We start from the raw sequence: 57,671 nt of genomic DNA, 5'->3' as shown, positions 1-57,671 counted from the left end.
AGCTTGTCGGCGAAGTGCCCGACAAAAATGCCGCCAAACAGCACCCCGCCTATCCCAAACCCGACGCCACGGATTTTGATATTCCCTATCCACAGGCCAACAACAGCGACCAGGGCCAACACGCTTACGGTTAACGCGATATCACTCATGATCCACTTCCTGTGCATAACCTTAGTTATGCTAAGGATTCTCTCAGAGCCGGATGCGATTGTATGGGCGATGGCGCACAAAAAAGCCCTGCCGGGGCAGGGCTTTATCTTTTCACCCTCTCCCTGTAGGAGAGGGCCGGGGTGATGGCATCAGCCCGCACGCTATTAGCTATTCAACGCAGGCCGCTCGCTAATGGCGATACGCTGCGGCGCGATGGCTTCCGGCACGTTGCGTATCAGGTCGATATGCAGCAGACCGTTGGTAAACGTTGCGCCGGACACTTCCATATGGTCTGCCAGGGTAAAGCTCAGGCTAAACGGCTGATTAACCAGCCCCTGATGCAGCCATTTGGTCTCGGTCTCTTGTTTTTCCGGCGTACCTTTCACGGTCAGGCGAGTGCCTTCAAGCTGGATGTCCAGATCGTCCTGGCGGAAACCGGCAAGCGCAAGGGTGATGCGATAGTGGTTATCGTCGCTTTTTTCGATGTTGTACGGCGGAAACGTCTGTTGCTCGGTGGTGCTTTGCAGGGCGTTAGCCAGTTTGTCAAAACCAATCCACTGACGCAGCAGAGGGGATAAATCATAGTTACGCATACTAAATCTCCTTCTGAGAAGCGAGTTCGGCACAGTCTAATTTTGTGCGCAGTTGTTCCTGCAAATCCTGATGGATTCGCATATGCTCCCGTTACGGCAAGCAAGTCTGGGTGGGCCGCTTACGCGACCCGCGTAATTAGTTAATTTCGATACGACGCGGTTTTTTCTCTTCCGGAATCACACGTTCCAGTTCGATAAACAGCAGGCCGTTAACCAGGTTCGCGCCTTTAACATGAATGTTCTCGGCTAACTGGAACTTGCGTTCAAAGTTGCGCTCGGCGATGCCCTGATAAAGATAGGTACGTTCTTTCTGCTCGGCCGTATGGGAACCTTTAACCACCAGCAGGTTGTCCTGCGCGGTGATCTCCAGTTCGTTTTCTGCAAAACCGGCGACGGCAATAGCGATGCGGTAGTGGTTTTCGTCAACCAGCTCAACATTGTATGGAGGGTAGCCGTTGCTCTGGCTTTGGTTATTTTCTAAATGGTTAAACAGGCGGTCAAAACCAATTGCAGAACGGTATAGCGGAGAAAGATCGAAGTTACGCATAAATAAAACTCCTGAAATCAGCGAGAAATTGTAGCCTTCCACCATGGACAGGCCTTTGCGCCCCCGAACACCCATCAGGCGAGTTCGTTATCGGGCCACATTCTTAAAATGGGTCTGCAATCGGGCTTTTCAAGAACGACAGCTGCACTTTTTTTTGCACTTTCCTGCATCTCGCTTAGACTGGGACAACAGCACAAAGGGTTAAATTGCGATGGCTGCCACAGTGCGGGGTTATCGGGCTATCCATTTTGGATAAGGCTCGCTATAACCCTGAGTTGCAGGTCTATGCAGTGCCATTAACGATGACTGAGTGATGATGAAAAATGTTCTGATAAAGCTGACGACGTTCAGCGGGGTAGTTTTACTTTGCGGGTGTTCGAGCGTGATGTCTCACACCGGCGGTAAAGAAGGAACATATCCGGGGACGCGCGCCAGCGCGGCGATGCTCTCCGATGACGATACAAACTGGGGCACCAAATCCCTGGTTATCCTGGATATGCCGTTTACGGCCGTGGCGGATACGCTTCTGCTGCCGTGGGATATGTTTCGTAAGGACAACTCCGTACGCTCGCGGGTAGAGAAAAGCGAGCAGGAAAATCTGGCAACAAACGCCGTCATTCCGCCCGCTGACATGCCTCCACGCTAGTACTGCGCGGTTTCCGTTACCCAAAGCTGACGGAAACCGGCTGTCTCCTCCATCCACGCAATAACGCGCCCGTCCGGGGAAAACACGACCGCATCAGCAGACGGTGGGTTGCCATGATCGGACGTCAAAAACGTCACATCTCCGGTCCGTGCGTCGCAGCAGGCGATCCGATTTTCGAGCACAAACCCCAGACTGCCGCCCGCAGGATGCCAGTTAAATGCTGACTGAATATCGCTCCCGGTACGCGTCAACTGGCGCGGCTCGCCGCCCGCAGGAGAGATCAGCCACAGCTGCACAATGCCGTTATCATCCCGCATCAGAAACGCAATCTGCGTCCCCTGCGGGTTGCTGCGAACCCAGTGACGCGGCACGTTCACCAGGCCCGGGTACGCCCTCTGATGCGTAAAGGTCAAACGACGCTGGTTCACACCCGCAGGCGGCGCTGGCAGGGTCTCCGTCGTGCCCTGTAGCGGCGCATCGCCCGCACGCTTCCAGCCCTGCTCGTCTTTCGGCAGGTCGACGATAAACAGTTCGGGGACTTTTTCGCCCTGCGCAGAGAGGGTATCGCCGATAAACGCCAGTCTGCCGTTGCCCACCCAACCCTCTTCGTAAGCGCGGTTGATTTCATCGCTGCCCGGCCGTGGGTTAGGCGTCGTGCGGCTAACCAGCACGCTCCAGAAGGTTCCCGAATATTCACGGGGATGGTTCCCCTGCGGGTTCACCGGGCCATAAGGCGCAGCCACGCCGACGTTGCGTAAATCGAGTTTAGGATCGCGCTCGTGCAGGACATGGTCGTTATAGGTAAAGCTGACGAGCTGCCCGTTCGGGCTGAAGACATGGACGTGGCTACCCCCGCGCAGCGCGCCTGCGGTGTAAGGCGCGGTGATATCCATCGCGTCCAGGTTGCTCACCTGACCGTTTTGCGCAATCACTCCCTGGCGATGATGAAAATCGTAGCGCCAGTCGGCATCCGGGTTTTTCGGGCCGTGGATAAAGACATATTTATCTTCTGCAGGATGAACGGTCACCACGCCGACATGCGCGCCGTCAGTGGCGCGATATACCACCTCTACCTCACCCGTCGCGACATTGACCCGCTCGATGGTTTCACCGGTGAACGACGCACCGGACGGGCGCACGTCGTAGACCAGCCACTGGCTGTCCGGCGTCCAGGTATTGATGTTGGTCAGCTGGTGGTTGCGGGAAGCGAAGGTGATTTGTTTCATGAGGATACCCTGATGCGCAGTTATCGCATCAGGGTATCGCAAGCGGGTTTTTAGTTCAGCACAAACTTCTCGATGGCATAAGCCACGCCGTCTTCGAGGTTGGATTTGGTCACGAAGTTAGCCACTTCTTTAACCGATGGGATCGCGTTATCCATCGCCACGCCCATACCGGCGAATTCAATCATCGCGATGTCATTTTCCTGGTCGCCCAGCGCCATGATCTCGTCCTGTTTAATGCCCAGCGCATCGGCCAGTGATTTGACACCGGTGCCTTTATTGACGCGTTTATCGAGGATTTCGAGGAAGTACGGTGCACTTTTCAGCACGGTGTACTTCTCTTTTACCTCCGCCGGAATGCGCGCAATCGCTTTATCCAGGATCTCCGGCTCGTCGATCATCATCACTTTCAGGAACTGCGTCGCCGGGTCCATTTTCTCCGCTTCACAGAACACCAGCGGAATGGTCGCAACGTAGGATTCATGTACCGTGTAGTAGCTGATATCGCGGTTGGCGGTATAGAGCGTATTGCGATCGAGCGCGTGGAAGTGGGAACCCACTTCACGGGACAGTTTTTCCAGGAACAGATAGTCATCGTAGCTCAGCGCGGTTTGCGCAACCGTACTGCCATCTGCAGCTTTTTGCACCAGCGCGCCGTTATAGGTGATGCAGTAGTCGCCCGGCTGATTCATGTGCAGCTCTTTCAGGTAGCTGTGTACGCCCGCATACGGACGCCCCGTGGTCAGGACCACATTCACGCCCTTAGCGCGCGCCGCGGCGATCGCGTTTTTAACGGCTGGAGAGATGGTGTGGTCTGGCAGCAGCAGCGTGCCGTCCATGTCGATTGCAATGAGTTTGATAGCCATGAGTTCCCCGGAATAAATGAGTGCTGCCTCATGCTAACGCGATTAAGCACACAAAAATAGAGCTATATTGCGCAACAGGAATGCCCCTTTTACGCTTATTCCGGGGAACGAAGGCTTACTCGCGGGTGAGCATAATTTTACCGAACGCGCCGCGATCCAGATGTTCAAACGCCTGTTCAAGCTCGTTAAAACGGTAGCGATGCTCAATCACCGGCTTCAGCCCCGTGACGTCAACAGCGCGGACAAAATCTTCCAGCGCCCGGCGATGCCCCACGCCAATCCCCTGAATGACGGGGGATTTCAGCAGCAGTTCGCCAGCAGAGAGGGTAATCTCCGTCCCGGCGAGCACGCCAATGACGGAGATACGTCCGTGAACGGCAACGGCGCGCAGGGAATGCTTCAGATTCTCTCCACCGACGGTTTCAATAATATGGTCGATACCGCGATCCTGCGTGAGCGCCAGCGTATTTTCAGCCCAGTCGCCTTTCAGCCGGTTGATGCCGTGGCTGGCCCCCAGCGTTTTGGCCAGCGCCAGTTTCTCATCGCTCCCCGAGGTGACAAACACCTCCGCGCCGTGCGCTTTTGCAATCTGAAGGGCGAATATCGCCACGCCGCCCGTGCCCTGCACCAGCACCGATTGCCCGGCGCGGAGCTGGCCGCGCTCCACCAGCGCAAACCAGGCGGTAAGCCCTGCGCAAGGTAAGGTGCTGGCCTCGGCGTCATCCAGGGTCTCCGGAGAGGCCACCAGCGCGTCTTCCTTCACAATCACATACTCGGACAGCATGCCCTGGAAGTATCCGCCGGACGTTTTATAGGGCAGATTGCGCGCGTCCGCCTGCGGCTTACCGTCGATCCACTCCGGGAAGAAGGTTGAGATGACGCGCGCGCCGGGCTGGAAGCGCGTAACGCCTTCACCAATGCTGTCCACCACGCCCGCCATGTCAGACGCCGGGGTAAACGGGAAGGAAAGCGGGATCGGCATTGTGCCTTCAACAACCATTTTATCGCGATAGTTAAGCGCAACGGCATTCACCCTTACGCGCACTTCACCCGGGCCAGGCTGTGGAACGGGCGCCTGAGTCAGCTGGAGGTTCTCGCGCCCGAGGGCATCCATGGACCAGCGTTGCATTGTCTCTGTCATTTTATTTCTCCTGCCATCAGATGAGCTTTAGTCCTGACAGTCTACCGTTGACTAATGGTCGCCAGTGGCGATAAGTTTTCTCTTTATTGACGCCAGAATAGATACAATCCATGACCGATACGCTGAAGGATATTCCTGTTTTCGTGGCCGCCGTTGAGGCGGGAAGTTTCGCGCAGGCCGCGATTCGCCTGCATTTGTCACGTTCGGCGGTCGGAAAAAGCATCGCTCGCCTCGAACAGCGGCTGGGGGTACGTCTTTTTCAGCGCACCACCCGCAGCCAGAGTCTGACCGATAACGGCGCCCTTTTTTATGAACGCTGTCTGCGCGCGCTGGAGGAGATTCGGGGTGCGGAATCGCTGCTTGAAACGGGGAAACAGCAGGTCAGCGGCCGCCTGCGCGTTTCCATGCCGGTGCTGTTTGGTCGCCAGTGCGTCGCCCCCTTGCTGATAGCGCTGGCGCAGGAACACCCCGGGCTTGAACTGGAAATGTCATTCAGCGACCGCGTGGTGGATCTGGTTGAGGAGGGGTTTGATATGGCGGTGCGTAACGGCACGCTTCAGGACAGCAGCGTGCTGGTCGCCAGAAAGCTGGGAGAACACCGCATGGTGCTGTGCGCCGCGCCGGAGTATCTGCTGAAGAAAGGCCAGCCACAAAGCGTTAATGATTTATCCCAGCATACGGCCATCAACTATTTGAGCGCAGGCAGAGTGTTGTCCTGGCAGCTGATGGATAACGAAGGAATGTCGCACACCTTTACACCCCGATCGTCGCTCAATATGGATGATTTGCAGGCGATCTGCGACGCCGCGCTGGCCGGACACGGCATTGCATGGCTGCCCTGCTGGATGGTCGTCAAAGATATTCACCAGGGTAAACTCGTCCCGCTCCTGAAGCAGGCACCGGATGTGCATTTCAACGTTCATGCGGTGTGGCAGCAGACGCCGCATCTGCCGCTGAGGGTAAGAATAGCGATAGATACGCTGGCGAGCCGTTTACCGGCAGCGATGTCACTGGACCTTCCAGCGCCCATAAAAAAGCCGCGCTAAAAGCGCGGCCAGTTATCGTGCGGTATAACGACGATTAAATATCGATATTTGCCGCTTTCAGGGCGTTCTCTTCGATGAAGGCACGACGTGGTTCAACCGCATCGCCCATCAGGGTCGTGAACAGCTGGTCCGCGGCAATCGCGTCCTTAACGGTCACGCGCAGCATGCGGCGGCTTTCCGGATCCATGGTGGTTTCCCACAGCTGGTCCGGGTTCATTTCGCCCAGACCTTTATAGCGCTGGATCGCAAGACCACGACGAGACTCTTTCACCAGCCAGTCCAGCGCCTGCTCGAAGCTGGCTACCGGCTGACGACGTTCGCCACGCTCGATGAACGCATCGTCTTCGATCAGGCCGCGCAGCGTCTCGCCGAGCGTGCAGATACGACGGTATTCCGGACCGGTCACAAACTCGTGCTCCAGCGGATAGTCGGTGTCAACGCCGTGGGTACGCACGCGAATAATAGGCTCGAACTGCTTATCGGCGTTCTGCTGGATATCGCATTTCCACATGCTGCCGTGCTGCTCTTTTTCGTTCAGATCGGTCACCAGGGCATTCACCCAGCGGGTCACGGTCTGCTCGTCGCTCAGATCGGCTTCGGTCAGGGTCGGCTGATAAACCAGCTCCTTCAGCAGCGTTTTCGGATAGCGGCGTTCCATACGCGTAATCATTTTCTGCGTGGCGTTGAACTCGGACACCAGACGCTCCAGCGGCTCGCCGGCCAGTGCAGGGGCGTGCGAGTTCGCGTGCAGGGTCGCGCCATCAAGGGCGATCGCGATTTGGTACTGATCCATCGCTTCGTCGTCTTTAATGTACTGTTCCTGCTTGCCTTTCTTCACCTTGTACAGCGGCGGCTGTGCAATATAGACGTGACCACGCTCAACGATTTCAGGCATCTGACGATAGAAGAAGGTCAACAGCAGCGTACGAATGTGCGAGCCGTCGACGTCCGCATCGGTCATGATGATGATGCTGTGATAGCGCAGTTTGTCCGGGTTGTACTCATCACGGCCGATGCCGCAGCCCAGCGCGGTGATGAGCGTCGCCACTTCCTGAGAAGAGAGCATCTTGTCGAAACGGGCTTTCTCAACGTTGAGGATTTTACCCTTCAGCGGCAGGATAGCCTGGTTCTTACGGTTACGGCCCTGCTTCGCAGAACCGCCCGCGGAGTCCCCTTCCACGAGGTACAGTTCGGACAGCGCCGGGTCACGTTCCTGGCAGTCAGCCAGTTTGCCCGGCAGGCCTGCTAAGTCCAGCGCGCCTTTACGACGGGTCATTTCACGGGCCTTACGCGCCGCTTCACGGGCACGCGCCGCATCGATAATTTTGCCCACCACGATTTTCGCGTCGGACGGGTTTTCCAGCAGGTATTCGCTCAGCAGTTCGTTCATCTGCTGTTCAACCGCCGATTTCACCTCGGAAGAGACCAGCTTGTCTTTGGTCTGGGAGGAGAACTTCGGATCCGGCACCTTCACGGAGACAACGGCAATCAGGCCTTCACGGGCGTCATCACCGGTGGCGCTGACTTTCGCTTTCTTGCTGTAGCCTTCTTTGTCCATGTAGGCGTTCAGGGTACGGGTCATCGCCGCACGGAAGCCTGCAAGGTGCGTACCGCCGTCACGCTGTGGAATGTTGTTGGTGAAGCAGTAGATGTTTTCCTGGAAACCGTCGTTCCACTGCAGCGCCACTTCCACGCCGATACCGTCTTTTTCGGTGGAGAAATAGAAGATATTCGGGTGAATTGGCGTTTTGTTCTTGTTCAGATACTCAACGAACGCCTTGATACCGCCTTCGTAGTGGAAGTGGTCTTCTTTGCCGTCACGCTTGTCGCGCAGGCGAATAGAGACGCCGGAGTTCAGGAACGACAGTTCACGCAGGCGTTTCGCCAGGATGTCGTACTCGAATTCGGTGACGTTGGTGAAGGTTTCATGGCTCGGCCAGAAACGCACCATGGTACCGGTTTTGTCGGTATCGCCGGTAACGGCCAGCGGTGCCTGCGGCACGCCGTGCGTATAGAGCTGACGGTGAATTTTGCCTTCTCGCTGGATAACCAGCTCCAGCTTCTGCGACAGGGCGTTAACCACGGAGACGCCTACGCCGTGCAGGCCGCCGGAAACTTTATAGGAGTTATCGTCAAACTTACCGCCTGCGTGCAGCACGGTCATGATCACTTCCGCGGCAGAGACGCCCTCTTCCGGGTGAATACCGGTTGGGATGCCACGACCATCATCGGTGACGGAGACGGAGTTGTCCGCATGGATGGTGACCACGATGTCTTTACAGTGACCCGCGAGCGCTTCGTCGATAGCGTTATCTACCACCTCGAATACCATGTGGTGCAGACCGGTGCCGTCATCCGTGTCGCCGATATACATACCCGGGCGCTTACGCACCGCATCCAGCCCTTTCAGGACTTTGATACTGGAGGAGTCATAAGAATTCGACATCAACGTTTCTCGCTCATTTCAACTTGGGTTAATCCGTTATTTTACCCTTTTCCACGGTAAACATCTTCGAATTTTCGTCCGACATGTCTATAACGTGTTCAGCGCTAATGGCGCTGACGAAAACCTGCGACTGCGTGGCTTTTAAGCGGCTGGCAAGCAGCCCGCGCCGCGCGTCGTCAAGTTCCGAGGCAAAATCATCTATCAGGTACAGGCAGCGTCTTCCGCTCTCGCGGGTGAGAAACTCCCCCTGTGCCAGGCGCAGCGCGCACATCAGGAGCTTGAGCTGCCCGCGCGACAGCGTGTCTTCCACCGGTGCACCGTCGGCACGAATGCGGAAATCCGCCTTGTGCGGGCCGTGCGCGGTGTAGGTCAACATGCGGTCGCGCTCGAAGCTTCTCTCTAACACCTCGGCATAATCCGTCTCTTTCTCCCAGCCGCGCTGGAAAGAGAAGGTGAGAGAGAACTCGGGTAAAAACTGTTTGCAGGTGTCGGCCATGTCTTCGGCGATACCTGCGCTGTATTCGGCACGCCAGTTGCTGATTTGTTCCGCGAGAGGGATTAACTCCATGTCCCACGGACGCAGCTGGGCGTAACGGGTAACCTGGCGCAGGGCAGCGTTACGCTGCTTGAGCAGACGCTTCAGGTTGCTCCAGGCGTTAAAGAAACCGGCTTCGTTGTGAAAGCATCCCCAGTCGAGGAATGCTCTTCTGTATTTGGGGCCGCCGTTGAGTAAAGTAAACCCCTCCGGCGTAATCAGCTGCATTGGCATCAGCAGCGCCAGCTCCGCCACTTTATGGCCGTCGGTGCCGTCGATGCGCACCTTGCTGTCGCCCTGCTTGTCTTTGGTCAGGCCGATCGCGGTTTCCCGCTCCGCCCCCTGCAAACGCCCGTGCAGAACAAAGGATTCCTGCTCGTGGCGAATGACGCGACCAATCTGCAAACTGCGAAACGCCCGACCGTGGCCGAGCGTATAGATGGCCTCAAGCACGCTGGTTTTGCCGCTGCCGTTTGCGCCAACCAGGAAGTTAAAGCCAGGGGATAAAGCGAGATCCGCGCTTTCGATATTGCGAAAGTCGCGGATCAACAGACGGGTGAGCGACATTACAGTCTCATTGGCATGACAACATAAGCAGCCGACTGTGATGCGGCATCTTCAATCTGTACGCTTGAAACGGAGTCGGTCAGCAGAATGCGCACGTTTTCGCATTTCAGCGCATTCAGCACATCCAGCACATAGCTGACGTTAAAGCCGATTTCCATCTCGGTTCCGGCGTAGGTGACGTCCAGAATCTCTTCTGCCTCTTCCTGCTCCGGGTTGTTAGCGGTGATTTTGATCTGGTTTTCACTCACGTACAGGCGCACGCCGCGGAATTTCTCGTTGGAGAGAATGGCCGCACGGGCAAAGGCCTGCTTGAGGCTATCGCAGCCCGCTTCCAGCGTTTTGTCCGGATTCTTCGGCAATACGCGGCGATAATCCGGGAAACGACCGTCAACCAGCTTAGACGTGAAGACAAAATCGCCCACGTGTGCGCGGATGTTGTTGCTGCCGATCTGCACGCGCAGCGGCGTGTCGCCGCCGTCGAGCATACGCATCAGCTCAATCACCCCTTTACGCGGCACGATCACCGAATGGTTTGGCAGCGCGTCGCCAATCGGCATAGAACAGACCGCCAGACGGTGGCCGTCGGTGGCTACGGTACGCAGCTCTTCACCTTCGGTTTCGAACAGCATGCCGTTTAAGTAGTAACGGACGTCCTGATGCGCCATGGAGAACTGCGTGGCTTCAATCAGACGCTTCATCGTCGCCTGCGGCAGGGTGAATTCAACTTCGCTCTGCCAGTCGTCCAGGTTCGGGAAGTCCGCAGCAGGCAGCGTGGAGAGCGAGAAACGGCTGCGGCCAGAGCGCACCAGCATACGGTCGCCTTCCAGCTGCACGGCGATTTCAGCGCCTTCCGGCAGCCCGCGGCAGATATCAAAGAATTTACGTGCCGGAACCGTGGTCGCGCCCGCGTCGTGCGGCTGCGTCAGCGTAACGCGCGCGATCATTTCCATTTCCAGATCTGTACCGGTCAGCGACAGCGTACCGTCCGCGACCTGAAGCAGCAGGTTTCCGAGAATAGGCAGCGTTGGGCGGCCACCTAATGGGCCACTCACCTGTTGCAGCGGTTTTAATAAATGTTCACGTTCAACGGTAAATTTCATAGCGTCACGATGATAATGTTCTGATTAAATTGGAAAAATCTTCTTTTATGTCGTGGCTTTCTTCGCGTAACTGCTCAATCTTGCGACAAGCGTGCAGCACGGTCGTATGGTCACGGCCACCAAACGCATCCCCGATTTCCGGCAGACTGTGGTTGGTTAACTCCTTTGCCAGCGCCATCGCCATCTGACGCGGACGCGCCACCGAGCGGGAACGACGTTTAGACAGTAAATCTGCCACTTTGATCTTGTAGTACTCAGCCACCGTCTTTTGAATATTGTCGATAGTGACCAGTTTTTCCTGTAATGCCAGCAAATCGCGCAGCGCTTCACGCACAAAATCGATGGTGATCGCACGACCGGTAAAGTTGGCATTGGCGATAACGCGGTTCAGCGCCCCTTCCAGCTCACGCACGTTGGAGCGCAGACGCTTGGCAATGAAGAACGCCACTTCGCCCGGCAGGCGAATGTCGTTTTCATCGGCTTTCTTCATCAGGATCGCGACGCGGGTTTCCAGCTCCGGTGGCTCGATCGCCACGGTCAGGCCCCAGCCGAAGCGGGATTTCAGACGATCTTCAACGCCGTTGATCTCTTTTGGATAACGATCCGAGGTCAAAATGATCTGCTGATTGCCTTCCAGCAGGGCATTGAAGGTGTGGAAAAACTCTTCCTGCGATCGTTCTTTATTCGCAAAGAACTGGATGTCATCGATGAGCAGCGCGTCAACGGAACGATAGTAGCGTTTAAACTCTTCGATCGCATTGTTTTGCAGGGCTTTTACCATGTCCTGAACGAAGCGCTCGGAGTGCATATACACCACTTTGGCATTGGGCTTGCGCGCCATAATGCCGTTACCCACTGCATGCAGCAGGTGCGTTTTACCCAGACCCGTGCCGCCGTAAAGGAACAGCGGGTTGTAGGCCCCACCGGGATTATCAGCAACCTGACGAGCCGCCGCGCGCGCCAGCTGGTTCGACTTACCTTCAACGAAGTTATCGAACGTGTGTTTCACGTTAACGTTAGAGCGGTAGGTTGGCTCAGCCGGTGCGGGGACATTATCCCAGCCCTGACGAGCGGGTGCGACGCGAGGGGCCGGAGCAGGCGCGGCCTGAGCGGGCGCTGCTACGTTCACGGTTTCACGGACGGTTTGGGTGACCGGCTTTGTGCCCACTTCAAAGCGCAGCTGCGGAGCATCTGACCCGCAGAAATCGTTCAGCAGTCCATTGATGTTATTAAGGTACTTATCCCTTACCCAATCGAGCACAAAACGGTTTGGCGCATACAAAGCCAGCGTGTTATCGCTCAGTTCCGCCTGCAACGGGCGGATCCACATACTGAATTCTGTGGCTGGTAACTCATCCTGCAATCGGGCAAGACACTGCTGCCAAAGCGAAAGTGACACGGCGGACTCCACTCGAACAATAAAAGAAAACTATTGAATATTCATGATTGTTGGCGCACATCGACATGACCCAATGAGGGTGATGTGCGAACCGCTATCTGCGGTTATACCCGGCCAGGATCGCTGGATCCCGATCGGGACCGCGGATCATAGCCTAAACTGAGCCAGAGATCTTCTGTTTCTCACAGTTTCTTCCCGATTTATCCACAGGAAGATCCGGAACCGGATAAGTGTAAACGATCCTGGCGCCAGTGCCCCACGATTTAGTCCGCATATTGGAAAAATTAATGAGCACAGACAATTTATTGCTGAAATGATCTAACGAAGATCCGGGACGATCCTTGCGCTTTGTTGGCGAGGCCGTATAATCCTCGACCCGGCGCGTGATGCTCATCTTCCTGCGTCGTCCGTTGCTCATTTTCCACGCGAAAACGTGCGGAAATACGCGGGAAATAAGGAAAGAGAATTGACTCCGGAGTGTACAATTATTACAATCCGGCCTCTTTAATCACCCACGCTGAGGCGTTAGTCGTTCGAAACTCGTTCGGGTATACGCAAAAGTCAGTGAATTTATTCAAGTTTAGGTAGAAATCGCCATGAAACGCACTTTTCAACCGTCTGTACTGAAGCGCAACCGTTCTCACGGCTTCCGTGCTCGTATGGCTACTAAAAATGGTCGTCAGGTTCTGGCACGTCGTCGTGCTAAAGGCCGCGCTCGTCTGACCGTTTCCAAGTAATAAAGCTAACCCCTGAGTGGTTAAGCTAGCATTTCCCAGGGAGTTACGTTTGTTAACTCCCGCTCATTTCACTTTCGTCTTCCAGCAGCCACTACGGGCTGGCACGCCGCAAATCACCATCCTCGGCCGCCAAAATTCGCTGGGGCATCCCCGCATCGGTCTCACAGTCGCCAAGAAAAATGTTAAGCGTGCGCATGAACGCAATCGGATTAAACGTCTGACGCGTGAAAGCTTCCGTTTACGTCAGCACGAACTGCCTTCAATGGATTTCGTGGTGGTGGCGAAGAAAGGGGTTGCCGACCTCGATAACCGTGCTCTCTCGGAAGCGTTGGAAAAATTATGGCGCCGCCACTGTCGCCTGGCTCACGGGTCCTGATAGCCCTCATTCGGGTCTATCAACGCCTGATTAGTCCGCTACTCGGGCCGCACTGCCGTTTCACACCAACATGCTCAAGCTACGGAATTGAGGCATTGCGCAGGTTTGGAGTGATAAAAGGCAGTTGGTTGACGGTGAAACGCGTATTAAAATGCCACCCTTTACACCCCGGTGGAGACGACCCCGTCCCCCCAGGACCCTTTGATACCAGAGAACACTAACGATGGATTCGCAACGCAATCTTCTTATCATCGCTTTGTTGTTCGTGTCTTTCATGATCTGGCAGGCATGGGAGCAGGATAAAAATCCTCAACCCCAGCAGCAGACCACGCAGACTACGACCACCGCAGCGGGTAGCGCCGCCGACCAGGGCGTACCGGCCAGTGGCCAGGGGAAACAGATTACGGTTAAGACCGATGTGCTTGAGCTGACAATCAACACCCGTGGTGGTGATGTTGAGCAGGCGCTGCTGTTGACCTACCCGAAAGAGCTGAAGTCTAACGAACCGTTCCAGTTACTGGAAACCACGCCTGAGTTTATCTACCAGGCGCAGAGCGGCCTGACCGGTCGTGATGGCCCGGATAACCCGGCTAACGGTGCGCGTCCACTGTATAACGTCGAGAGCGACACCTTTGTACTGGCTGATGGTCAGAACGAACTCGCGATCCCGATGACGTACACCGACGCCGCAGGCAACACCTTCACTAAAACCTTCACCCTGAAACGCGGTGAATATGCGGTGAACGTGGGCTACAGCGTACAGAACGCCAGTGCGAAACCACTGGAACTGTCGACCTTTGGCCAGCTGAAGCAGTCCATCAATCTGCCGTCTCACCGTGACACCGGAAGCAGCAACTTTGCGCTGCATACCTTCCGTGGCGCGGCGTACTCCACGCCAGACGCTAAGTATGAGAAATACAAATTCGACACCATTGCCGATAACGAAAACCTGAACGTCAGCGCTAAAGGCGGTTGGGTGGCAATGCTGCAGCAGTATTTCGCTACTGCGTGGGTGCCAAATAACGACGGTACCAACAACTTCTATACCGCGAATCTGGGTAACGGTCTTGCAGCCATCGGCTACAAATCCCAGCCGGTTCTGGTTCAGCCGGGTCAAACCGGTAAGATGGCAAGCACCCTGTGGGTCGGCCCGGAAATTCAGGACAAAATGGCCGCTGTTGCGCCGCACCTGGATCTGACCGTCGATTACGGCTGGTTGTGGTTCATCTCTCAGCCGCTGTTTAAGCTGCTGAAGTTCATCCACAGCTTCCTGGGTAACTGGGGCTTCTCCATCATCGTTATTACCTTCATCGTTCGTGGCATCATGTACCCGCTGACTAAAGCGCAGTACACCTCCATGGCGAAGATGCGTATGCTGCAGCCGAAAATTGCGGCGATGCGTGAGCGTCTGGGCGATGACAAACAGCGTCAGAGCCAGGAAATGATGGCCCTGTATAAAGCAGAGAAAGTAAACCCACTGGGTGGTTGCTTCCCGCTGCTGATTCAGATGCCAATCTTCCTTGCGCTGTACTACATGCTGATGGGTTCCGTTGAGCTGCGCCACGCGCCGTTCGCACTGTGGATCCATGACCTGTCCGCACAGGACCCGTACTACATCCTGCCGATCCTGATGGGCGTGACGATGTTCTTCATCCAGAAGATGTCGCCGACCACCGTGACCGACCCGATGCAGCAGAAGATCATGACCTTTATGCCGGTCATCTTCACCGTGTTCTTCCTGTGGTTCCCGTCAGGTCTGGTGCTGTACTATATCGTCAGCAACCTGGTGACCATCATCCAGCAGCAGCTGATTTACCGTGGTCTGGAAAAACGTGGCCTGCATAGCCGCGAAAAGAAAAAGTCCTGATTCGGTAAGTTAACGCTAAAATAAGGGCGGTCGATTGACCGCCTTTTTTATTTGTATTGAACGAGACCAACCATGAGCCATAACGACACTATCGTCGCCCAGGCAACCCCACCGGGACGCGGTGGTGTAGGCATTCTGCGTATCTCCGGCCTGAAGGCGCGCGAGGTGGCCGAAGCGGTGCTGGGTAAACTGCCAAAGCCGCGCTACGCTGATTACCTGCCGTTTAAAGATACCGACGGCACGCCGCTGGACCAGGGCATTGCGCTGTGGTTCCCCGGCCCGAACTCTTTCACCGGCGAAGACGTGCTGGAGCTGCAGGGCCACGGCGGCCCGGTTATCCTCGACCTGCTGTTAAAACGTATCCTGACCCTGCCTGGCCTGCGCATTGCGAAGCCGGGCGAGTTCTCCGAGCGTGCCTTCCTCAACGACAAGCTCGACCTGGCGCAGGCAGAAGCGATTGCAGACCTGATCGACGCCAGTTCTGAACAGGCGGCCCGCTCCGCTCTGAACTCGCTGCAGGGGGCATTCTCCGCCCGCGTAAATCACCTTGTGGAAGCACTTACTCACCTGCGGATCTACGTGGAAGCGGCTATCGACTTCCCGGATGAGGAGATCGACTTCCTCTCTGACGGCAAAATCGAAGCGCAGCTCAACCAGGTAATGAACGATCTCGACGCCGTGCGCGCCGAAGCGCGCCAGGGCAGCCTGCTGCGGGAAGGGATGAAGGTGGTGATTGCCGGACGTCCTAACGCCGGGAAATCGAGCCTGCTGAACGCCCTGGCGGGCCGTGAAGCGGCAATCGTCACCGATATTGCCGGCACCACCCGCGACGTGCTCCGCGAGCACATCCACATCGACGGCATGCCGCTGCACATCATTGATACCGCCGGCCTGCGCGATGCCAGCGATGAAGTGGAACGCATCGGTATCGAACGCGCCTGGCAGGAGATCGAGCAGGCTGACCGCGTGCTGTTTATGGTGGACGGCACCACGACCGACGCCGTTGACCCGGCGGACATCTGGCCAGACTTTATCGCCCGTCTGCCGGCGAAACTGCCCATCACCGTGGTGCGTAACAAAGCGGACGTCACCGGCGAAACGCTGGGAATCAGCGATGTGAATGGTCACTCACTGATTCGCCTGTCGGCGCGTACCGGTGAAGGCGTTGACGACCTGCGTAACCATCTCAAGCAGAGCATGGGCTTTGATACCAGCATGGAAGGCGGCTTCCTCGCGCGTCGTCGTCACCTGCAGGCGCTGGAAGAGGCGGCGAACCACCTTGTTCAGGGTAAAGCGCAGCTGATCGGCGCATGGGCGGGCGAACTGCTGGCGGAAGAGCTGCGCCTGGCGCAGCAGAATCTGAGCGAAATCACCGGGGAGTTTACGTCGGACGATCTGCTGGGACGGATCTTCTCAAGCTTCTGTATTGGTAAGTAATTCCCGCTAATCCATGGTGATTTCCTCCCGGGAAATCACCATTGTCCAAATGGCAACTCGCCTAATCCCTTTTCACCCCCTATCCTGCATGCCTGCATCTATGGGGGGGTTATGGCGCGTTTTCTGTTTTGTAGTTTCGCTTTAGTTCTGCTTTATCCGTCCGGCATTGATATGTATCTGGTGGGATTGCCGCACATCGCCCGCGATCTGGGCGCCAGCGAAGCGCAGCTGCACATCGCGTTTTCGGCCTATCTTGCGGGGATGGCGTCGTCGATGGTCTTTGCCGGGAAGATCGCGGATAAGGCAGGCCGTCAGCCCGTCGCGATAACCGGCGCCATCATTTTTGCCCTGGCCTCTCTTCTCTGCTCACAGGCGCAAAACAGCACCTTGTTCCTGGCCGGACGGTTTATTCAGGGCATTGGAGCCGGTGGCTGTTACGTCGTCGCGTTTGCCATTTTGCGAGACACCCTAAGCGCCCAGCGTCGCGCTAAGGTGCTGTCGATGCTGAACGGCATTACCTGCATCATCCCGGTGCTGGCCCCGGTCGTGGGATATCTGATCATGCTGAAATTCCCGTGGCAGAGCCTGTTCTGGACCATGGCGGCGATGGGCGCGCTGGTGTTTGTCCTGTCCATCGCCGTGCTGAAAGAGACCCACCCGGGCTCGCAGAATACCAGTCATACCGCAGCCATTCACCCAGCCGAGAAGCTGCTTAACCGCTTTTTTCTCAGTCGTCTGGCCGTGACCACGTTAAGCGTGGCGGTGATCCTGACCTATGTAAACGTTTCCCCGGTTTTACTGATGGAAACCATGGGCTTCGATCGGGGTGAGTATTCAACGGTGATGGCATTAACCGCCATGGTCAGTATGGCAGTGTCGTTTTCTACCCCGTTTGCGCTAAATGTTTTCAGCCAGCGCACGTTGATGCTGACCTCACAGGTTTTATTCCTCACGGCTGGCGCGATCCTGGCAACCACCAGCTCGCATGCGGTGATGCTGGCCGGCATTACCCTCATTTGCGCCGGGTTCTCGGTTGGCTTTGGCGTGGCGATGAGTCAGGCGCTTGGTCCCTTCTCGCTGCGGGCAGGCGTGGCAAGCTCTGTGCTGGGGATTGCGCAGGTCTGCGGCTCGTCGCTGTGGATTTGGCTGGCGGCGGTCATCGGGCTTAACGCGCTGAATATGCTGATCGGGGTTCTGATTGGCTGTAGCATACTGTGCATCACCTTACTTATGGTCATCCAGCCCGCGGCGCATTATGAAGAAGCCCATCAGCAGTCTCGATCTTAACCTGTTGCTGTGCCTGCAGCTTTTGCTGCAGGAGCGCAGCGTCACCAAAGCGGCGAAACGGATGAACGTGACGCCGTCTGCGGTGAGTAAATCGCTGGCCAAGCTGCGTGACTGGTTTGACGACCCGCTGTTTGTCAAAACGCCGTTGGGGCTGCTGCCGACCCCGCTGACGGTAAGCCTGGAGCAGGATCTGGCTGACTGGATGCAAATCGGCAACCAGATCCTCGATAAATTCCACCATGATTCCCCGGGCGGGCTAACGTTCGTGCTGGCCGCCGAAACGCCGTTGATGCTGATCCGCTTTAACGCCCTGCTGGAGCAGGTGAACCAGCGCTATCCGCAGGCTACGGTGAAGATGCGTCACTGGGATTACGACTCGCTGGACGCCATTACGCGTGGAGAGGTGGATCTGGGATTCACCGGACGCGAAACGCACCCGCGCTCGCGTGAATTGCTGAAGCTAATGCCGTGGTTCATCGACTATGAGATCCTGTTCAGCGACCGTCCGTGCGTGTATCTGCGTGAGGATCACCCCGCGCTACAGGACGAATGGAACCTAGAGACCTTCCTGCGCTACCCGCACATCAGCATCTTCTGGGAACGCAGCGACACCTGGGCACTGGACGAAGTGCTAAAGGAGATGGGGCGAGAGAGAAATATTGCCATGTGCGTGCCGGGCTTTGAGCAGTCGATGTTTATGGCGGCGCAGCCCGGCCATAACTATATCGCCACGGCTCCGCACTACTGCCATCACTACAATCAACTCCACCAGCGGAAGCTGATCGCGCTGCCCATTCCCATTGACGAAGCACAGGCTGAAAAGCTTACCGTTCCCTTCACGCTGATCTGGCATAAACGAAACAGCCATAATCCGAAAATCCTCTGGCTGCGGGAAACCATCAAGGCGCTGTACGGTGCCAGCGATCCAATTTTTGCCTAAGAAAATGTAAAGTTCGGTCCTGAGGCTTCTCTTACTCCCATTTACTGATTAAAACAGGAGTCAAGTTAAGCGATAATCATGTAACCGTTTAACCGATTACGACCATTATCAAGGAGCGAAAAATGGCTACGCACTTTGCAAGAGGAATACTTACGGAAGGACGTCTCGTATCGGCAAGAATTTCTTCAGCCTGTCACAATGAAGCACTCACTCTCCCGGAACACCGCAGAACGCGGTTTTTAGCTTCCCGGGCGCTTCTCGCAGAACTGCTGTTTATGCTGTACGGCACCAGCGAGCTGCCGGACATCATTACCCAACCCGAAGGTCGCCCGGTCTTTGCCGACCCGGATCTCCCTCGTTTTTCGATTGCCTACGCGGGCAATATCATTGGCGTCGCGCTGACCACCGAAGGGGATTGTGGGCTGGATATGGAACTTCAGCGCGCGACGCGCAGCTTCCATGGCGGTAATGCGCATGAAGACTATCCGCTCTCGAGCAATGAGAAGCTGTGGGTACGCAACCAGAACGATCCTGTAGAAGCCCGAGCCCAGCTCATTACCCTGCGCCAGAGCATTCGCAAGCTCTGTGGATGCGCCTCAGACGACGCCAGCCTGCTGCAGCTGCTGCCAGGCTCCGGACGTCTGCGTGCCGCCCAGGCCACGCTGGTAGAGGCGCTCAGTGACGCAGAGGATGTGCTCATTTGGTCCATTGCGGTTACCCCCGCCATCGAACGCATGAAAATCTGGGAATTTGACAGCCAACAGGGATGGCGTAGCCTTCCTGATGTGCCCGAGCGTGCCAACGAGCCCGCCGCACGCCTGATGCGTTTAACCAGTTTACCGGCAGAAAAAGCATTCACCCTTAGCTGATCCAATCAGGGTCATCATGATGAAACAGGAGTAATCATGTCTGATACGTTGAAAGTAGTTACGTTACTGGGAAGCCTGCGCAAAGGTTCATTTAACGGGATGGTTGCCCGCACGCTGCCACAGCTGGCACCGGCAGGAATGGAAATTAGCGCCCTGCCGTCTATTGGCGATATTCCGCTGTATGACGCTGACGTACAGCAGGAAGAGGGTTTTCCGCAGAGCGTTGAGGCGCTGGCAGAGCAGATCCGCCAGGCCGACGGCGTGGTCATCGTCACGCCGGAGTACAACTATTCGGTTCCGGGTGGCCTGAAGAATGCCATCGACTGGCTGTCCCGCTTACCTGAGCAGCCGCTGGCAGGCAAGCCGGTGCTGATCCAGACCAGCTCAATGGGCGCCATTGGCGGCGCGCGCTGCCAGTATCATCTGCGCCAGATCCTGGTGTTCCTGGATGCGATGGTCATGAACAAGCCGGAGTTTATGGGTGGTGTGATTCAGAACAAGGTCGACCCGCAAACGGGTGAAGTGGTGGATCAGAGCACGCGCGATCATCTGTCTGGCCAGCTGACGGCGTTTGGGGATTATATTAAGCGGGTGAAGGCTTAAGCTTATTGCAGCCTGATGCCCTCACCCTGGCCCTCTCCCAAGGGGAGAGGGAACAAACATTAAAGCCCTTTTCGAAGAAAAGGGCTTGCTGTTTATTTGGCGTCAATAAACACAATCTTCAGCACAAACAGCAGCGCCACAACGATGACGCACGGGCTGAGGTCGCGGAAGCGGCCGGTACCGATCTTCATTACGCAGTAAGAGATAAAGCCCAGCGCGATACCTTCGGTAATCGAGAAGCTGAACGGCATCATCACGGCGGTAATAAACGCCGGCACCGCTTCGGTTAAATCATCCCACTTCACGCGTGACAGGCTGGAGGTCATCAGCACCCCCACATAGATCAGCGCGCCGGCTGCCGCATACGGAGGAACCATACCCGCCAGCGGAGAGAGGAAGATCACCAGCAGGAACAGAATACCCACAACCACCGCGGTCAGGCCGGTACGGCCGCCCACGGACACGCCGGAAGACGATTCAATGTACGCGGTAACGGACGAGGTTCCGATAAAAGCACCGGTCACAGAGGAGACGCTGTCCACAAATAGCGCCTGCTTCATGCGCGGGAATTTCCCTTTCTCATCCGCCAGACCCGCTTTATCGGTCACGCCAATCAGCGTGCCGGAGGAGTCAAACAGGTTGACCAGCATGAAGGAGAAAATCACGCCAGCCAGGCCCAGGTTCAGGGAACCCGCCAGATCGACGTGACCAATCACGGTAGAGACGCTCGGTGGCGCGGAGACGATACCGTTATAGTGAACGTCGCCCAGCATCCAGCCCAGCAGGGTGGTGACAACGATGGACACCAGCACCGCCGCGTGAATATTACGGGAAGCCAGGATCGCGATGATAAAGAAGCCCAGCACGCCCAGCAGCACGTTATGAGAGGTCAGGTGACCGATGCTCACCAGCGTATCCGGGTTCGCCACGATAACGCCGGCGTTTTTCAGCCCCATCATACCGATGAACAGACCGATACCGCTGGTGATGCCCACGCGCAGGCTCACGGGAATGTTCGCGATCATCCAGTAACGCACGCGGAAAATGGTCAGCAGCAGCAGGCCAACCGCGCCCCAGAAGATGGCGCCCATGCCAACCTGCCACGGCAGCCCCATCGCCTGAACAACCACGAACGCGAAGAACGCATTCAGGCCCATCGCCGGTGCCAGCGCAACCGGCAGGTTAGCGAACACACCCATCAGGATGCTGCCAAGGGCCGCGATCAGACAGGTTGTAACGAAGACGGCGCTGGTATCCATGCCAGCAACGCCCAGAATTTGAGGGTTCACAAAAACGATATAGACCATCGTCAGGAAGGTGGTGAAACCAGCGATCACTTCGGTGCGTGCCGTTGTGCCGTGCTCGCGCAGTTTAAAAACGCGCTCAAGCAGACCCTGACCAGATGTCTGGGTAGTGTGTTGTTGACTCATCATCAATTCCGAACAAGGAGGGAAAATTCGTCGCTATCCTATACCAAAATGCGACAATAGTGGCGGTTACGTGATACTTTTTTCATTGATTTTGCTTATACGGCAACGATTGCGTGCCGGCGAACTGCCGTACGTAAACGTTAAACTTGTTAAAAGGGAAAGGCATGTCCGGAATTGAAGCGGTATTTTTCGACTGCGACGGTACGCTGGTCGACAGTGAGGTCATTTGTTCCCGCGCGTATGTCACCATGTTCCAGGAATTTGGCATTACGCTGGAACTCGAAGAGGTGTTTAAACGCTTTAAGGGCGTAAAGCTCTACGAGATCATCGACATCATTAACGAAGAACACGGTGTGGATCTGGCGAAAGCCGATCTGGAACCGGTGTACCGCGCCGAGGTCGCACGCCTGTTCGACTCCGAGCTGGAGGTTATCTCCGGGGCTAACGCGTTGCTGGATGCGATGACGGTGCCGGTCTGCGTCGTCTCTAACGGCCCGGTCAGCAAAATGCAGCACTCGCTGGGCAAGCTTGAGATGTTACACCATTTCCCGGAAAAACTGTTCAGCGGCTACGATATCCAGCGCTGGAAGCCAGACCCGGCGCTGATGTTCCATGCGGCAAAAGCGATGAACGTCAACGTAGAGAACTGTATTCTGGTGGATGACTCGTCTGCGGGCGCGCAGTCGGGGATTGATGCGGGAATGGAGGTGTTTTACTTCTGCGCCGACCCGCACAACAAGCCGATCGATCATCCCAACGTCACGACCTTTACCGATCTGGCGCAGCTGCCAGCGCTGTGGAAGGCGCGCGGGTGGGATATTACTCGCTGAGTTTTCCCCTCACCCCGACCCTCTCCCCAGGGGAGAGGGAGAAAACCGAATTGTCCCCTCTCCCTGTGGGAGAGGGTTAGGGTGAGGGTAAAAATCACTCTTTCGGATCTTTACCCGCCAGCAGCTTGTCCAGCTCGTCGCCGCCCACGTGACGGAAGTCCTGACCTTTCACGAAGTAGAAGATGTATTCGCAAATGTTCTGACAGCGGTCGCCGATACGCTCGATGGAACGCGCGCAGAACAGGGCGGTCAGTACGCTTGGGATCGTACGTGAATCTTCCATCATGTAGGTCATCAGCTGACGCACGATGCCTTCATACTCCTGGTCGACCTTCTTGTCTTCACGGTAGATACGCACCGCTTCGTCCAGGTCCATACGCGCAAAGGCATCCAGCACGTCGTGCAGCATCTGCACGGTGTGGCGGCCCAGCGACTCCAGGCTCACCAGCAGGGGCTGGTGCTGCTGAGAGAATTTCTCCAGCGCGGTGCGGCAGATTTTATCCGCAACGTCACCAATACGCTCCAGCTCGGCGATGGTTTTGATGATCGCCATTACCAGACGCAGGTCGCTCGCCGTCGGCTGACGTTTCGCGATAATGCGCACGCAGGCCTCGTCGATAGCGACTTCCATCATGTTGACGTTTTTATCGCCTTCAATGACGCGCTTCGCCAGCTCGCTGTCCTGGTTGTGCATTGCCGTAATCGCATCAGAAAGCTGCTGCTCGACCATGCCGCCCATGGTCATTACCTGGGTGCGAATGCTTTCCAGCTCTGCGTTGAACTGGCCGGAAATGTGTTTATTAAGATTGAGGTTGTCCATGGTTTCTCCACATGCACTAAGGCAAATCAACCGTAGCGGCCAGTAATATAATCTTCGGTTTGTTTCTTCGCGGGCCTGGTGAACAGCGCGTCCGTATCGCTGAACTCAATCAACTCGCCCAGGTACATAAACGCCGTGTGATCGGAACAACGCGCAGCCTGCTGCATGTTATGGGTCACGATAACCACGGTGTAATCCTGCTTCAGCTCGGTGATCAGCTCTTCAATACGGCCGGTTGAGATCGGGTCCAGCGCTGAACACGGCTCATCCAGCAGCAACACTTCCGGGCGAATAGCAATACCGCGCGCAATGCACAGACGCTGCTGCTGACCGCCGGAGAGAGAGTAACCGCTCTGGTGCAACTTATCTTTGGTTTCGTTCCATAATGCGGCCTTGGTCAAAGCCCACTGCACGCGCTCGTCCATATCGGCACGGGAGAGTTTTTCAAACAGACGCACGCCAAAGGCGATGTTGTCATAAATGGACATCGGGAAAGGCGTTGGTTTCTGGAACACCATCCCCACTTTGGCGCGCAGCAGGGCGATATCCTGCGCCTGGGTCAGAATGTTTTCACCGTCCAGGATGATTTCACCCTCAGCGCGCTGCTCCGGATAGAGCGAATACATTTTGTTAAAGGTACGCAGCAGCGTGGATTTTCCACAGCCGGACGGACCGATAAATGCCGTGACCTGGTTCTTCGCGATATCCAGGTTGATGTTCTTCAGGGCATGGAATTTGCCGTAGTAGAAGTTCAAATCACGAACCTGAATCTTACCCGGGGCAGTATCAACCATACTCATTGACTCATTTCCTCATTCGGCGCCGCGAGCTGCCGCGCCGTAAAAAATTAACCGTGTTTCTTCTTCGCGAAAATGACGCGCGCCAGAATGTTCAGCAACAGTACGCAAAGGGTAATGATCAGCACCCCGGCCCAGGCCAGCTGCTGCCATTCCGCGAATGGGCTCATCGCAAATTTAAAGATCGTCACCGGCAGGTTGGCGATCGGCTGCATCATGTCCGTGCTCCAGAACTGGTTGGAGAGGGACGTAAACAGCAGCGGCGCCGTTTCCCCCGCGATACGCGCAACCGCCAGCAGGATACCGGTCATGATCCCGGAGACGGACGCCTTCAGCGTAATCGCAGAGATCATCTTCCATTTCGGCGTACCCAGCGCATAGGCCGCTTCACGCAGGCTGTCCGGCACCAGTTTCAGCATGTTCTCGGTGGTTCGAATAACAATCGGCACCTGCAGCAGCGCCAGTGCAATCACACCCGCCCAGCCCGAGAAGTGTTCCATCTGCGCCACCACCACGGTGTAAACAAACAGCCCCACGACGATAGAAGGTGCAGACAGCAGAATGTCGTTGATGAAGCGAATGACTTCCGCCAGCCAGGATTTACGACCATATTCAGCCAGGTAGATGCCCGCCATGATGCCCAGCGGCGTGCCGAAGACCGTTGCCCAGAGGATCAGCAAGCCGCTGCCCGCCAGGGCATTCGCCAGGCCACCACCCGCCGTGTTCGGCGGCGGCGTCATTTCGGTGAAAAGCGACAGTGACATCCCGTCAATCCCGCGAACGACCGTCGAGAAGAGGATCCAGACCAGCCAGAACAGGCCGAACGCCATTGTCGCCATAGAGAGCGACAGGGCAATACGGTTTTTCATGCGGCGTCTGGCCTGCATTTTGCGGCGGGATTCCGCCAGTTCAGCGGTAGCTTGCATTTCGAGAGTTGCCATTAGCGTGCCCCCTCATTTTTAGCGAGGCGCATAATCATCAGCTTGGAAATCGCCAGAACAATAAAGGTGATAACAAACAGAATCAGACCCAGCTCCATCAGCGCCGCCACGTGCAGCCCCGATTCCGCTTCCGCAAATTCATTCGCCAGCGCCGAGGTAATACTGTTACCCGGCATGTAGAGCGACGCGCTGTCGAGCTGGTAGGTGTTACCGATGATAAAGGTGACCGCCATGGTTTCACCCAGCGCACGACCCAGACCCAGCATCACGCCCCCGATCACCCCATTTTTGGTGAACGGAAGGACAATGCGCCAGATAACTTCCCAGGTGGTGCAGCCGATGCCGTAGGCCGACTCTTTCATCATCACCGGCGTTTGTTCGAAGACATCGCGCATAACCGCCGCAATGTAAGGAATAATCATGATGGCGAGGATCACACCTGCCGCCAGAATGCCGATACCGAAAGCCGGGCCAGAGAACAGGGCCCCCACAAACGGAATGGCGGAAAGCACGTTACCGACCGGTTCCTGGAAATACGTGGCGAACAGCGGAGCAAAGATGAACAAGCCCCACATGCCGTAAACGATACTTGGAATGGCCGCCAGCAGTTCGATAGCAATACCCAGCGGGCGTCGCAGCCAGCCCGGCGCCAGCTCCGTCAGGAACAGGGCAATACCAAAGCTCACCGGAACCGCAATCAGCAGGGCGATGAACGAGGTCACCAGCGTGCCGTAAATCGGCACCAGGGCACCGTAGATGTCGTTCGGCGCGTCCCACTCTTTGGTCCACAGGAAGGAAAAACCGAATTTCTGGATGCTCGGCCATGAGGAGAAAATCAGAGACACGATAATGCCGCCCAGCAGCAATAGCACAATCAGCGCAGCCAGTTTCACCAGCGCGCTGAAAATCATGTCACCTTTTTTACCCGGAGGGTTAAATGCAGGCTTGGTTGCAGCCATAAATTACTCTTCTGTTTGAGACGTTTTTACGAATATGCCCGGTGGCGCTGACGCTTACCGGGCCTACAGCTTAAACCGTAGGGCGGGTAAGCGCAGCGCCACCCGCCATCTTCGTTAAATATATCCTGTTAGTACAGCGCTTTACCGCTGCTGTCTTTCACGTTGGTTTTCCATGCAGCGCGAATCTGCTCAACCACGTTGTCCGGCAGGGTGGCGTAATCCAGGGCGTTAGCCTGTTTGCCGCCGTTTTTGTACGCCCAGTCGAAGAACTTCAGCACTTCGGCGCCCTGCTCAGGTTTCTTCTGCTCTTTGTGAACCAGGATGAAGGTGGTAGAGGTGATTGGCCATGCACCTTCGCCTTTCTGGTTAGTCAGATCCTGCGCGAAGGATTTGCTCCAGTCAGCACCTTTCGCCGCGTTAGCAAAGTTCTCTTCGGTTGGGCTAACCGGTTTGCCGTCGGCTGAAACCAGTTTGGTGTAGGACAGGTTGTTCTGCTTAGCGTACGCATACTCTACGTAACCAATTGAGCCAGGCAGACGCTGTACGAACGCGGCGATACCGTCGTTACCCTTACCGCCCAGACCGGTTGGCCAGTTAACGGTAGAGCCGGAGCCGACTTTAGATTTCCACTCTTCGTTCACTTTAGCCAGGTAGCTGGTGAACACGAAAGAGGTACCGGAACCATCCGCGCGGCGAACCACGGCGATGTTCTGAGAAGGCAGCTTCAGGCCTGGGTTGAGTTTAGCGATCGCTTCGTCATCCCATTTTTTGATTTTGCCCAGGTAGATGTCACCCAGCGTTTTGCCGTCCAGCACCAGCTCACCCGACTTCACGCCCGGCAGGTTGATGGCCAGAACCACACCACCGATCACGGTAGGGAACTGGAACAGGCCTTCCTGAGCCAGCTTGTCATCAGACAGCGGAGCATCTGATGCGCCGAAATCAACAGTGTTCGCGGTAATTTGTTTAACGCCACCGGAGGAGCCGATACCCTGATAGTTAACCTTGTTACCGGTTTCTTTCTGGTAGGTATCCGCCCATTTGGCATACACCGGCGCAGGGAAGGTTGCACCAGCGCCAGTCAGGCTTGCTTCTGCAAATACAGAGAACGCGCTCAGAGATAAGGTCGCGGCGACAACAGTTGCGACAGTGGTACGCATAACTTTCATAATGTCTCCTGCAAGATTTTCGTAAATCGTTGTTTAGTGGCTACGATGAGCAAAATAGGACAAACAGGTGACAGATAAATGTACGAATTATGACAGTTTTATGACAGCGTAAATTTCACTTAAAAATCAGCAAAAGAAAGCATATTTTTCATCGCGTTAGCCGCTTTTATGACAAGACGTTTTCTGAAATATTTTCTTTATGTGACACTGAAAAAAGTAGCTGAAGATGACAAATTGTCATTATTAAAAACGAGAAAGGATTGATTAAAAACAAGCCGGGCAGGATAAAAATGCTCCACCCGAAGGTGGAGCCTGAAGGGATTATTCTACGGTAACCGATTTCGCCAGGTTACGCGGCTGGTCAACGTCGGTGCCTTTGATCAGCGCAACGTGATAGGCCAGAAGCTGCAGCGGAACGGTGTAGAAGATTGGTGCAATCACCTCTTCCACATGCGGCATCTCGATGATATGCATGTTGTCGTTGCTGACAAAACCGGCATCTTTGTCGGCGAAGACGTACAGAACACCGCCGCGGGCGCGCACTTCTTCGATATTAGACTTCAGTTTTTCCAGCAGTTCGTTGTTTGGTGCCACAACGATGACCGGCATATCCGCGTCAATCAGCGCCAGCGGGCCGTGCTTCAGCTCGCCAGCCGCATAGGCTTCAGCGTGAATGTAGGAGATCTCTTTCAGCTTCAGCGCGCCTTCCAGCGCAATCGGATACTGATCGCCACGACCCAGGAACAGGGCGTGATGTTTGTCAGAGAAATCTTCCGCCAGCGCTTCAATGCGTTTGTCCTGAGACAGCATCTGCTCAATACGGCTCGGCAGCGCCTGCAGGCCGTGAACGATGTCGTGCTCAACGGACGCATCTTCACCTTTCAGACGCGCAAGCTTCGCCACCAGCATCAGCAGAACGGTCAGCTGAGTGGTAAACGCTTTGGTGGAGGCCACACCGATTTCTGTGCCCGCTTTGGTCATCAGCGCCAGATCGGACTCACGCACCAGCGATGAGCCAGGAACGTTACAGATAGCCAGCGAGCCCAGGTAACCCAGCTCTTTAGACAGACGCAGCGCTGCCAGCGTATCCGCCGTTTCGCCGGACTGGGAAAGGGTGATCATCAGGCTGTTACGACGCACCGCGGATTTGCGATAGCGGAATTCAGACGCGATTTCCACATCGCACGGCACGCCCGCCAGGGATTCAAACCAGTAGCGAGAAACCATACCGGAGTTGTAAGAGGTGCCGCAGGCCACGATCTGAATATGCTCGACCTTGCCAAGCAGTTCGTTCGCGTTTGCGCCCAGCTCGCTCAGATCCACTTCACCGTGGCTGATGCGCCCGGTCAGCGTGTTTTTGATGGCGTTTGGCTGCTCGTAAATCTCTTTCTGCATGTAGTGACGGTAAGCGCCTTTGTCGCCCGCGTCGTACTGCAGATTCGATTCGATCTCCTGACGTTTCACCTGCTCGCCTTTGGTATCGAACACGGTCACGCTGCGACGGGTCACTTCCGCGATATCACCCTCTTCGAGGAAGATAAAGCGACGGGTAACCGGCAGGAGCGCCAGCTGGTCAGAAGCGATGAAGTTTTCGCCCATGCCCAGACCGATAACCATCGGGCTACCGGAACGCGCGGCCAGCAATGTGGACGGATCGCGGGAATCCATGATCACCGTACCGTACGCACCGCGCAGCTGAGGGATAGCACGCAGCACCGCATCACGCAGTGTACCACCCTGCTCCAGCTCCCAGTGCACCAGGTGAGCAATCACTTCGGTGTCAGTTTCAGAGACGAAGGTGTAGCCGCGCGCTTTCAGTTCTTCGCGCAGCGGTTCGTGGTTTTCGATAATGCCGTTGTGCACGACCACGATGTGTTCAGACACATGCGGGTGCGCGTTACCTTCAGACGGTTCGCCGTGCGTCGCCCAGCGGGTGTGCGCAATACCGGTACCACCGTGCAGCGGATGTTCTTCCGCGGCCTGGGCCAGCATCTGCACTTTACCGAGACGACGCAGACGGGTCATATGACCTTCTGCATCGACGACAGCCAGACCGGCAGAGTCGTAACCACGGTATTCCAGACGACGTAAACCTTCGAGAAGGATTTCAGCAATATCACGCTGCGCAACTGCGCCAACAATTCCACACATAATTTTAGATTCCGAATTTAGGCATTATGCCTGCGTTGTCGCTGACCTGTATTTTCCCTGCGTCTTTCACGCTGCGGCTGCGTTGGCTTCTCGTACTCGCCACGGTCACTTACTTAAGTAAGCTCCCATGGACTCATACGCTTGCCGCCTTGCCACAACGCGAAATCCTTTGGGTAACGCCCTTTCCGGGCACCCCGAGCCTTGTAGAGAGTGGGGTTATTTTTATGGGTACTGCTTGTGGGGGGAGGATTATATTATCCCCTCACCCCGGCCCTCTCCCCAAAGGGGCGAGGGCGAAAAACACCACACCGAACGATCCCCTCACCCCTGTGGGGAGAGGGTTAGGGTGAGGGGTAAATCCGTTACTTTTTCTTAACCGGGCGTTTCCAGCCCTGCTTGCTGACCTGCGGCACGCGGCTTAACACCAGCTCGTTCTCGGCCACATCGCGCGTAACGGTTGTTCCGGCGGCGATAGTCACCCCGTTACCCACGGTAACAGGCGCCACCAGCTGCGTATCGGAGCCAACGAACACGTCGTCACCGATGATGGTTTTAAACTTATTCGCGCCGTCATAGTTACAGGTAATAGTCCCTGCACCAATATTCACGTTATTGCCAATTTCCGCGTCGCCCAGATAGGTCAGATGACCGGCTTTCGAGCCTTTACCCAGACGCGCTTTTTTCATCTCTACGAAGTTACCCACGTGAGCGCCTTCCAGCAGCTCAGCGCCCGGGCGCAAACGCGCAAACGGGCCGATGGTACAGGCCGCATCCAGACGGGCATCTTCTACCACGCTGTACGGGCTGATTTCGCAGTCGTCGCCGATGACGCTGTTTTTAATCACGCAGCCGGCGCCAATTTTGACGCGATTGCCCAGCGTGACGTGACCTTCGAGGATAACGTTCGTATCAATTTCAACGTCACGACCGTGAGATAACGAACCACGCAGATCGAAACGCGCCGGATCGCGCAGCATCACGCCCGCCAGCAGCAGTTTTTCGGCCTGCTCGGACTGATAAACGCGCTCCAGGCGGGAAAGCTGAAGACGATTATTCACCCCTTCGGTTTCGCTGATGCGCGCCGGATGAACCGCCGCAATCTCACGTCCTTCCTGGTACGCCATCGCAATGATGTCGGTGATGTAGAATTCACCCTGCGCGTTGTTGTTGTTGAGCTGAGACAGCCAGCGCTTCATGTCCGCGCCATTGGCAATCAGAATACCGGTGTTGATCTCCTGAATCTGGCGCTGTTCGTCGCTGGCATCTTTATGCTCAACAATACCCGTGACGTTGCCGTTTTCACGGGTGATGCGGCCATAACCGCTTGGATCGTCCAGCACGACGGTCAACAAACCGATACCGCCCTGCGGTTTGGCTTCACGCAGGCGAGTCAGGGTTTCAACGGAGATCAGCGGGACATCGCCGTAGAGCATCAAAATGTCTTCGTCATCCGCAAAGAAAGGCGCAGCCTGCTGCATCGCATGGCCTGTGCCCAGCTGTTCGGCCTGAAGCACCCAGTTGAGCTTGTCATCGCTCAGCGTCTTTTTAAGCAGATCGCCGCCGTGGCCGTAGACCAGGTGGACCTGACTGGCACCCAGTTCATTCGCTGCATCAATGACATGCTGCACCATTGGCTTTCCTGCAAGCGTGTGGAGCACCTTAGGCAGATCGGAATACATGCGGGTCCCTTTGCCAGCGGCAAGGATCACCACGCTCATCGCACTGTTTGACATACGCATCCTGACGGTAGTTTGAGTGTGAAGTAAAAACGTTTGATGCTTAAAATTCTACATCTTTTTCATCATGAATTAAGGCCGAAAAAAAAAGCCAGCCTGGTATCCAGACTGGCTTTTGTGCTTTTCAAGCCGGTGTTACATCGCTTTTTTGGTCAACTCGATAACGCGCAGTTTCGCGATCGCTTTGGCCAGCTCCGCAGACGCCTGAGCGTAATCCACGTCGCCATGAGAGCTGCTAATGTGCTCTTCAGCCTTACGCTTCGATTCCAGGGCTCGCGCTTCGTCGAGATCCTGTCCACGGATAGCGGTATCGGCCAGAACGGTCACACTGCCAGGCTGCACTTCAAGAATGCCGCCGGAGAGATAGATAAACTCTTCGTGACCGAACTGTTTAACGATGCGGATCATACCAGGCTTAATGGCGGTGAGCAGCGGTGCGTGACCCGGGAAAATACCCAGTTCACCTTCACTACCCGTTACCTGGATTTTCTCGACCAGACCAGAGAACATTTGTTGCTCTGCGCTGACGACGTCCAGGTGGTAAGTCATTGCCATATCACCCTCCGATTAAGGCGTTAAAGTTTTTTGGCTTTTTCCACGGCTTCGTCGATGGAACCAACCATGTAGAACGCCTGCTCCGGCAGGTGATCGTATTCGCCTTCCATGATGCCTTTAAAGCCACGGATGGTGTCTTTCAGGGAAACGTATTTACCCGGAGAACCGGTGAATACTTCCGCAACGAAGAACGGCTGGGACAGGAAGCGCTGGATCTTACGCGCACGTGCTACCACCAGTTTGTCTTCTTCAGACAGTTCATCCATACCCAGGATGGCGATGATGTCTTTCAGTTCCTGGTAACGCTGCAGCAGGGACTGTACGCCACGCGCGGTGTCGTAGTGTTCCTGACCAACAACCAGTGGATCCAGCTGACGGCTGGTGGAGTCCAGCGGGTCAACGGCCGGGTAGATACCCAGAGACGCGATCTGACGGCTCAGTACCACGGTTGCGTCTAAGTGCGCAAAGGTGGTTGCTGGAGATGGGTCAGTCAAGTCATCCGCAGGTACGTATACCGCCTGAACGGAGGTGATAGAACCGGTTTTGGTAGAGGTGATACGTTCCTGAAGAACACCCATCTCTTCCGCCAGCGTAGGCTGATAACCTACCGCTGAAGGCATACGACCCAGCAGTGCAGATACTTCCGTACCGGCCAGGGTGTAACGATAGATGTTATCAACGAACAGCAGAACGTCACGGCCTTCGTCACGGAATTTCTCAGCCATCGTCAGACCAGTCAGCGCAACGCGCAGACGGTTTCCAGGTGGCTCGTTCATCTGGCCGTAAACCAGGGATACTTTGTCCAGAACGTTGGAGTCGGTCATTTCGTGGTAGAAGTCGTTACCCTCACGAGTACGTTCACCTACGCCCGCAAACACGGAGTAACCGGAGTGCTCGATCGCGATGTTACGGATCAGCTCCATCATATTTACGGTTTTACCAACACCCGCACCACCGAACAGACCGACTTTACCGCCCTTCGCGAACGGACACATCAGGTCGATAACTTTGATACCGGTTTCCAGCAGTTCCTGAGAGCTTGACAGCTCTTCGTAGGAAGGTGCTGCACGGTGGATAGCCCAACGCTCTTCTTCACCGATGTCGCCTTTCATGTCGATTGGCTGACCCAATACGTTCATGATACGACCCAGTGTTGCTTTACCTACCGGGACTTCGATCGGGTGCTCAAGGTCTTTTACTTCCAGACCACGACGCAGACCGTCGGAAGAACCCATCGCGATGGTACGCACGATACCGCCGCCGAGCTGCTGCTGAACTTCCAGCACCAGGCTCTCGTTACCATTCTGTACCTCAAGCGCGTCGTACACGCGTGGTACGGCGTCCTGAGGGAACTCGACGTCCACCACGGCGCCGATTACCTGGACAATCTTTCCAGTAGCCATCTTGAATCCTCTACGTAATTCGTAAACCTGGTTAAACCGCGGCGGCCCCCGAGACGATCTCGGTGAGTTCCTGAGTAATGCTGGCCTGACGAGCTTTGTTGTAAACCAACTGCAGCTCTTTAATCAGGCTGCCGCCATTATCGGTCGCGGCTTTCATCGCCACCATTCGTGCGGCCTGCTCGCTGGCCAGGTTTTCTACAACGCCCTGATAAACCTGAGATTCAACGTAACGACGCAGCAGGGTATCCAGCAGCGGTTTCGGATCGGGTTCATACAGGTAATCCCAGGCTTTTTGCTTCAGCTCGTCATCTTCTGATGCCGGTAACGGCAGCATCTGAGTGAGCGTTGGAACCTGAGACATGGTGTTAATGAATTTGTTGCTGACAACGTACAGTCTGTCCAGACGGCCTTCATCATAGGCCTGCAACATCACTTTAACCGGGCCGATCAGTTCGGACAGGGACGGGTTATCACCCATACCGGTCACCTGAGCGACAATGTTGCCACCAACGGAGTTAAAGAAAGAGACGCCTTTAGAGCCGATCATTGCGATATCGCACTGAACGCCTTTTTCAGACCATGCTTTCATATCCGCCAGCAGTTTTTTGAACAGGTTAATGTTCAAGCCGCCACACAGACCACGGTCGGTCGACACCACCAGGTAGCCCACGCGCTTAACGTCGCGTTCTTCCAGGTAAGGGTGCTTATATTCCAGATTACCGTTTGCAAGGTGACCAATCACTTTGCGCATGGTTTCTGCATAAGGACGGCTGGCCGCCATGCGATCCTGCGATTTACGCATTTTGGAAGCGGCGACCATCTCCATCGCTTTAGTGATCTTTTGCGTGTTCTGGACGCTTGCGATCTTACTACGTATCTCTTTTGCGCCGGCCATGAGCTTCTCCTCAATGCCAGGCGGCTTGTCCTGAGACAAGCCGCCGGACGATTACCAGGATTGGGTTGCTTTGAAGGAATCGAGGATAGCTTTCAGCTTGCCTTCGATTTCGTCGTTATAGCCACCGGTCTGGTTGATCTCTTGCATCAGCGGAGCGTGATCACGGTCGACGTAAGCCAGCAGAGCGGCTTCGAAGCTACCGATTTTCGCCAGTTCCACATCTTCGAGGTAACCGCGTTCTGCCGCGAACAGTACCAGGCCCTGCTGAGCAACAGACATTGGTGCGTACTGTTTCTGCTTCAGCAGCTCGGTCACTTTCTGACCGTGGCTCAGTTGTTTACGGGTTGCTTCGTCCAGATCGGATGCGAACTGAGAGAACGCAGCCAGTTCACGATACTGTGCCAGCGCGGTACGGATACCACCGGACAGTTTCTTGATGATCTTGGTCTGAGCAGCACCACCAACACGGGATACGGAGATACCCGGGTTAACCGCCGGACGGATACCGGAGTTAAACAGGTTGGTTTCCAGGAAGATCTGACCATCGGTAATGGAGATTACGTTGGTCGGAACGAACGCAGAAACGTCACCCGCCTGGGTTTCAATGATCGGCAGAGCGGTCAGAGAGCCCGTTTTACCCTTCACTTCACCTTTGGTGAAGTTCTCGACGTATTCCGCGTTAACACGGGAAGCACGCTCCAGCAGACGAGAGTGGAGGTAGAATACGTCGCCAGGGAACGCTTCACGTCCAGGTGGACGACGGAGCAGCAGGGAAACCTGACGATAAGCAACAGCCTGTTTAGACAGGTCATCGTATACGATCAACGCATCTTCACCGCGGTCACGGAAGTATTCGCCCATTGCGCAACCGGCATATGGCGCCAGGTATTGCAGTGCAGCAGATTCAGACGCAGTTGCTACCACAACGATGGTGTTAGACAGTGCGCCGTGCTCTTCCAGTTTACGAACCACGTTGGAAATGGTGGACGCTTTCTGGCCGATAGCCACGTACACACATTTGATGCCGGAGTCACGCTGGTTGATGATGGCGTCGATAGCCATCGCGGTTTTACCGGTCTGACGGTCACCGATGATCAGTTCACGCTGACCACGACCGATTGGGATCATGGCATCAACGGACTTATAACCTGTCTGAACAGGCTGATCTACGGACTGACGGTCGATAACGCCTGGTGCGATAACTTCGATTGGGGAGAAGCCATCGTGCTCAACCGGACCTTTACCGTCGATTGGCGCACCCAGGGTGTTAACAACGCGACCCAGCAGGCCACGGCCAACCGGCACTTCCAGAATACGGCCAGTACACTTAACCTTCATGCCTTCGGCGAGGTCAGCGTATGGACCCATCACAACTGCACCTACGGAGTCGCGCTCCAGGTTCAGTGCGATAGCGTAACGGTTACCCGGCAGGGAAATCATCTCACCCTGCATACAATCGGCCAGGCCGTGGATGCGGATAACACCGTCACTTACAGAAACAATAGTACCTTCGTTGTGAGCTTCACTCACAACACTGAACTGAGCAATGCGCTGCTTGATCAGTTCGCTGATTTCGGTGGAATTCAGTTGCATGCTCCAGTCCCCTTAAGACTGCAAGACGTCTGCAAGGCGTTCAAGACGGCCGCGTACGCTGCCATCAATGACCATATCACCCGAACGGATGATTACGCCTGCCATTACAGACTTATCGATTTTGCAATTCAGCTTAACTTTGCGTGACAGACGTTTTTCCATCGCGGCGGTGATTTTCGCAAGCTGTTCATTACTCAGTTCAGTCGCAGAAGTCACTTCGACTTCAGCGGTTGCTTCACTAAGGGCACGTAAGTGCTCAAACTGCTCGAGAACATCCGGGAGCACACGGAGACGACCATTTTCTGCCATCACCTTAATCAGGTTCTGGCCGTTGGCATCCAGTTGCTCTCCGCACACGGCGATAAACGACGCGGCAAGAGTTTCAGGTGCTAACGCACCGGAAAGCAACTCAGCCATTTGTTCGTTTTTCGTCACCTCAGCGGCAAACGCCAGCATATCCTGCCAGCGATCGACATTTTGGTGTTCGACAGCAAAGTCAAAAGCTGCTTTGGCGTAGGGGCGAGCTACCGTAACAAATTCAGACATCAGCCCCTCCCTCCTTACAGTTCAGCGACAAGTTTGTCCACGATGTCGCTGTTAGCAGCTTCATCCACGGAACGTTCGATGATCTTCTCGGCGCCAGCAACAGCCAGAATCGCAACCTGCTTACGCAGTTCTTCACGAGCACGTTTACGCTCAGCATCAATTTCTGCCTGAGCCTGTGTCACGATCTTAGTACGTTCCTGTTCTGCTTCAGCTTTGGCTTCGTCCAGGATCTGAGAACGGCGTTTGTTAGCCTGTTCAATGATTACCTGAGCTTCAGCTTTCGCTTTTTTCAGCTGGTCTGTCGCGTTGGCCTGTGCAAGGTCCAAATCTTTCTTAGCGCGTTCTGCGGAAGCCAGACCGTCAGCAATTTCTTTCTGACGTTTTTCGATGGCAGCCATTAAAGGCGGCCATACATACTTCATGCAGAACCAGACAAAGAGAATAAACGCGATGGCCTGGCCGAGGATTGTTGCGTTCATGTTCACAGCACAATACCTCTTTAATTTCTGTGGCTTAGGGTTTTAAAACTACTACTACGCGACAGCAAACATCACGTACAGACCCAGACCTACAGCGATCATTGGGATAGCATCCACCAGACCCATAACGATAAAGAACTGAGTACGCAGCAGAGGAATCAGATCAGGTTGACGCGCTGCGCCTTCCAGGAATTTGCCCCCGAGGATGCCGATACCGATCGCAGCACCGATAGCCGCCAGACCCATCATCACAGCGGCAGCCATGTACAGCAGATCCATATTCAGGTTTTCCATGACAGTCTCCAGTTTGTTTCAATTAAAACGTAGTAGTGTTGGTAAAAAATCAGTGCTCTTCAGACGCCATCGACAGATAGACGATCGTCAGAACCATGAAGATAAAGGCTTGCAGCGTAATGATCAGGATGTGGAAAATGGCCCATGGCACATTCAGAATCCACTGTGACCACCACGGCAGAAGACCCGCGATCAGAATGAAAATCAGCTCACCCGCATACATGTTGCCGAACAGTCGCAGACCCAGTGAAACAGGTTTGGACAGCAGGCTAACGCCTTCCAGGATCAGGTTGACCGGAATAAACGCCCAGTGGTTGAACGGCTGCAAGGTAAGCTCTTTCACAAAGCCGCTTACGCCTTTCATTTTGATGCTGTAGAAAAGAATCAGGATAAATACGCCCAGCGCCATCGACAGGGTGATGTTCACGTCCGCAGACGGTACAACACGCAGCGCAGGCAGGCCGAAGATGTGCTCGCCGATAAACGGCAGCAGATCGATTGGCAGCAGGTCCATCAGGTTCATCAGGAAGACCCAAACGAACACGGTCAGGGCCAGCGGAGCAATCAGCTTGCTCTTACCATGGTACATGTCTTTGACGCTGCCATGGACGAAGCCGATGATCATTTCGATGAAGGTCTGGAATTTCCCTGGTACACCGCTGGTCGCTCGTTTAGCAACACCGCGGAACATGGCCAGGAACAGAAGACCCAAAACCACCGAGAAGAACATGGAGTCGATGTTGATCGTCCAGAAGGTGGCCGGGGGGTTATGTGGATCCACCAGCGAGAATGTACGCAGGTCCAGCTGAAGGTTATTCAGATGGTGACCTATGTAATCCTGCGGCGTCATATTTTCTGAAGCCATGATGCCTTTTACCCTTTGTTATTGATTACAGCTGGAGCCAGAACTTGTACCACCAGCACCAAAACCCACGTTGCTATCAGCGGCATGAAGACCACTTTCAAAACCGCCAGCGCCATCACCAGTAGAGCAAAGGTCAGCAACACCTTACACACTTCGCCGAGGGCGAAGGACCAGGCCACGCGGCCTTTGGCAGGTGTATGCGCCTGATGACGCCAGGCAAAAATCATAAACAACACGTTTGGCAGCACAACCGCCAAACCCCCGCACACGGCGGAGATGCCCCAGAAGGGGTCTTTGAGGCTAAACAGCAGTCCACTTGCTATCACAGCCAGAAACTGAATGAACAGAAGCTTACGAGCAACGTTTCTACTCAAGAGCGACACAGACATCACGTTTTTACTCCTGCTCCCTTCGAGGTATGCCGCGTGTCGTATAAAACGTCCTTTAAGGCTCAGAGTCAAGCATCAAAAAGCGGTCAAATTATACGGTGCGCACCCGTGATTTCAAACATTAAGTAGCGAAAAGGTGAATAAATGTTTAAATATTTTTCCCCACCGATATTTTTTAACTTTCGCTGAAAGCGTCAACCTTCGACCAAAACTGCAAACAGCGCGAAAACGTTGGCGATAAAGCGTGCACGAGATCACAAAACACACATTTGCGATAAGGTTGTATTTATCAAAGGCGCAAATCGCGCAAATTTATCTTTATGAAATTAAACGCAAAATGTCGTAACTATTTTCAAAACAGCCCAGTACACAATAAAAACGTTTTATTGACATTCTTAATAAATAATTAACATTGCGTTCTGGTTACTGCCTTCCACTTTTAGCAGACTTATATTTTCACAGATGACTATCTTCTCGGTGAATAAAAGTCGCCAGGTTAACCATAAGAAAAACCTTAGTGAAAAAGAGGTTAAAAGCCCGACGGTAAATCCTCTGTCTTTGTGCTGTTTTTTAACATGCGAAGAACAGCACAAATTCCACATTTTTTATTAATTTTTTAAAAATTGTTTGGCTTAATTATCACCAGATGACGCTCCCCATCGAGCTGAGGAATGTGTAATTTCTCGATGGATTCAACAGCAAAACCGTCCGGGAGCTGTTCAATTTCATCGCCTGGCAACTGCCCTTTCAGCGCATAAAAGCGGCCATTCTCTGCAGGCAAGTGCTTACACCAGCTCACCATGTCATTGAGTGAAGCAAACGCGCGGCTGATAACCCCGTCAAACGGCGGCTCTGCCGGGAACTCCTCTACCCTGCTCTGCACGGGCGTGATGTTCTCAAGCTTCAGCTCATGCTGTACCTGACGTAAAAAGCGCACGCGCTTGCCGAGGCTGTCCAGTAGCGTGAAGTGGCTCTCAGGGCGAACAATCGACAGCGGAACGCCCGGTAAACCTGGTCCCGTCCCCACGTCGATAAAACGCTCACCTTTCAGCCAGGGGGCGACCACGATGCTATCGAGAATATGGCGTACCAGCATCTCGTTGGGGTCACGTACTGAGGTCAGGTTGTACGCTTTGTTCCATTTGTTCAGCATATCGACATAGGCCACCAGCTGATTTTTCTGGTGATCGGTGAGCGAAATACCTGCCTGATCCAGCAGACGAGAGAGTTTGTTGAGCACGGTGAATACCTGTTGGAAAACTTAGATGGCGGGTGGCGCTTCGCTTACCCGCCCTACGGGTTCATCAGGCCCGGTAAGCGCAGCACCACCGGGCAATGTTCTGGCATTATGCGCTGCGGCGCAGCATGCCCTGCTTTTTCAGCCAGACCAGCAGAATGGAAATCGCCGCAGGCGTGACGCCGGAGATACGGGATGCCTGGCCGATCGATACCGGTTTGTGATCGTTCAGCTTGGCGATCACTTCGTTGGAAAGGCCCGTCACCTGGCGGTAGTCCAGCATTTCCGGCAGCAGCGTGTTTTCGTTACGCTGCTGTTTTTCGATCTCATCCTGCTGACGCGCGATGTAACCTTCGTACTTCACCTGGATCTCAACCTGCTCTGCCGCTTCAGCGTCTTCCAGGCCAGGCGCGAACGCGGTCAGTTTGACCAGGTTCTCGTAGGTGACTTCAGGACGGCGCAGCAGATCTTCCCCGCTGGCTTCGCGCGACAGCGGCGCGGTTAAGTGAGCGTTTACTTCGGCAGCGGTTTCCGCCTGCGGATTCACCCAGGTGGTTTTCAGGCGCTGACGTTCCTGTTCAATGCGCTCCAGCTTTTCGTTGAAGCGCGCCCAGCGCTCGTCATCGACCAGACCCAGCTCGCGGCCCATTTCGGTCAGACGCAGGTCGGCGTTATCTTCACGCAGCATCAGGCGATATTCCGCGCGAGAGGTAAACATACGGTACGGCTCTTTGGTACCCAGCGTGCAGAGATCGTCAACCAGCACGCCCAGATACGCCTGAGAACGGCCTGGTGCCCAGCCCTCTTTCTCAGCAGAGAAGCGTGCGGCGTTCAGACCGGCAAGCAGGCCCTGTGCAGCCGCTTCTTCGTAGCCGGTAGTGCCGTTAATCTGCCCCGCGAAGAACAGACCGTGGATGAATTTGCTTTCCAGGGTTGGCTTCAGGTCGCGCGGATCGAAGAAATCGTACTCAATAGCGTAGCCGGGACGAACGATTTTCGCATTCTCCATCCCCTGCATTGAGCGAACAATTTGCATCTGTACATCGAACGGCAGGCTGGTGGAGATGCCGTTCGGGTAAATTTCGTTTGAGGTTAGTCCTTCCGGCTCCAGGAAGATCTGGTGCTGGTTACGATCGGCGAAGCGCATCACTTTGTCTTCGATCGACGGACAGTAGCGTGGGCCGATCCCTTCGATCACGCCAGCATACATAGGGCTGCGATCGAGGTTATTGCGGATCACGTCATGGGTTTTCTCGTTGGTATGCGTGATGTAGCACGGTACCTGCTGAGGATGCTGTGCCGCATTGCCCATGAACGAGAACACCGGCATGGGGTTATCACCGTGCTGTTGCGCCAGCACGCTGAAATCAATGGTGCGCGCATCAATACGCGGCGGCGTGCCGGTTTTCAGGCGGCTGACGCGCAGCGGCAGTTCACGCAGACGGCGAGACAGTGGAATAGACGGCGGATCGCCGGCACGGCCACCGCTGTAGTTATCCAGACCGATATGAATTTTACCGTCCAGGAAGGTGCCCACGGTCAGCACCACGGCTTTCGCGCGGAATTTGAGGCCCATCTGGGTCACGGCACCCACAACGCGATCGTTCTCAACGATAAGATCTTCAACCGCCTGCTGGAAGATCATCAGGTTCGGCTGGTTCTCCAGCGCGGTGCGTACAGCCTGACGGTAAAGCACGCGGTCTGCCTGAGCTCGGGTCGCACGCACAGCGGGACCTTTACTCGCGTTTAGTATCCTAAACTGGATGCCAGCATGATCGATCGCTTTCGCCATCAGGCCGCCAAGTGCATCCACTTCTTTTACCAGGTGTCCTTTCCCAATGCCGCCAATCGCCGGATTACAGGACATTTGTCCCAGCGTGTCGATATTGTGTGTCAAAAGCAGGGTCTGCTGACCCATACGCGCTGCGGCCATTGCGGCCTCAGTGCCTGCATGACCCCCGCCAATGATGATGACGTCAAAAGGATCCTGATAAAACATGGTGGTCTGCCTCGCGTAAAGCGGTATGAAAATGGATTGAAGCCCGGGCCGTGGATTCTACTCAACTTTAGTCTTTCGAGAAAGCATTGGGATCCTGGGCTATTAAAAAGAAGATCTTTTTATTTAGAGATCTGTTCTATTGTGATCTCTTATTAGGATCGCGAACCTGTGTGGATAAGTCCGATCTCACAAAGAAGATCATGCAGTTAGAAAGGATCGTTTGCTGTGAATGATCGGTGATCCTGGACAGTATAAGCTGGGATCAGATCGCGACTTTATGCACAGGTCAAAAACAAAACAACAGTTGTTCTTTGGATAACTACGGGTTAATACGAGCTTTTAACCAGAGTTATCCACATCTGTTCGCGCGATCTTTAATCGTTTTTGAGTAAATTTTTCCATTCCGCGAGCCAGATCTCAGCTGGATCCTCCGGAATGTCATGATCGAGGATGTTGATCTTGAGCGTTTCACCCAGCTGTTTTGCTCCACAAGAGGTAACAGCGGCTTCAACTTTCTCTATTGCCCCGCAAAAGGTGTCATATTCACGACTGCCGATCCCCACCGCGCCAAAACGGACGTTTGACAGGTCGGGCTGCTGTTCCAGCAGTTCGTCATATAAAGGTTGCAGGTTATCCGGCAGATCGCCCGCGCCGTGCGTGGAGGTGATCAGCAGCCAGACCCCGTCAGTCGGGAGATCTTCAAGCAACGGACCGTGCAGGGTTTCAGTAGAAAAGCCCGCATCTTCCAGCTTTTCAGCCAGGTGTTCCGCTACGTATTCCGCACCACCAAGGGTGCTGCCGCTGATAAGGGTAATGTCCGCCATTGATCGCTCGCCCAGATAAAGAGACGGCCATTGTACGCTGTGAACGAGCTGGGATCTACCTGTGGAAAATGTGGGAATGAATTTGCCCGATCACGGGCGGATGGTACGCATGATCGGGTTTTGCAGGGAGATCAGCGTCTCGGTGGACTGAATTTCATCGATTGTTTGGATCTTGTTGATAAGTACCTGCTGGAGGGCGTCGATGGATCGGCACATGACTTTAATAAAGATGCTGTAATGCCCGGTGGTGTAATACGCCTCGGTGACTTCATCCAGCGCGTTCAGCTTCGCCAGGGCGGAAGGGTAGTCTTTGGCGCTTTTAAGAATGATGCCGATGAAGCAGCAGACGTCGTAACCGAGATGTTTAGGACTGACGTCAATGCGTGCGCCGGTAATGATCCCCGCCTGTTTCATTTTCTCTACGCGAACGTGAATGGTCCCCGGGCTGACGCCAAACTGTTTCGCCAGCTCGGCGTAGGCGGTACGGGCATTGGCCATTAACGCCTCCAGGATGCCGCGGTCGAGATTGTCGATCTGATAATTTTCCATAGCTTTTTCTTATGAAGATTAATGAATCACTCTATTCTAGCGTTTAATTTTATCGAATCAAAAGTGAAGGTGGCTTTTTGTTGATGAGTTATTGAATACGGTGCCGTTTCTGTTGCTTAATCAATATCAACAGGACGCAGGAGTATAAATAATGAAAACCGCTTACATCGCAAAACAACGCCAGATCAGTTTCGTAAAATCCCATTTTTCCCGCCAGCTGGAAGAGAAGCTTGGCCTTATTGAAGTTCAGGCGCCGATTCTGAGCCGCGTGGGTGACGGGACGCAGGATAACCTCTCTGGATGCGAAAAAGCGGTACAGGTGAAAGTGAAAACACTGCCAGACGCTCAGTTCGAAGTGGTTCATTCCCTGGCGAAGTGGAAGCGTCAAACCCTGGGACAACACGACTTCAGCGCGGGCGAAGGGCTCTACACGCACATGAAAGCCCTTCGTCCCGATGAAGATCGCCTTTCACCGATTCATTCCGTTTACGTTGACCAGTGGGACTGGGAGCGCGTAATGGGTGATGGTGAACGTCACGTCGGCACGCTGAAATCCACCGTTGAGGCGATCTACGCCGGGATCAAAGCAACCGAAGCGGCCGTGAGCAAAGAGTTTGGTCTGGCGCCGTTCCTGCCGGATACGATCCACTTTGTTCACAGCCAGGCGCTGCTGAGCCGCTTCCCGGATCTCGATGCTAAAGGCCGCGAGCGTGCGATCGCCAAAGAATTAGGTGCTGTGTTCCTGATCGGTATCGGCGGCAAACTGTCTGATGGCAAACGCCACGACGTTCGCGCGCCGGATTATGATGACTGGAGTACGGCGGGTGAGGGCGAATTTGCCGGGCTGAACGGCGATATTCTGGTGTGGAACCCGGTACTGGAAGACGCCTTCGAGCTCTCTTCTATGGGGATCCGCGTGGATGCTGACGCGCTGAAGCGCCAGCTGGCGGTCACCGGCGATGAAGATCGTCTCAAACTCGAGTGGCACCAGGCGCTGCTGCGCGGTGAAATGCCTCAGACTATCGGCGGTGGTATCGGCCAGTCCCGTCTGACCATGCTGCTGCTGCAATTACCCCATATCGGTCAGGTTCAGTGTGGCGTCTGGCCGCAGCAGGTACGTGAAAGCGTCGGTTCTCTTCTGTAATTAACGCTGCCAGCGTCTGAGCAGGCGGCTACGCAGCCCGGTATCAAAGCGCCAGATATGATCGAAGATGCGCATGATGCCGGGTTTTCCATGGGCTGACATCGCCACCGCATGAAATCGGTGCTGGTGCACCCGCTGTAACTCCTTCACCTTATTCACCACGTCATCCGGCAGCCGCTGGGCAATAAAATCGGAAATCACCACCGCGTCAGCGTCGTACCAGTCGCCTCCCTGCATACGCTCCACAATGCTGCGAAAGCAGCTGGCCAGATCCGTGCCGCCGCGAAAGCGCTGGCTCAGGAAGCGGATTGCCTGCTCGATACCCTGCTGATTCGTCAGCTCATAGCCCACCACCTCGCTGGAGAAGAGCATGATGAAGCAGCGACGACGATCGGCCAGCGCCACGCGCATCAGTGCCAGACAGAACGCCTTCGCGCACTGCTCGTTAAACCCGCCCATCGAACCGGACGTATCCACGCAAACAATGAATGGCCCGCGCGGCTGTTCATCAAAATCCTGATGGACGACCGGCCGTTGGCTGACTTTCTCACGCCAGGCTTCGCCGTGCAGTCGGTAGGTGAGAAGCTGTTTTTCCACCAGCCGACGATAGAACTCATACTCCAGCTCGGTCATCCCCAGCGTGCTCAGTTCCGTGGGCAGCAGGCGTAAAATGTCATCGCTCTGCTGGAGCCCGTCGACCTGCTCCGGCACGGTAGCCGGTTCGCGCACCAGGGTGCGGAAGGTTTCCATCGGGGCATCTTTCTTTGGGACCGACTTTGCCTCCCTTGAGCGACCCAGCTGTTCAGCAAGCTTCATCAGCTCGGGCTGCTGCGCCAGAAAATCGCCGTATTTGACGATCAGCTGATAATCCCCGCGCCGGAGCTGACCTGCGCTCATATCCCAGAGACGTCCTGCGGCGTTTTCATTCTCCACCAGCACCTGTTCTAGCTGGCCGCTCAGCGTCATCCGTTCCTGAACTTCACTGAGCAGCTGTTCACGCTCTTCGTCCAGCAGCTGCTGGTTCAGCGTTGTGGCCTGAACCACCAGGCTGAGGCGCCAGCGCTGTAGGAACAGGGTATGCAGCGCCGGGGTAAAAGTGGCGTTATCCGTAACCAGCGCCCGCGCCTGGCTGGCAAACGGAGAGTGGACTTTATCAAGCAGCGTAAGGGTTTGCGGCAGCTGGACGATAAACTGCGGTGTCGACAGCCGTTGGCACTGCTGATAGCTGGCGACCTCCTCCGTCAATTCAGGCGGGACTTCCGTCTCCTTAAACCGCTGGCGAAGGTTATCGCGCCAGCGCGGAAGATCGTCCGTCATCGCCTTTTTAAGCTTTGGAAATTTTTCAAAAAACGCCGCCAGCTGCGGCGACGCCAGAAGGGTAATGACCACTTCTTCGATCAACCCCTCCTCGCTGACGGCCAGCATGACGTTAAGCGTATCCAGCGTTAGCATTGACGCGCCTGTTTGATCTGCGCGCTGACGTCCTGCAGGCTGGCTTCGATGCGACCTAGCCAGTCGCTATGAATAAAGAGGCATTTTTGCTGCTCGCTAAAGCGGGTGTGCTGCTGATGCCATTCGGTATCCAGCGCTTCCAGCTGCTGCTTAATCTCTTCGGGGACGCTGTCAGAGGCGGTGCCCGGAAGCGCAAGACGCGAGCCCTGGAGGCTGACGTCGCGGATCACCAGGTGCTGGCTGCTGTCCACTTCCATATTCAGCGGCTGCGCGAAACCAATGCCGTTGAGTTTTCCTCGGATCTCTCCGCCCTTATCCAGCCACTGCGCCAGCGCCTCGCGCTCAATCGTAATGTGCACCACCTGCATATCATGCAGTTTAAGCGGCTGCTGGAGCAGCAGCGTTAGCGTTGCGCCGGTCAGGTCCGCGGGAAGCTCGTAGTGCGGTTTGCGGGCGAACATGCCCCCAAGGCGATTCACTTTCAGCGCGGTTTTATCGCTTTGCTGCTGCTGGAGCTGGATGCGCCGCTGGGCAATCGCCCCCAGCTGGTTGAGCATCGCCTGCTGCCCCCAGGCGTGCCCGGTCATCAAAACGTCAAGCTGCTGCTGCATCAGGTTCATGCCTTCTGCATCATGCCAGAGGCAGTCTTTGAGCAGGATCAGGTCAATTGGCGCAACGGCGTCACGCCCGCTGAACAGGGCGCTGGCCTGCAGCAGGCGGATCGCTTTTTTCCAGCGGCGATCGGAGACATAGGGCGCTGAAGGAATGAGATCAAGCTGCTGGCGCAGGAGATAGATCAGCTCGAAGACGGCGTCTGGCAGTTTGATTTTGCCGATATCCTGCTGCCACTGGTGATACTCCTCATCCGTTATCTGCAGCGAAGCGGATACCGGGTTTTCACTTTCATCCTGCTGGCTGACCAGCATGGAGCGGAAGTTGGATTTATCCTGCACTTTGTCCAGCCACAGGCGGATAAGCATACGGTCATACAGCGCTTCCAGACTGCTGTCGGCTTCAGGCAGTTCGTTAGAGGCGGCCACCAGCAGGCGCATCGGGATTTTCTCTTCACTGGCGCCGTTACGGAACCGACGTTCGTTTATCGCCGTGAGCAGGGTGTTCAGAATAGCCGGCCCCGCTTTCCAGATCTCATCGAGAAAAACAATCTCAGCCTCCGGAAGATACCCTTCTGTCAGACGCTGATAGCGCCCCTCATCTTTCAATGCCTGAATGGAGAGCGGACCAAAAACTTCTTCTGGGGTGGAAAACCGGGTCATGAGATATTCGAAGGCGCGGGCGTTCTGAAAAGCAAATTTCAGCCTGCGGGCAATCAGGCTTTTGGCAATGCCCGGCGGTCCCAGCAAAAACACGCTCTCACCGCTCAACGCCGCCAGTAAACAGAGGCGGATGGCGTGGCTACGCTCGAAAAGGCCTTTCTCCAGCGCGCTGCTGAGGCGGGAAATTCTTTCTGCTAATAAATGTGAGTGAGCCATAATAGTTTTGCATCCTTTCGCCGTCGTGGCGGCCAATTGAAGCGAGTATAGACGTTTCAGTCAGGGCTGGTAATAGACTGAAGTGCGGCGCAATTTTCTTTGCGCTACATTAATGCGGTTGCATTTAGGGGTACGATTTTGCAATGAATCGTGCATACTGTGCGCTTTTTGTGGGCCAAGGGACCGGGAACACATTTGTTATTTAAACGAAAAGACTAGTCTATGAGCACTGATAATAAGCAATCATTACCCGCAATAACGCTTGCGGCGATCGGGGTTGTCTACGGTGATATCGGCACCAGCCCGCTTTATACGCTTCGTGAATGTCTGTCCGGCCAGTTTGGTTTTGGTGTTGAACGCGATGCCGTATTTGGCTTCCTGTCCCTCATTTTCTGGCTGCTGATCCTGGTGGTTTCCGTTAAATATCTCTCCTTCGTTATGCGTGCTGATAACGCAGGTGAAGGTGGGATCCTGACCCTGATGTCTCTTGCCGGGCGGAATACCTCGGCCAGGATGACCTCGGTGCTGGTCATTATCGGCCTGATTGGCGGCAGTTTCTTCTACGGGGAAGTGGTGATAACGCCGGCTATCTCGGTGCTGTCGGCGATTGAGGGGCTGGAGATTATCGCTCCGCAGCTCGATTCATGGGTGGTTCCGCTGGCAATTATTGTCCTGACGCTGCTGTTCATGATCCAGAAGCACGGTACAGGGCTGGTGGGCAAACTGTTCGCGCCGATTATGCTGGCCTGGTTCCTGATCCTGGCGGCGCTTGGTTTACGCAGCATTATCGCGAACCCGGAAGTGCTGCATGCGCTGAACCCTTACTGGGCGGTGCATTTCTTCCTCGAATACAAAGTGGTTTCCTTCGTGGCGCTGGGGGCCGTCGTGCTCTCCATCACCGGTGTGGAAGCGCTGTATGCTGACATGGGCCACTTCGGGAAACTGCCTATCCGCGTGGCATGGTTTATTGTGGTGCTGCCGTCGCTGGTGCTGAACTATTTCGGTCAGGGCGCGCTGTTGCTTAAAAACCCGGAAGCGATCAAGAACCCGTTCTTCCTGCTGGCGCCTGACTGGGCGCTGGTGCCGATGCTGATCCTGGCGACGCTGGCGACCGTCATTGCCTCCCAGGCGGTGATTTCCGGCGTGTTTTCTCTGACGCGCCAGGCCGTGCGTCTGGGGTATCTGTCACCGATGCGCATCATCCATACCTCAGAGATGGAGTCGGGCCAGATCTACATCCCGTTCGTTAACTGGCTCCTCTATTTCGCTGTTGTTATTGTTATCGTCAGCTTTGAGCACTCCAGTAACCTGGCGGCGGCGTACGGTATTGCGGTAACCGGTACGATGGTGCTGACATCGCTTCTCTCCACCACGGTGGCGTACCGAAACTGGCACTGGAATAAATTCCTCGTGGCGATGATTCTGGTGGGCTTCCTGTGTATCGACGTGCCGCTGTTCTCTGCGAACCTCGATAAAATTGTCTCCGGTGGCTGGCTGCCGCTGACGCTGGGTCTGGTGATGTTCATCGTCATGACCACCTGGAAAAGCGAGCGTTTCCGCCTGCTGCGCCGCATGCACGAGCACGGCAATTCTCTGGAGGCGATGATCGCTTCTCTGGAGAAATCCCCGCCGGTCCGCGTGCCGGGTACTGCGGTATATATGTCTCGCGCGCTGAACGTCATTCCGTTCGCGCTGATGCATAACCTCAAGCACAACAAAGTGCTGCACGAGCGGGTGATCCTGCTGACGCTGCGCACCGAAGATGCGCCGTATGTTCATAACGTCCGTCGCGTGCAGATCGAGCAGCTGTCGCCGACCTTCTGGCGCGTGGTGGCAAGCTACGGCTGGCGCGAAACGCCAAACGTGGAAGAGGTGTTCCACCGCTGCGGCCTGGAAGGACTGAGCTGCCGGATGATGGAGACGTCGTTCTTTATGTCGCACGAGTCGCTGATCATCGGCAAGCGCCCGTGGTATCTGCGCCTGCGCGGCAAGCTGTACCTCATCCTGCAGCGTAACGCCCTGCGCGCGCCTGACCAGTTTGAGATCCCGCCTAACCGCGTGATTGAGCTGGGGACGCAGGTCGAGATCTAATCCCTTCTGAAAATGCCGGGTGGCGCTTCGCTTACCCGGCCTACCAAATCCCCCGCCAACCCACAATAATTGTCTCTGCATTTCACTTAGCGAAACGTTTCGACGCCGATCACAAATCTGTTACGTCATGATGGTTTTCTGAACATTCTTGAGATTAAACTGATGTCAGCGAAACGTTTCGCTAGTGGAGCAAGAAAATGAAGAAAGGCACGGTACTCAACTCAGAAATCTCATCGGTTATTTCCCGTCTTGGGCATACCGATACGCTGGTGGTTTGCGATGCAGGCTTACCGGTTCCGCGCAGCACAACCCGTATCGATATGGCGTTAACGCAGGGTGTACCCTCGTTTATGCAGGTACTGGATGTGGTGACCGCGGAGATGCAGGTTGAGGCGGCCATTCTCGCGGCGGAAATCAAACAACATAATCCGCAACTCCACGAAACGTTGCTCAGCCATATTGAGCAACTGCAACAACACCAGGGAAACACCATAGAAATTCGTTACACGACGCACGAACAGTTCAAACAACAAACCGCAGACAGTCAGGCGGTGATTCGCAGCGGGGAGTGTTCCCCGTATGCGAATATCATTCTCTGTGCTGGCGTCACCTTCTGAGGCCATCATGGACGCATTACTGCAACTCAAAGGGATCGATAAGTCGTTCCCGGGCGTAAAAGCCCTCTCCGGCGCGGCGCTGAATGTCTACCCCGGGCGCGTGATGGCGCTGGTGGGCGAAAACGGTGCCGGCAAATCCACCATGATGAAAGTGCTGACCGGTATCTACCAACGCGATGCCGGTTCACTCGTCTGGCTGGGTAAAGAGACCACCTTCAATGGCCCAAAAACCTCTCAGGAAGCGGGTATCGGTATTATTCACCAGGAGCTGAACCTCATTCCTCAGCTCACCATTGCGGAAAACATCTTCCTCGGCCGCGAGTTTGTTAACCGGTTCGGCAAAATCGACTGGAAAACCATGTACGCCGAAGCGGACAAGCTGCTGGCGAAGCTGAACCTGCGCTTTAAGAGCGATCGCCTGGTAGGCGATCTGTCCATTGGCGATCAGCAGATGGTGGAAATCGCGAAGGTGCTGAGCTTTGAGTCGAAGGTCATCATTATGGATGAACCGACCGACGCCCTGACCGATACCGAAACGGAATCCCTGTTCCGCGTGATCCGCGAGCTGAAGTCGCAGGGGCGCGGGATTGTCTATATCTCTCACCGCATGAAAGAGATCTTCGAAATCTGCGATGACGTCACCGTTTTCCGCGACGGGCAGTTTATTGCCGAGCGCGAAGTCGCCACGCTGACCGAAGATACGCTCATCGAAATGATGGTGGGACGCAAGCTCGAAGATCAGTATCCGCATCTGGAGAAAGCGCCGGGTGAGATCCGCCTGAAGGTGGACAACCTCTGCGGTCCGGGTGTGAACGACGTGACCTTTACCCTGCGCCAGGGCGAGATCCTGGGCGTGGCGGGACTGATGGGTGCCGGACGTACCGAGCTGATGAAAGTGTTGTACGGCGCACTGCCGCGCACCAGCGGTTATGTCACCCTCGACGGTCATGAAGTGGTCACCCGCTCTCCGCAGGATGGTCTGGCGAACGGCATCGTTTATATCTCCGAAGACCGCAAACGCGACGGCCTGGTGCTGGGGATGTCGGTTAAAGAGAACATGTCCCTGACCGCGCTGCGCTATTTCAGCCATAGCGGCGGTAGTCTGAAGCATAAAGATGAGCAGCAGGCGGTCAGCGATTTTATCCGCCTCTTTAACGTCAAAACCCCGTCGATGGAGCAGGCGATTGGCCTGTTGTCCGGCGGTAATCAGCAGAAAGTGGCGATTGCGCGCGGGCTGATGACGCGCCCGAAAGTGTTAATCCTCGACGAGCCAACCCGCGGCGTAGACGTGGGCGCGAAGAAAGAGATCTATCAGCTGATTAACCAGTTCAAGGCCGACGGTCTGAGCATCATTCTGGTCTCTTCCGAGATGCCAGAAGTATTAGGCATGAGCGATCGCATTATCGTCATGCATGAAGGGCATCTCGGCGGTGAATTCACTCGCGAGCAGGCCACCCAGGAAGTTCTGATGGCTGCCGCTGTGGGCAAGCTTAATCGCGTGAATCAGGAGTAAGAAGATGACTACCCAGGCTGTTTCTGGTCGCCGCTATTTCACAAAGGCATGGCTGATGGAACAAAAATCGCTGATTGCCCTGCTGGTGCTGATCGCGATTGTATCGACCATGAGCCCGAACTTTTTCACCGTTAATAACCTGTTCAACATTCTGCAGCAGACGTCTGTGAACGCCATTATGGCGGTCGGCATGACGCTGGTGATTTTGACCTCAGGTATCGATCTGTCCGTCGGTTCCCTGCTGGCGCTCACCGGCGCGATCGCCGCTTCGATTGTCGGCATTGAAGTCAACGCGCTGGTTGCCGTGGCCGCTGCCCTGGCGGCAGGCGCGGCGATTGGCGCCGTAACAGGCGTGATTGTGGCAAAAGGCCGCGTTCAGGCGTTTATCGCCACGCTGGTGATGATGCTGCTGCTGCGCGGTGTGACCATGGTATACACCAACGGTAGCCCGGTTAATACCGGCTTTACCGATAACGCGGATCTGTTTGGCTGGTTCGGTATCGGTCGCCCGCTGGGTGTTCCGACCCCGGTCTGGATCATGGCTATCGTCTTCCTGGCGGCGTGGTACATGCTGCACCACACCCGTCTGGGCCGTTATATTTACGCGCTGGGCGGTAACGAAGCGGCAACGCGCCTGTCCGGTATCAGCGTTAATAAAGTCAAAATTATCGTTTACTCCCTGTGCGGTCTGCTGGCATCGCTGGCAGGTATCATCGAAGTGGCGCGCCTCTCTTCTGCGCAGCCGACGGCGGGTACGGGGTATGAGCTGGATGCTATCGCAGCAGTGGTTCTGGGCGGTACGAGTCTTGCGGGCGGTAAAGGTCGCATTGTTGGGACATTGATCGGCGCACTGATTCTCGGTTTCCTGAATAATGGTTTGAATTTGTTAGGTGTTTCCTCCTATTACCAGATGATCGTTAAGGCAGTGGTGATTTTGCTGGCGGTACTGGTAGACAACAAAAAACAGTAACTGACGACACTACAGGACATCTTAGATATGAACATGAAAAAACTGGCTACCCTGGTTTCTGCTGTCGCGCTGAGCGCAACCGTAAGTGCTAACGCCATGGCGAAAGATACCATCGCGCTGGTTGTCTCTACCCTGAACAACCCGTTCTTCGTCTCCCTGAAGGACGGTGCGCAGAAAGAAGCGGACAAACTGGGCTACAACCTGGTGGTACTGGATTCACAGAACAACCCGGCGAAAGAGCTGGCTAACGTTCAGGACTTAACCGTTCGTGGCACTAAAATTCTGCTGATCAACCCAACCGATTCTGACGCCGTCGGTAACGCCGTTAAAATGGCAAATCAGGCGAAAATTCCGGTGATCACTCTGGATCGCCAGGCAACGAAAGGCGAAGTTGTTAGCCACATTGCGTCTGATAACGTGCTGGGCGGCAAAATCGCGGGTGATTACATCGCGAAGAAAGCCGGCGAAGGCGCGAAAGTTATCGAACTGCAGGGGATTGCCGGTACGTCCGCAGCCCGCGAGCGTGGTGAAGGCTTCCAGCAGGCTGTGGCTGCGCACAAATTTAACGTGCTGGCCAGCCAGCCGGCCGACTTCGATCGTACTAAAGGTCTGAACGTTATGCAGAACCTGCTGACCGCGCACCCTGACGTGCAGGCGGTATTCGCGCAGAACGACGAAATGGCGCTGGGCGCGCTGCGTGCCCTGCAGACCGCAGGTAAATCTGATGTGATGGTTGTCGGATTTGACGGCACACCGGATGGTGAAAAAGCAGTAAACGATGGCAAACTGGCTGCGACCATCGCTCAGCTGCCTGAGCAGATTGGCGCCACTGGCGTTGAAACTGCCGACAAAGTGCTGAAGGGCGAAAAAGTTCAGGCTAAATACCCAGTTGACCTGAAGCTGGTCATCAAGCAGTAAAAGGCGAATCAGGCAGTCGCTGGCTGCCTGAGGGACACCAATAAAGAAAAGTGTGGCATACGCCACCGGGTAACACCGGTGGCGCTCTCAGATGGACAACCCAACCATGAAAACCGCAGGCAACCTCGTCGTCCTTGGCAGTATCAATGCCGATCACATTCTTAACCTTGAATCGTTCCCTGCACCGGGCGAAACCGTCACGGGTAACCAGTATCAGGTAGCATTTGGCGGTAAAGGTGCCAACCAGGCCGTCGCCGCCGGTCGCAGCGGGGCGAATATTGCGTTTATCGCCTGCACGGGTGATGACGATACCGGTGAGCGAGTACGCAAACAGCTGGCGAGCGACAACATTGATATCGCACCGGTCAGCGTGGTTACAGGGGAATCGACCGGCGTGGCGCTGATTTTCGTCAACGCTGAAGGTGAGAATGTCATCGGTATTCATGCGGGGGCTAACGCTGCGCTGACGACGGAGCGCGTGGAAGCGCAACGTGCCATCATCGCCGGAGCGGAAGCCCTGCTCATGCAACTGGAGTCACCGGTTGAAAGCGTGCTGGCCGCCGCGAAAATTGCGCATGAAAATCATACCACTGTCGTACTTAACCCGGCCCCGGCCCGTGTATTATCAGACGAGCTACTGGCGCTGGTGGACATCATTACGCCGAACGAAACCGAAGCCGAAAAGCTGACGGGCATTCGCGTAGAAAATGATGACGATGCCGCGCGAGCCGCGCGTGCACTGCATGATAAGGGCATCGGTACCGTGATTATCACCCTTGGTAGCCGTGGGGTGTGGGCAAGCGTCAATGGCGAAGGCCGTCGCGTGCCGGGCTTTAAGGTCAAAGCGATTGATACCATCGCAGCGGGAGATACCTTCAACGGTGCACTGGTCACCGCGCTGCTGGAAGGCAAGAGAATGGATGACGCTATTCGCTTCGCACACGCTGCTGCCGCGATTGCGGTGACGCGCAAAGGCGCCCAGCCTTCCGTTCCGTGGCGTAAAGAGATAGATGAATTCTTAAGTCAGCAGGGGTAACGCTTGGCCACAATGAAAGATGTCGCCCGCATGGCGGGCGTTTCTACCTCGACGGTCTCTCACGTTATAAACAACGATCGCTTCGTCAGCGAGGCGATTCGGGAGAAAGTTGAAGCTGCGGTAAAAGAACTCAACTATGCGCCGTCTGCGCTGGCGCGCAGTCTTAAGCTCAACCAGACGCGCACCATCGGTATGCTGATCACCGCCAGTACCAACCCCTTTTATTCAGAACTGGTTCGCGGCGTGGAGCGCAGCTGCTTCGAGCGTGGCTACAGCCTGGTGCTGTGCAATACCGAGGGAGACGAGCAGCGCATGAATCGTAACCTGGAAACGCTGATGCAAAAACGCGTCGACGGGCTACTGCTGCTCTGCACCGAAACGCACCAGCCCTCGAAAGAGATCATCCAGCGTTATCCTTCGATTCCCACCGTGATGATGGACTGGGCGCCGTTCGACGGAACCAGCGATCTCATTCAGGATAACTCCCTGCTGGGCGGCGATATGGCGACTCAGTACCTGATTGATAAAGGACACACTCGCATTGCCTGTATTACGGGGCCGCTGGATAAAACTCCGGCGCGTTTGCGTCTGGAAGGGTATCTTTCCGCCATGGAACGAGCGGGGCTTGCCATTCCTGATGGCTACCGGATCACAGGCGACTTTGAGTTTAACGGCGGCTTCGAGGCAATGCAGAAACTGCTAACGCAAAAGCCGCGTCCGCAGGCGGTCTTTATTGGTAACGACGCGATGGCGTTTGGTGCCTATCAGGCGTTGTATCAGGCGGGGCTACGCGTGCCGGACGATATGGCGGTGATTGGCTATGACGATATCGAACTGGCCAGCTACATGACGCCGCCGCTGACCACTATTCATCAGCCGAAGGATGAACTGGGCGAGCTGGCCATCGATGTGTTGATCCACCGTATGGCGCAGCCCACGCTGCAACAGCAACGGCTGCAGCTTACTCCTGTTCTGATGGAACGCGGTTCGGTTTAGCTTTCTCTTTGTGACGCTCTTTAATCAGGTTTCGGCCGTCTTTTGGTTTTAACAGCATAAAGACCAGCGCCGATACCACGGTAAGTGCGCCCATGGTGATAAAGGTATAGTGGAACTGCTCAACGGTATTCGCGCTGTCAAAACCCTCATAAAACCTCAGCACCGCTGCACTCACGGCAACCCCTAAACTGATCGACAGCTGTTGCGTTACCGCCAGCACGCTGTTGCCGCTGCTGGCGTTCTCGTCAGTCAGGTCGGCGAGGGTGATGGTGTTCATCGACGTGAACTGCGTCGACATCGCCATGCCCAACACAAACAGCGGCAGGATCAGCATCCAGACGGGTAACGCGGCGGATTGCAGCGAGAACTGCGCAATCATCAGACCGATAAAGACCGTCACGCCAACCAGCGTCTTACGATAGCCAAACCAGCGCAGCACTTGTGTCACGGTTGATTTTGCCAGAATCGAGCCCATTGCCGTGGGCGCCATCATGCAGCCAGCAATCAGGGCCGGGTAGCCGAAACCCACCTGCAGCATCAATGGCATCAGGAACGGTACGCAACCCGTCCCCAGACGAGACGCAATGTTCCCAGCAATCCCTACGGAAAACGTTCGGGTGTTAAAGAGCCCCAGGGAGATTAACGGCGTCGGGTGACGGCGCGCGTGACGTATATAAAGAAGGAATAACAGAATACCGCCGAGGATAACGGAGAGTGCTAACCACGTCGCGACGATCTTCTCGCCAAACAGCTCCATCCCGCTGGAGAATAACACCAGGCTCAGGCCAAACAGGAAAAAGCCGCCCATATCGAAGCTGCGCCTTGGCGTGGTGAAGTTCGGCATATATTTGCGGGCATACAGCAGCCCCGCAACGCCAATTGGAATATTAATCAGGAAGATCCAGTGCCAGCTTGCCCAGGTGACAAACACGCCACCGAGTACCGGGCCAAGAATCGGGCCAACCAGGCCCGGCATGGTGACGAAGTTGAGTACGGGAAGCAGTTCGCTCCTGGGGTAGGCCCGCAGCAAAGCAAGGCGCGCCACCGGCATCATCATCGCGCCGCCAATGCCCTGCAATACGCGGAAGATAACCAGCTCCGTTAAGGATGAGGAGAGCGCACAGGCCAGCGAACCGAGCGTAAAGAGCGTTACGGCCAGCATGAAAACTCTGCGGGTGCCAAAGCGGTCGGCCAGCCAGCCGCTGACCGGAATTAACATTGCGACCGTCAGGGTGTAGCTGATGATGGCGGACTGCATCGCCAGCGGGGAGCGGTTAAGGCTTTGCGCTATAGCGGGAAGCGCTGTGTTGAGGATGGTGGCATCCAGTGCCTGCATAAAAAACGCCATGGCTGCAATCCACGGCAATCCGGCCATGCTGCGCGCTTTTTTCGTTGTCATTTATTTACCTGCTGGTGGGTTGGCGCGGCCAGCAATGCCTGGCACGCACTCAGGGCTCGCTGCCCGTCGCTTTCCTGGATGGCATCAACTATCGCCTGGTGCAAATCCAGTTTTACCACTTCGTTTTGTGTAATAGAGGTAAAGTAGGTGTGATACACCGAATGAAATAAAGAGGCAAAAGAGGTGAGGAACGGATTGGCGCTCATCATATAGATGTGTTCATGCCAGGCCATATCGACCTCAACCCAGCGTTCGCGGTTGAAGTGTTTTTTCAGGAACACCATCTCTTCCATCAATGCGTTAAGCTGCGCTTTCTGCTCTGCTGTTCCTAGCGTGGCGGCAAGCAGGCATGCCTGAGGTTCAAGGCTGCTGCGCATCACCAGAAAGTGATCGACGACCTGATGAAAGTTATCTTCCGTCATCCACCAGGAGAGCAGCTCCTGATCGAGAAAATTCCAGTTACTCTGTGGCATCACGCGCGTGCCAATGCGAGGGCGTGGAAGCACCATACCTTTTGCCGTTAGGGTTTTCACCGCTTCGCGCACGGCGGTACGGCTCACCCCAAACTGCTCACCCAGCTCCATTTCACCCGGCAGGATGCTACCCGGGGGATATTTACCCGCTAAAATCCGCTGAGCCAGCTTTTCTGCCAGCACGTACGACAGGTTTTTTTGGGCGGCCAGCTGTTGTGCGCTTAATGGCATCGCTTTTATTCCTTAAAGATTCATGCTGATAATTATGCCACCTCGAATGTGATTGTGGTTGCAGATACATCAAATAGAACAATTTGTAGCTTGATTTCACCTCTGTTGGTGAAAAAAAACGCGGATGGAAACTTTTTTTAAATTTCCTCTTGTCACGTCGGAATAACTCCCTATAATGCGCCTCCACTGACACGGAACAACGGCACACACGCCGCCGGGTCAGCAGAGAAAAGCGAAATTAATCACTTGACTCTGAAGCGGGAAAGCGTAATATGCACACCCCGCGCCGCTGCGAAAAGCGAAGCGGCACTGCTCTTTAACAATTTATCAGACAATCTGTGTGGGCACTCAAAGTGACATGGATTCTTAACGTCCTCGGACGAAAAATGAATACCAAGTCTCTGAGTGAACATACGTAATTCATTACGAAGTTTAATTCACGAGCATCAAACTTAAATTGAAGAGTTTGATCATGGCTCAGATTGAACGCTGGCGGCAGGCCTAA

The 57,671-nt window shown here is 55.3% G+C and carries 55 protein-coding genes and 1 other annotated feature (1 of these 56 running past the window's edge); of the genes, 20 read left to right on the top strand and 35 right to left on the bottom strand.

Annotated elements, in window-relative coordinates; all coding sequences use genetic code 11:
* The 3 genes from ACERY3_RS22755 to ibpA all read right to left on the bottom strand — a co-directional run.
* On the bottom strand, positions 1–149 hold the 5' end (the start) of the coding sequence (locus ACERY3_RS22755) for a putative transporter (protein WP_373226570.1). The gene continues 1,513 nt to the left of window position 1, outside the view; the window shows 149 of its 1,662 coding nt (coding positions 1–149); its start codon is at positions 147–149; the stop codon falls past the left edge of the window.
* A gap of 165 nt (positions 150–314) precedes the next feature.
* Entirely contained in the window at positions 315–743 is a 429-nt protein-coding gene (gene ibpB / locus ACERY3_RS22750) for a small heat shock chaperone IbpB (protein ID WP_032662053.1), read from the bottom strand.
* A 136-nt stretch (positions 744–879) separates the two neighbouring features.
* The gene (gene ibpA, locus ACERY3_RS22745) at positions 880–1,290 is read right to left on the bottom strand and encodes a small heat shock chaperone IbpA (protein WP_008500162.1); all 411 of its coding nucleotides are present in this window, start codon (positions 1,288–1,290) and stop codon (positions 880–882) included.
* Positions 1,284–1,355 (bottom strand) — a sequence feature (ROSE (Repression Of Heat Shock gene Expression) occurs in the 5'-region of heat shock genes and acts as an RNA thermometer to modulate expression.). Its footprint overlaps the gene before it by 7 nt.
* Positions 1,356–1,603: 248 nt before the next feature.
* Here ibpA and ACERY3_RS22740 point away from each other — a divergent pair.
* On the top strand, positions 1,604–1,936 hold the full coding sequence (locus ACERY3_RS22740) for a YceK/YidQ family lipoprotein (RefSeq protein WP_039260364.1): 333 nt from the start codon (positions 1,604–1,606) through the stop codon (positions 1,934–1,936).
* Here ACERY3_RS22740 and ACERY3_RS22735 read toward each other — a convergent pair.
* The 3 genes from ACERY3_RS22735 to ACERY3_RS22725 form a co-directional block, all read right to left on the bottom strand.
* Positions 1,933–3,162 carry a DUF3748 domain-containing protein gene (locus ACERY3_RS22735; RefSeq protein ID WP_232939026.1) on the bottom strand — a complete coding sequence of 410 codons (1,230 nt, stop codon included), beginning with the start codon at positions 3,160–3,162 and terminating at the stop codon, positions 1,933–1,935. The two genes, ACERY3_RS22740 and ACERY3_RS22735, sit on opposite strands and share 4 nt — an antisense overlap.
* A 50-nt stretch (positions 3,163–3,212) precedes the next feature.
* Positions 3,213–4,025 carry a sugar-phosphatase gene (gene yidA, locus ACERY3_RS22730; protein WP_033144353.1) on the bottom strand — a complete coding sequence of 271 codons (813 nt, stop codon included), beginning with the start codon at positions 4,023–4,025 and terminating at the stop codon, positions 3,213–3,215.
* Between the two features lie 115 nt (positions 4,026–4,140).
* Positions 4,141–5,166, bottom strand: coding sequence for an NAD(P)-dependent alcohol dehydrogenase (locus ACERY3_RS22725; protein ID WP_373226569.1), 1,026 nt, complete (start codon positions 5,164–5,166; stop codon positions 4,141–4,143).
* A 110-nt stretch (positions 5,167–5,276) separates the two neighbouring features.
* On the opposite strand from ACERY3_RS22725, the gene ACERY3_RS22720 reads away from it, so the two are divergent.
* Positions 5,277–6,212 carry a LysR family transcriptional regulator gene (locus ACERY3_RS22720; RefSeq protein WP_373226567.1) on the top strand — a complete coding sequence of 312 codons (936 nt, stop codon included), beginning with the start codon at positions 5,277–5,279 and terminating at the stop codon, positions 6,210–6,212.
* Positions 6,213–6,246: 34 nt separating this feature from the next.
* On the opposite strand, the gene gyrB is transcribed toward ACERY3_RS22720, so the two are convergent.
* From gyrB to dnaA, 4 genes are read right to left on the bottom strand one after another with little or no spacing between them, the layout of a single operon-like run.
* Complete coding sequence (gyrB, locus tag ACERY3_RS22715; RefSeq protein ID WP_023333933.1) at positions 6,247–8,658, bottom strand: DNA topoisomerase (ATP-hydrolyzing) subunit B; 2,412 nt, start codon at positions 8,656–8,658, stop codon at positions 6,247–6,249.
* Positions 8,659–8,686: 28 nt separating this feature from the next.
* Positions 8,687–9,760, bottom strand: coding sequence for a DNA replication/repair protein RecF (gene recF, locus ACERY3_RS22710; protein WP_023309805.1), 1,074 nt, complete (start codon positions 9,758–9,760; stop codon positions 8,687–8,689).
* Entirely contained in the window at positions 9,760–10,860 is a 1,101-nt protein-coding gene (dnaN, locus tag ACERY3_RS22705) for a DNA polymerase III subunit beta (protein WP_023309804.1), read from the bottom strand. The genes recF and dnaN overlap by 1 nt, the downstream gene beginning before the upstream one ends.
* A gap of 4 nt (positions 10,861–10,864) precedes the next feature.
* Complete coding sequence (dnaA, locus tag ACERY3_RS22700) at positions 10,865–12,259, bottom strand: chromosomal replication initiator protein DnaA (protein WP_010426558.1); 1,395 nt, start codon at positions 12,257–12,259, stop codon at positions 10,865–10,867.
* 596 nt (positions 12,260–12,855) lie between these two features.
* Between dnaA and rpmH the strand changes: the two genes are divergently transcribed.
* From rpmH to ACERY3_RS22655, 9 genes are all read left to right on the top strand, one after another.
* Positions 12,856–12,996, top strand: a complete 141-nt coding sequence (gene rpmH, locus ACERY3_RS22695; protein WP_000831330.1) for a 50S ribosomal protein L34 — start codon at positions 12,856–12,858, stop codon at positions 12,994–12,996.
* Positions 12,997–13,012: 16 nt separating this feature from the next.
* Positions 13,013–13,372, top strand: coding sequence for a ribonuclease P protein component (gene rnpA / locus ACERY3_RS22690; protein WP_032640303.1), 360 nt, complete (start codon positions 13,013–13,015; stop codon positions 13,370–13,372).
* Positions 13,336–13,593: a membrane protein insertion efficiency factor YidD gene (yidD, locus tag ACERY3_RS22685; RefSeq protein WP_001307474.1), complete on the top strand. Its 258-nt coding sequence runs from the start codon at positions 13,336–13,338 to the stop codon at positions 13,591–13,593. Before rnpA ends, yidD begins: the two co-directional genes overlap by 37 nt.
* 2 nt (positions 13,594–13,595) lie before the next feature.
* Complete coding sequence (gene yidC, locus ACERY3_RS22680) at positions 13,596–15,239, top strand: membrane protein insertase YidC (protein ID WP_064673022.1); 1,644 nt, start codon at positions 13,596–13,598, stop codon at positions 15,237–15,239.
* A gap of 72 nt (positions 15,240–15,311) precedes the next feature.
* The gene (mnmE, locus tag ACERY3_RS22675; protein WP_032662070.1) at positions 15,312–16,676 is read left to right on the top strand and encodes a tRNA uridine-5-carboxymethylaminomethyl(34) synthesis GTPase MnmE; all 1,365 of its coding nucleotides are present in this window, start codon (positions 15,312–15,314) and stop codon (positions 16,674–16,676) included.
* 111 nt (positions 16,677–16,787) lie between these two features.
* On the top strand, positions 16,788–17,963 hold the full coding sequence (locus tag ACERY3_RS22670) for an MFS transporter (RefSeq protein ID WP_373226565.1): 1,176 nt from the start codon (positions 16,788–16,790) through the stop codon (positions 17,961–17,963).
* Positions 17,932–18,903 carry an HTH-type transcriptional regulator YidZ gene (gene yidZ / locus ACERY3_RS22665; protein WP_047173131.1) on the top strand — a complete coding sequence of 324 codons (972 nt, stop codon included), beginning with the start codon at positions 17,932–17,934 and terminating at the stop codon, positions 18,901–18,903. Before ACERY3_RS22670 ends, yidZ begins: the two co-directional genes overlap by 32 nt.
* Before the next feature lie 122 nt (positions 18,904–19,025).
* Positions 19,026–19,772, top strand: coding sequence for a 4'-phosphopantetheinyl transferase superfamily protein (locus ACERY3_RS22660; RefSeq protein WP_373226564.1), 747 nt, complete (start codon positions 19,026–19,028; stop codon positions 19,770–19,772).
* Positions 19,773–19,808: 36 nt separating this feature from the next.
* Entirely contained in the window at positions 19,809–20,375 is a 567-nt protein-coding gene (locus ACERY3_RS22655) for an NADPH-dependent FMN reductase (protein WP_023309798.1), read from the top strand.
* Positions 20,376–20,467: 92 nt separating this feature from the next.
* Here ACERY3_RS22655 and adeP read toward each other — a convergent pair whose 3' ends face one another.
* Positions 20,468–21,805: an adenine permease AdeP gene (adeP, locus tag ACERY3_RS22650; RefSeq protein WP_023309797.1), complete on the bottom strand. Its 1,338-nt coding sequence runs from the start codon at positions 21,803–21,805 to the stop codon at positions 20,468–20,470.
* 164 nt (positions 21,806–21,969) lie between these two features.
* Between adeP and yieH the strand changes: the two genes are divergently transcribed.
* Complete coding sequence (gene yieH / locus ACERY3_RS22645) at positions 21,970–22,635, top strand: 6-phosphogluconate phosphatase (RefSeq protein ID WP_045888256.1); 666 nt, start codon at positions 21,970–21,972, stop codon at positions 22,633–22,635.
* Positions 22,636–22,729: 94 nt separating this feature from the next.
* Here the strand turns inward: yieH and phoU are convergent, their stop codons facing one another.
* From phoU to asnC, 20 genes are all read right to left on the bottom strand, one after another.
* Positions 22,730–23,455: a phosphate signaling complex protein PhoU gene (gene phoU / locus ACERY3_RS22640; protein ID WP_008500182.1), complete on the bottom strand. Its 726-nt coding sequence runs from the start codon at positions 23,453–23,455 to the stop codon at positions 22,730–22,732.
* A 26-nt stretch (positions 23,456–23,481) separates the two neighbouring features.
* Positions 23,482–24,255 carry a phosphate ABC transporter ATP-binding protein PstB gene (gene pstB / locus ACERY3_RS22635; RefSeq protein ID WP_010426574.1) on the bottom strand — a complete coding sequence of 258 codons (774 nt, stop codon included), beginning with the start codon at positions 24,253–24,255 and terminating at the stop codon, positions 23,482–23,484.
* Positions 24,256–24,302: 47 nt separating this feature from the next.
* A complete protein-coding gene (gene pstA, locus ACERY3_RS22630; protein ID WP_023309794.1) occupies positions 24,303–25,193 on the bottom strand; it encodes a phosphate ABC transporter permease PstA in 891 nt (296 codons plus the stop codon).
* Positions 25,193–26,152, bottom strand: a complete 960-nt coding sequence (gene pstC, locus ACERY3_RS22625) for a phosphate ABC transporter permease PstC (protein WP_023309793.1) — start codon at positions 26,150–26,152, stop codon at positions 25,193–25,195. The genes pstA and pstC overlap by 1 nt, the downstream gene beginning before the upstream one ends.
* A 128-nt stretch (positions 26,153–26,280) precedes the next feature.
* Positions 26,281–27,321, bottom strand: a complete 1,041-nt coding sequence (gene pstS / locus ACERY3_RS22620; protein WP_008500186.1) for a phosphate ABC transporter substrate-binding protein PstS — start codon at positions 27,319–27,321, stop codon at positions 26,281–26,283.
* 321 nt (positions 27,322–27,642) lie between these two features.
* The gene (gene glmS / locus ACERY3_RS22615; protein WP_023309792.1) at positions 27,643–29,472 is read right to left on the bottom strand and encodes a glutamine--fructose-6-phosphate transaminase (isomerizing); all 1,830 of its coding nucleotides are present in this window, start codon (positions 29,470–29,472) and stop codon (positions 27,643–27,645) included.
* A gap of 362 nt (positions 29,473–29,834) precedes the next feature.
* Positions 29,835–31,205 carry a bifunctional UDP-N-acetylglucosamine diphosphorylase/glucosamine-1-phosphate N-acetyltransferase GlmU gene (glmU, locus tag ACERY3_RS22610; RefSeq protein WP_058842018.1) on the bottom strand — a complete coding sequence of 457 codons (1,371 nt, stop codon included), beginning with the start codon at positions 31,203–31,205 and terminating at the stop codon, positions 29,835–29,837.
* Positions 31,206–31,343: 138 nt separating this feature from the next.
* A complete protein-coding gene (locus tag ACERY3_RS22605) occupies positions 31,344–31,763 on the bottom strand; it encodes a F0F1 ATP synthase subunit epsilon (RefSeq protein WP_006177560.1) in 420 nt (139 codons plus the stop codon).
* Positions 31,764–31,783: 20 nt separating this feature from the next.
* The gene (gene atpD / locus ACERY3_RS22600) at positions 31,784–33,166 is read right to left on the bottom strand and encodes a F0F1 ATP synthase subunit beta (RefSeq protein WP_006177559.1); all 1,383 of its coding nucleotides are present in this window, start codon (positions 33,164–33,166) and stop codon (positions 31,784–31,786) included.
* A gap of 31 nt (positions 33,167–33,197) precedes the next feature.
* Positions 33,198–34,061: a F0F1 ATP synthase subunit gamma gene (atpG, locus tag ACERY3_RS22595; protein ID WP_008500191.1), complete on the bottom strand. Its 864-nt coding sequence runs from the start codon at positions 34,059–34,061 to the stop codon at positions 33,198–33,200.
* Positions 34,062–34,112: 51 nt separating this feature from the next.
* Positions 34,113–35,654 (bottom strand): F0F1 ATP synthase subunit alpha, encoded by a 1,542-nt coding sequence (gene atpA / locus ACERY3_RS22590; protein WP_006808751.1) that lies wholly within the window; start codon positions 35,652–35,654, stop codon positions 34,113–34,115.
* A 12-nt stretch (positions 35,655–35,666) separates the two neighbouring features.
* Positions 35,667–36,200, bottom strand: coding sequence for a F0F1 ATP synthase subunit delta (gene atpH, locus ACERY3_RS22585; RefSeq protein WP_023309790.1), 534 nt, complete (start codon positions 36,198–36,200; stop codon positions 35,667–35,669).
* 14 nt (positions 36,201–36,214) lie between these two features.
* The gene (gene atpF / locus ACERY3_RS22580) at positions 36,215–36,685 is read right to left on the bottom strand and encodes a F0F1 ATP synthase subunit B (protein ID WP_014072436.1); all 471 of its coding nucleotides are present in this window, start codon (positions 36,683–36,685) and stop codon (positions 36,215–36,217) included.
* 48 nt (positions 36,686–36,733) lie between these two features.
* The gene (gene atpE, locus ACERY3_RS22575) at positions 36,734–36,973 is read right to left on the bottom strand and encodes a F0F1 ATP synthase subunit C (RefSeq protein ID WP_000429386.1); all 240 of its coding nucleotides are present in this window, start codon (positions 36,971–36,973) and stop codon (positions 36,734–36,736) included.
* A 49-nt stretch (positions 36,974–37,022) separates the two neighbouring features.
* Entirely contained in the window at positions 37,023–37,838 is an 816-nt protein-coding gene (atpB, locus tag ACERY3_RS22570; protein ID WP_023309789.1) for a F0F1 ATP synthase subunit A, read from the bottom strand.
* Between the two features lie 8 nt (positions 37,839–37,846).
* The gene (gene atpI, locus ACERY3_RS22565; RefSeq protein WP_008500194.1) at positions 37,847–38,227 is read right to left on the bottom strand and encodes a F0F1 ATP synthase subunit I; all 381 of its coding nucleotides are present in this window, start codon (positions 38,225–38,227) and stop codon (positions 37,847–37,849) included.
* A 616-nt stretch (positions 38,228–38,843) separates the two neighbouring features.
* Complete coding sequence (gene rsmG, locus ACERY3_RS22560) at positions 38,844–39,467, bottom strand: 16S rRNA (guanine(527)-N(7))-methyltransferase RsmG (protein ID WP_023309787.1); 624 nt, start codon at positions 39,465–39,467, stop codon at positions 38,844–38,846.
* Between the two features lie 106 nt (positions 39,468–39,573).
* The gene (gene mnmG / locus ACERY3_RS22555; protein WP_014072433.1) at positions 39,574–41,463 is read right to left on the bottom strand and encodes a tRNA uridine-5-carboxymethylaminomethyl(34) synthesis enzyme MnmG; all 1,890 of its coding nucleotides are present in this window, start codon (positions 41,461–41,463) and stop codon (positions 39,574–39,576) included.
* Between the two features lie 374 nt (positions 41,464–41,837).
* Positions 41,838–42,287: an FMN-binding protein MioC gene (gene mioC / locus ACERY3_RS22550; RefSeq protein WP_023309786.1), complete on the bottom strand. Its 450-nt coding sequence runs from the start codon at positions 42,285–42,287 to the stop codon at positions 41,838–41,840.
* A 90-nt stretch (positions 42,288–42,377) separates the two neighbouring features.
* Complete coding sequence (gene asnC / locus ACERY3_RS22545) at positions 42,378–42,836, bottom strand: transcriptional regulator AsnC (protein ID WP_023333916.1); 459 nt, start codon at positions 42,834–42,836, stop codon at positions 42,378–42,380.
* Positions 42,837–42,987: 151 nt separating this feature from the next.
* On the opposite strand from asnC, the gene asnA reads away from it, so the two are divergent.
* Positions 42,988–43,980, top strand: coding sequence for an aspartate--ammonia ligase (gene asnA, locus ACERY3_RS22540; protein WP_045888253.1), 993 nt, complete (start codon positions 42,988–42,990; stop codon positions 43,978–43,980).
* Here the strand turns inward: asnA and viaA are convergent, their stop codons facing one another.
* Both viaA and ravA read right to left on the bottom strand, forming a co-directional pair.
* A complete protein-coding gene (gene viaA / locus ACERY3_RS22535) occupies positions 43,981–45,432 on the bottom strand; it encodes an ATPase RavA stimulator ViaA (protein ID WP_058842016.1) in 1,452 nt (483 codons plus the stop codon). It abuts the gene before it with no gap.
* Positions 45,426–46,922, bottom strand: a complete 1,497-nt coding sequence (gene ravA / locus ACERY3_RS22530) for an ATPase RavA (RefSeq protein ID WP_058842015.1) — start codon at positions 46,920–46,922, stop codon at positions 45,426–45,428. The genes viaA and ravA overlap by 7 nt, the downstream gene beginning before the upstream one ends.
* A gap of 222 nt (positions 46,923–47,144) precedes the next feature.
* On the opposite strand from ravA, the gene kup reads away from it, so the two are divergent.
* From kup to rbsR, 7 genes are all read left to right on the top strand, one after another.
* Positions 47,145–49,013, top strand: coding sequence for a low affinity potassium transporter Kup (gene kup / locus ACERY3_RS22525; protein WP_023309781.1), 1,869 nt, complete (start codon positions 47,145–47,147; stop codon positions 49,011–49,013).
* Positions 49,014–49,210: 197 nt separating this feature from the next.
* Entirely contained in the window at positions 49,211–49,630 is a 420-nt protein-coding gene (gene rbsD, locus ACERY3_RS22520; RefSeq protein ID WP_032662094.1) for a D-ribose pyranase, read from the top strand.
* A gap of 7 nt (positions 49,631–49,637) precedes the next feature.
* Entirely contained in the window at positions 49,638–51,143 is a 1,506-nt protein-coding gene (gene rbsA, locus ACERY3_RS22515; RefSeq protein ID WP_373226573.1) for a ribose ABC transporter ATP-binding protein RbsA, read from the top strand.
* A 4-nt stretch (positions 51,144–51,147) separates the two neighbouring features.
* Positions 51,148–52,113: a ribose ABC transporter permease gene (gene rbsC, locus ACERY3_RS22510; protein WP_006808742.1), complete on the top strand. Its 966-nt coding sequence runs from the start codon at positions 51,148–51,150 to the stop codon at positions 52,111–52,113.
* A gap of 27 nt (positions 52,114–52,140) precedes the next feature.
* A complete protein-coding gene (gene rbsB, locus ACERY3_RS22505; protein ID WP_010426610.1) occupies positions 52,141–53,031 on the top strand; it encodes a ribose ABC transporter substrate-binding protein RbsB in 891 nt (296 codons plus the stop codon).
* Positions 53,032–53,137: 106 nt separating this feature from the next.
* A complete protein-coding gene (gene rbsK / locus ACERY3_RS22500; protein WP_319877288.1) occupies positions 53,138–54,067 on the top strand; it encodes a ribokinase in 930 nt (309 codons plus the stop codon).
* 3 nt (positions 54,068–54,070) lie between these two features.
* Positions 54,071–55,063: a ribose operon transcriptional repressor RbsR gene (gene rbsR / locus ACERY3_RS22495; protein ID WP_073001901.1), complete on the top strand. Its 993-nt coding sequence runs from the start codon at positions 54,071–54,073 to the stop codon at positions 55,061–55,063.
* Here rbsR and mdtD read toward each other — a convergent pair.
* On the bottom strand, positions 55,029–56,462 hold the full coding sequence (mdtD, locus tag ACERY3_RS22490; protein WP_033144368.1) for a multidrug transporter subunit MdtD: 1,434 nt from the start codon (positions 56,460–56,462) through the stop codon (positions 55,029–55,031). The genes rbsR and mdtD overlap by 35 nt on opposite strands.
* Entirely contained in the window at positions 56,459–57,166 is a 708-nt protein-coding gene (locus ACERY3_RS22485; RefSeq protein WP_033144369.1) for a FadR/GntR family transcriptional regulator, read from the bottom strand. The genes mdtD and ACERY3_RS22485 overlap by 4 nt, the downstream gene beginning before the upstream one ends.
* Positions 57,167–57,671: the final 505 nt, after the last annotated feature.

Source organism: Enterobacter cloacae complex sp. ESBL7 (assembly GCF_041679625.1).
Classification (GTDB): Bacteria; Pseudomonadota; Gammaproteobacteria; order Enterobacterales; family Enterobacteriaceae; genus Enterobacter; species Enterobacter asburiae_B.
Note: the sequence above shows the minus strand (reverse complement) of the source record. Positions and strands in the feature narration are given on the sequence as shown.

Bases quoted from the DNA above. Each gene is read 5' to 3' on its own strand.
- viaA (WP_058842016.1), bottom strand. From the start codon at position 45,432: ATGCTAACGCTGGATACGCTTAACGTCATGCTGGCCGTCAGCGAGGAG.
- ravA (WP_058842015.1), bottom strand. From the start codon at position 46,922: ATGGCTCACTCACATTTATTAGCAGAAAGAATTTCCCGCCTCAGCAGC.
- glmS (WP_023309792.1), bottom strand. From the start codon at position 29,472: ATGTGTGGAATTGTTGGCGCAGTTGCGCAGCGTGATATTGCTGAAATC.
- rbsC (WP_006808742.1), top strand. From the start codon at position 51,148: ATGACTACCCAGGCTGTTTCTGGTCGCCGCTATTTCACAAAGGCATGG.
- yidC (WP_064673022.1), top strand. From the start codon at position 13,596: ATGGATTCGCAACGCAATCTTCTTATCATCGCTTTGTTGTTCGTGTCT.
- adeP (WP_023309797.1), bottom strand. From the start codon at position 21,805: ATGAGTCAACAACACACTACCCAGACATCTGGTCAGGGTCTGCTTGAG.
- ibpB (WP_032662053.1), bottom strand. From the start codon at position 743: ATGCGTAACTATGATTTATCCCCTCTGCTGCGTCAGTGGATTGGTTTT.
- yidZ (WP_047173131.1), top strand. From the start codon at position 17,932: ATGAAGAAGCCCATCAGCAGTCTCGATCTTAACCTGTTGCTGTGCCTG.
- ACERY3_RS22660 (WP_373226564.1), top strand. From the start codon at position 19,026: ATGGCTACGCACTTTGCAAGAGGAATACTTACGGAAGGACGTCTCGTA.
- ACERY3_RS22485 (WP_033144369.1), bottom strand. From the start codon at position 57,166: ATGCCATTAAGCGCACAACAGCTGGCCGCCCAAAAAAACCTGTCGTAC.
- dnaN (WP_023309804.1), bottom strand. From the start codon at position 10,860: ATGAAATTTACCGTTGAACGTGAACATTTATTAAAACCGCTGCAACAG.
- ibpA (WP_008500162.1), bottom strand. From the start codon at position 1,290: ATGCGTAACTTCGATCTTTCTCCGCTATACCGTTCTGCAATTGGTTTT.
- atpD (WP_006177559.1), bottom strand. From the start codon at position 33,166: ATGGCTACTGGAAAGATTGTCCAGGTAATCGGCGCCGTGGTGGACGTC.
- pstC (WP_023309793.1), bottom strand. From the start codon at position 26,152: ATGGCTGCAACCAAGCCTGCATTTAACCCTCCGGGTAAAAAAGGTGAC.
- ACERY3_RS22725 (WP_373226569.1), bottom strand. From the start codon at position 5,166: ATGACAGAGACAATGCAACGCTGGTCCATGGATGCCCTCGGGCGCGAG.
- recF (WP_023309805.1), bottom strand. From the start codon at position 9,760: ATGTCGCTCACCCGTCTGTTGATCCGCGACTTTCGCAATATCGAAAGC.
- yidD (WP_001307474.1), top strand. From the start codon at position 13,336: ATGGCGCCGCCACTGTCGCCTGGCTCACGGGTCCTGATAGCCCTCATT.
- atpG (WP_008500191.1), bottom strand. From the start codon at position 34,061: ATGGCCGGCGCAAAAGAGATACGTAGTAAGATCGCAAGCGTCCAGAAC.
- gyrB (WP_023333933.1), bottom strand. From the start codon at position 8,658: ATGTCGAATTCTTATGACTCCTCCAGTATCAAAGTCCTGAAAGGGCTG.
- rbsA (WP_373226573.1), top strand. From the start codon at position 49,638: ATGGACGCATTACTGCAACTCAAAGGGATCGATAAGTCGTTCCCGGGC.
- pstB (WP_010426574.1), bottom strand. From the start codon at position 24,255: ATGAGTATGGTTGATACTGCCCCGGGTAAGATTCAGGTTCGTGATTTG.
- asnC (WP_023333916.1), bottom strand. From the start codon at position 42,836: ATGGAAAATTATCAGATCGACAATCTCGACCGCGGCATCCTGGAGGCG.
- ACERY3_RS22670 (WP_373226565.1), top strand. From the start codon at position 16,788: ATGGCGCGTTTTCTGTTTTGTAGTTTCGCTTTAGTTCTGCTTTATCCG.
- mdtD (WP_033144368.1), bottom strand. From the start codon at position 56,462: ATGACAACGAAAAAAGCGCGCAGCATGGCCGGATTGCCGTGGATTGCA.
- rbsK (WP_319877288.1), top strand. From the start codon at position 53,138: ATGAAAACCGCAGGCAACCTCGTCGTCCTTGGCAGTATCAATGCCGAT.
- rbsB (WP_010426610.1), top strand. From the start codon at position 52,141: ATGAACATGAAAAAACTGGCTACCCTGGTTTCTGCTGTCGCGCTGAGC.
- ACERY3_RS22655 (WP_023309798.1), top strand. From the start codon at position 19,809: ATGTCTGATACGTTGAAAGTAGTTACGTTACTGGGAAGCCTGCGCAAA.
- ACERY3_RS22735 (WP_232939026.1), bottom strand. From the start codon at position 3,162: ATGAAACAAATCACCTTCGCTTCCCGCAACCACCAGCTGACCAACATC.
- phoU (WP_008500182.1), bottom strand. From the start codon at position 23,455: ATGGACAACCTCAATCTTAATAAACACATTTCCGGCCAGTTCAACGCA.
- ACERY3_RS22605 (WP_006177560.1), bottom strand. From the start codon at position 31,763: ATGGCAATGACTTACCACCTGGACGTCGTCAGCGCAGAGCAACAAATG.
- atpE (WP_000429386.1), bottom strand. From the start codon at position 36,973: ATGGAAAACCTGAATATGGATCTGCTGTACATGGCTGCCGCTGTGATG.
- pstA (WP_023309794.1), bottom strand. From the start codon at position 25,193: ATGGCAACTCTCGAAATGCAAGCTACCGCTGAACTGGCGGAATCCCGC.
- rbsD (WP_032662094.1), top strand. From the start codon at position 49,211: ATGAAGAAAGGCACGGTACTCAACTCAGAAATCTCATCGGTTATTTCC.
- yidA (WP_033144353.1), bottom strand. From the start codon at position 4,025: ATGGCTATCAAACTCATTGCAATCGACATGGACGGCACGCTGCTGCTG.
- atpH (WP_023309790.1), bottom strand. From the start codon at position 36,200: ATGTCTGAATTTGTTACGGTAGCTCGCCCCTACGCCAAAGCAGCTTTT.
- pstS (WP_008500186.1), bottom strand. From the start codon at position 27,321: ATGAAAGTTATGCGTACCACTGTCGCAACTGTTGTCGCCGCGACCTTA.
- atpB (WP_023309789.1), bottom strand. From the start codon at position 37,838: ATGGCTTCAGAAAATATGACGCCGCAGGATTACATAGGTCACCATCTG.
- asnA (WP_045888253.1), top strand. From the start codon at position 42,988: ATGAAAACCGCTTACATCGCAAAACAACGCCAGATCAGTTTCGTAAAA.
- glmU (WP_058842018.1), bottom strand. From the start codon at position 31,205: ATGTCAAACAGTGCGATGAGCGTGGTGATCCTTGCCGCTGGCAAAGGG.
- mnmE (WP_032662070.1), top strand. From the start codon at position 15,312: ATGAGCCATAACGACACTATCGTCGCCCAGGCAACCCCACCGGGACGC.
- atpA (WP_006808751.1), bottom strand. From the start codon at position 35,654: ATGCAACTGAATTCCACCGAAATCAGCGAACTGATCAAGCAGCGCATT.
- atpI (WP_008500194.1), bottom strand. From the start codon at position 38,227: ATGTCTGTGTCGCTCTTGAGTAGAAACGTTGCTCGTAAGCTTCTGTTC.
- rpmH (WP_000831330.1), top strand. From the start codon at position 12,856: ATGAAACGCACTTTTCAACCGTCTGTACTGAAGCGCAACCGTTCTCAC.
- ACERY3_RS22740 (WP_039260364.1), top strand. From the start codon at position 1,604: ATGATGAAAAATGTTCTGATAAAGCTGACGACGTTCAGCGGGGTAGTT.
- mioC (WP_023309786.1), bottom strand. From the start codon at position 42,287: ATGGCGGACATTACCCTTATCAGCGGCAGCACCCTTGGTGGTGCGGAA.
- ACERY3_RS22720 (WP_373226567.1), top strand. From the start codon at position 5,277: ATGACCGATACGCTGAAGGATATTCCTGTTTTCGTGGCCGCCGTTGAG.
- yieH (WP_045888256.1), top strand. From the start codon at position 21,970: ATGTCCGGAATTGAAGCGGTATTTTTCGACTGCGACGGTACGCTGGTC.
- mnmG (WP_014072433.1), bottom strand. From the start codon at position 41,463: ATGTTTTATCAGGATCCTTTTGACGTCATCATCATTGGCGGGGGTCAT.
- kup (WP_023309781.1), top strand. From the start codon at position 47,145: ATGAGCACTGATAATAAGCAATCATTACCCGCAATAACGCTTGCGGCG.